Source organism: Streptomyces sp. NBC_00252 (genome assembly GCF_036187565.1).
Taxonomy (GTDB): domain Bacteria; phylum Actinomycetota; class Actinomycetes; order Streptomycetales; family Streptomycetaceae; genus Streptomyces.
This window is the reverse complement of sequence record NZ_CP108087.1, coordinates 8,462,157-8,519,827: the sequence shown is the minus strand read 5'-3', so window position 1 is coordinate 8,519,827 and position 57,671 is coordinate 8,462,157. Positions and strand designations below refer to the sequence as shown.

The window sequence follows — 57,671 nt, the reverse complement described above, 5'->3', positions numbered from 1 at the left end:
CGGTCCCGTTCGCGCAGGGAGTCGAGGACGTCCAGGACCTCGTCCAGGGTCTGCTCGTCGAGGCTGCCGAAGCCCTCGTCGATGAAGAGGGTGTCGAGCCGGACCCCGCCGGCCTCGTCGGTGACGACGTCCGCGAGCCCGAGCGCGAGAGCGAGCGACGCGAAGAACGTCTCCCCGCCGGACAGCGTCGCCGTGTCCCGCTCCCGCCCGGTCCACGCGTCGACGACATGCAGCCCGAGCCCGCTCCGGCCGCGCCCGGCCCGGTCGTCCGAGTGGACGAGGGTGTAGCGGCCGGACGACATGCGCTGCAGCCGTACGGTCGCGGCGGCGGCCACCTGTTCCAGGCGAGCGGCGAGGACGTACGACTCCAGGCGCATCCGGCGTTCGTTGTCGGCCGAGGTGCCCGCGGTGAGGGCGGCGAGGCGGGCCACCCGGTCGTACTCCTCGCGCAGCGGGGCGAGTTGGCGTGCCCCGGCGGCGGAGCGGGCGGAGAGCCGGTCGAGTTCGGCGCAGCGCCGGCCGGCCGCGTCGCACGCGGAGGCCGCGGCCCGGGTCCGCTGCACGGCGGCCGTCGCGGCACGCTCCGCCAGGTCCAGTTCGGCGGGGGGCAGTTGCGCTGCCGCCGCCGTGTCGGCCTCCGCGAGCACGGCCCGTACGGCGGCCTCCTCCGACTGCCAGGCGTCCAGGCGCCGTTGGAGTTCGCGGTGGGCGTCGTCGTCGAGCAGGGCGTCCGCCGCTGCCTGCGGAGTGTCGAACCCGGCGCGGAAGGCGGCGTCGGCGAGCCGGGCGTCGGCGTCCTTGAGGCGCTGCGCGGTGTCCTCGGCGATACGGACGGCGTCGGCCGCGTCGGTGAGCAGCGCGGCCTGTCGCTCCAGTTGGGCGGCGCGCGCTGCCACGCTGTCGGCGGTACCCCGGGACTGGGTCAACTCCCCTTCCAGGGCGGCCCGTTCGCGGTCCAGGGTGTCGCGCAGGGTTGTCCGGGAGGCGGCCCGGACGGCGGCCTGCTGCTGGACCCGGGTCCGCCGCTCGTGCTCCTGCTCGGCCCGGCGCAGCTCCTCGGTCGCGGGGTGCAGCCAGGAGGCGTCCCGGCGCGCCTGCTCGTAGAGCCGCTCCAACTCCTCGACCTCGTCGGCGAGTTGATCGGTCGGCGTGTCACCGGCCTCGGCGCTGGCGGCGGCGAGTGCTTCGCGTACGACGCCGAGGCGGCGCTCGGCCTCGGTGCGCTGTTCCTCGGCGCGCTGGAGGGCGGCGAGAGCCTGTTCCTCCGCGGCGCGGTCGACGTGTCCGTCCGACTTGCGGGCGGGGGCGGGGTGTTCGGTGGCTCCGCAGACGGCGCAGGGGGCGCCGTCGGTGAGGTGGGCGGCGAGTTCGGCGGCGATGCCGTTGAGCCGCTGTTCCTTGAGGTCGAGCCAGTGGGTGCGGGCCTGCAGGGCGCGCTCGGTCGAGGCGAGGACCTGCCGGTGCGCGTCCTCCGTGTCTCCGGCGAACTGGTCCCGCTGCCGGGCCGCCCCGAGCCGCCGCTCGGTGGGCTCGCGCCGTACGGCCAGCTGCTCGGCCCGGGTGGTGGCCTCCTGGGCCGACTCGATCCGTGCCTGAAGTCCCGCGCGGGTGGTGTCCCACTCGGCGAGCCAGGCCTCGGCCTCCTGCCGTACGTCCTCGTCGGCGCGTTCCTGGCGCTCCAACTCGTCTCGCTCCGCGCCGAGTTCGGTGAGGCGCTGTTCGGCGCGGCGGGCCGATTCCAGTCCGCCCAGTTCCTCGGCGGCCCGGCGTGCGGCGGCGGCGAGGCCGGTGGCTCCGGCGCCCGCGAAGGTGTCCGGCAGCAGGTCGAGCGCGCGCGCCTCGGCCCGGGCGGCCTTCCGGTGCTCGGCGTCGGCGGCCTCCCGCAGCTCCAGCGCGGGCGCCACCGCCTCGGCCTTCCGGGCCCGTTCCATCCGGGCCTGGGCCTGCCGGTAGCCGTCGGCCCGCTCCTCCATGAGCGTGGCCCGCTCCCGCGCCTGCGTGAACCGCTGTTGCAGACGGGCGAGTTCGCGGACGTCGGCCAGGGTCCGGTCGGCGGCGGCCTGGGCGGACTCAGCCGCGGCCAACCCGCCCTGCGCGACGTCCAGTTGCTCACGTGCGGTGCTGCGGGCGACGGCCGCAGCACCCAACACGGCGTCGGCGAGGCCGGGTTCGCCCGGGGCGAGGTCCGGCAGCTCCATGGCGTCACCGGCGGCCTGCTGCATACGGTGCGCGTCGGCCAGCAACGCGGCGTCGCCCTCGCGGACTTGCGCCTCGGTGGCCCGGCGCCGCTCCGCGAGCCGCTTCTCGACCTCGGCGAAGCGGTGGGTGTCGAAGAGCCGCCCGAGCAGCTTGCCGCGGGCCTCGGCGTCGGAGCGCAGGAAGCGCGCGAACTCGCCCTGGGGCAGCAGCACGACCTGGCAGAACTGTTCCCTGCTCATGCCGAGCAGCTGGGTGATCTCCTCGCCGATCTCCTGGTGGGAGCGGCTGAGGTCCTTCCAGGCGGCGGCTCCCGCGTCGTACTCGCGCAGCCAGCTCTGCGCCTTGTCCAGGGTGCTGCCGGTGCCGCGCTTCTTGGGGCGTGCCCAGGGCGGCTGCCGGGTGAGTTCCAACCGCCGCCCGGCGACGGTGAGTTCGAGCCGTACCTCGGTGCGGGTGCCGACCTCGGCGTGGTCGCTGCGCAGGCCGAGCCCCTGGCCGGACTGGCGGACGCCGGGCACCGAGCCGTAGAGCGCGTAGCAGACGGCGTCGAGGACGGAGGTCTTCCCGGCGCCGGTCGGGCCGTGCAGCAGGAACAGCCCGGCGGAGGACAGCTCGTCGAAGTCGACGGTCTGGAAGCCGCCGAAGGGCCCGAAGGCGGTGATGTCCAGCCGGTGCAACCTCATCGACGACCGCCCCCTTCTCCCGCTCGCCACGCGAAGCCGACAGCGCACCGCACGTCCGCAGCGCCTCGCCGCACGTCAGCCTCGCCTCGCCGCACGTCCGCAGCGCCTCGCCGTAGAGCGGCCGTCCCTCGCCCCGTCTCCGCCGCACCCCACCGAACGACGCTCACGGCGTCACCTCCCGTACGACGGAGTCCGCGCGGACCGCGTCGAACGCCTCCTGGAGCACGGTCTGTTCGTCCTCGTCGGGTCCGGCGCCGCGCACATGGGCCACGAAGTCGTCGGCGATCTCCCGGTCGTCGCGGCCCGCGAGACGGCGGGCGTAAGACACGTCGGGGTCGTCCGGGGACCGCTCGGGGTCGAAGACGAGGCTGAGCGTGTGCGGGAAGCGCTCGGCGAGGCGGGCCATGGGGTCGGCCGGCCGCACCGCGTCGGTGAGCGTCGCCTCGACCCACGCGTCCTCGTGCCGGGCGAGCTCCGGATCGTGGAGAAGGTCCTCCAACGTGCCCCGGATGCGGGCCAGTTCACGCGGTACCGGGCAGTCGAGGCGTTCGGCGGTGACGGTGCCCTCGGCGTCGAGGTCGACCAGCCACATGGTCTTGCGGTGGTCGGCCTCGGAGAAGGAGTATGGGAGGGGCGAGCCCGAGTAGCGGACGCGGCCGGTGATGGTCTGGGAGCCGTGCAGATGCCCGAGCGCCGCGTAGTCGACGCCGTCGAAGACCCCGGCCGGTACGGCGGCGACCCCGCCGACGGTGATGTCGCGCTCGCTGTCGCTGGCCTCGCCGCCGGTGACGAAGGCGTGCGCGAGGATGACGGATCGGGTGCCGGGGGCGCGGGTGGCGAGGTCGGCGCGGACGCGGTCCATGGCGGCGGCGAGCACGGCCTCGTGACCGGCCTTCTCGACCCCGAACTCGGCCTTGACCAGGGCGGGTTCGAGATACGGCAGACCATAGAAGGCCACGTCGCCGTACGCGTCCGGAATGATCACGGGCGTTCCGCAGGCAGAGGGCTCGGTGCGGAGGTGGATCCCCGCGCGGTCGATCAGACCGGCGCCGACGCCGAGACGGCGGGCCGAGTCGTGGTTCCCGGAGATCATCACCGTGGGCACGCCCAGGTCGGCGAGCTTGTGCAGGGTGTCGTCGAACAGCTCGACCGCGGCGAGCGGTGGCACCGCCCGGTCGTACACGTCTCCCGACACGACCACCGCGTCAACGCCACGCTCGCGCACGGTGGCGACGAGGTGGCTCACGAAGTCGGCCTGGGCCCCGAGCATGTTCACGCGGTGGAAGGCCCGGCCCAGGTGCCAGTCGGAGGTGTGCAGCAGTCTCATCGGGCCACCACGCTAGCGCCTGTCGGCCCCTGGCCCACCATTGACCTCGGAGTTCCCACTCATCTAAGCCTTTATGGGCGGAAATAAACGGATCAGTGCCCACCGCCGCAGGGCCGCGGACTGAATTTGAACCGGGCTCCCTGACACCCCGTCAAGCCCATCCTTGGGCACTCGGCCGTGCCGGCAGAACCCGCCCGGGAGCCGCTCACGCGTCCCCGTACGCCTCCCCGCCCAGCTCCAGCTCCGCCGTCCCCGCCGTGGCGTCGGCCAGCCAGTCCCGGAACGCGTCCACCTCGGCGTCCGGCAGGCCGATCTCGATGGTGACGGTCTCCCCGTAGCGGACGTCCCGCACCGCGCGGCCGGTGGCGTGCAGGTCGTTCTGGATCTTGCCGGCGCGCTGATGGTCGACGGTCAGCGTGGCGAGGCGGAAGCGGCGGCGGGTGAGCGTGCCGAGGGCGTCGAGGGCCTCGCCGACCGAGCCGCCGTAGGCACGGATGAGGCCGCCCGCGCCGAGCTTGACGCCGCCGTAGTAGCGGGTGACGACGGCGACGACGTACCGCATGTCGCGGCGCAGCAGCATCTGGAGCATGGGGACGCCCGCGGTGCCGCCGGGTTCGCCGTCGTCGCTCGCCTTCTGGATCGCGGCGTCGGCTCCGATGACGTAGGCGAAGCAGTTGTGGCTGGCGTCGGTGTGTTCCTTGCGGATGCGGGCAATGAAGTCCTGGGCCTCCTGTTCGGTGGCCGCGGGGGCGAGGGCGCACAGGAAGCGGGAGCGGTTGACCTCGGTCTCGTGCACGCCCGGGCGGGCCACTGTGCGGTACTCGTCCTGCATCCGCCCAGCCTATGCGCAGGGTCAGGGGTCGCCCCCGGTCCGGGTGCGGGTGACGATGTGGTGGATACTCGCTCCTCGTCGCCCGGGCACCGGGCACGGCCGTTCGATCACAGGGAGTACTCAGCATGACGGGCGCGCAGGTGGACCCCACGGAGAGCACGGGGTCCGGGGATCCCGAGTCCGCCGCGGAGCGCTGCCGGGCCTGGCTCCTGGACGGGCTGAGCGAGCAGAGCGCCCGGCACCCCGGCCCGCACGCCACGCCGAACCCGGAGCACCAGGGGCACCGCTGGTGGCGCGTCATGTGCCTGACCGGCGTCGACTACTTCTCCACCCTCGGCTACCAGCCGGGCATCGCCGCCCTCGCGGCCGGACTGCTGTCCCCGCTGGCGACGGTCGTGCTGATCGGGCTGACGCTGCTCGGCGCGCTGCCGGTGTACCGGCGGGTGGCGCACGAGAGTCCGCACGGCGAGGGGTCGATCGCCATGCTGGAGCGGCTGCTGCCGTGGTGGTCGGGGAAGATCCTCGTCCTGGTGCTGCTGGGCTTCGCGGCGACGGACTTCATGATCACGGTCACCCTGTCGGCGGCGGACGCGGCGGCGCACGTCGTGGAGAACCCGTTCGCGCCGGGCTGGATGCACGGCGAGAACACCTGGATCACGCTGGTGCTCGTCGGGGCGCTGGGCGCGGTCTTCCTCAAGGGCTTCCGGGAGGCCATCGGGATCGCCGTGGTCCTGGTGGGCGTCTACCTCACGCTCAACCTGGTCGTCCTCGCGGTGTCCGCGTGGGAGGTGCTGAGCCATCCGGTGAAGATCGGCGACTGGACGGACGCGATGACGGCCGCGCACTCCTCGCCGCTCGCGATGGTCGGGGTCGCGCTGCTCGTGTTCCCGAAACTCGCCCTCGGCATGTCCGGCTTCGAGACCGGAGTGGCGGTGATGCCGCAGGTCAAGGGCGATGACACGGACACCTGGGAGAAGCCGACCGGCCGCATCCGCGAGACCCGCAAGCTGCTCACCACGGCCGCCGTGATCATGTCCGGCTTCCTGCTGCTGTCCAGCCTGGCGACGACGATCCTCATCCCGCAGAGCGCGTTCAAGACGGGCGGCCCGGCGAACGGCCGCGCGCTCGCCTATCTCGCGCACGAGCATCTGGGCCAGGTCTTCGGCACCTTCTACGACGTCTCGACCATCGCGATCCTGTGGTTCGCCGGCGCCTCCGCGCTCGCCGGCCTGCTGAACCTCGTCCCGCGCTATCTGCCCCGCTACGGCATGGCGCCTGAGTGGACCCGCGCGGTCCGCCCGCTGGTGCTGGTCTTCATGGTCGCGGCCATCGTCATCACCCTGTGGTTCCACGCCAGCGTCGACGAGCAGAGCGGCGCGTACGCGACCGGTGTGCTGGTGCTGATGCTCTCCGCGGCCTTCGCGTCCACGGTCACCGTGCACAAGCGGGGCCACCACAGGGCCACGCTCGGGTTCGGCCTGATCACCGCCGTGTTCGCGTACACGCTGGTCACGAACGTCATCGAACGGCCCGACGGCATCAAGATCGCGGGCATCTTCATCGTGCTGATCCTGGTGACGTCGTTCGGCTCGCGCGTGCACCGCGCCTTCGAACTCCGCGCCGCCGAGGTCACGTTCGACGACACCGCGGCCTGCTTCATCGACGAGGCGGCCGAGCACGGGCCGCTGCGGCTGATCGCCAACGAGCCGCAGGAGCACAGCAGCCGGGAGTACCGCGCCAAGGAGTACAGCCAGCGCGAGGAGACCCACATCCCGGACGGCGGTCCGGTGCTGTTCCTGGAGGTCCTGCTGCGCGACTCCTCGGACTTCTCGGCGGACATCACCGTGCACGGCGAGGAGAAGCACGGCGTACGACGGCTGCGGGTCGCGGGCCCCACGGTCCCGAACGCGATCGCCGCCGTCCTCCTCTCCCTCCGCGACCGCACCGGCAAGGTCCCGCACGCCTACTTCACCTGGACCGAGGGCAATCCGGTCAGCCATCTGATCCGCTTCCTGATCTTCGGCGACGGCGAGGTCGCCCCGGTCACCCGCGAGGTCCTGCGCCGCGCGGAACCCGATCCGGAACGGCGACCGCGCGTCCACGTCGGCTGAACGTCCGCGCCGGGCAAGGACGTTGACCGTCGACAGCGGCGGGCTAGCGGCGGCGCAGGCGTTTGTCGGTGATCGGCGGGGTGGGGTCGATGTAGAAGTCGCCGGGGTTCACGTCGACGCCGGGCGGGACGATCTCGTCGATGCGGTCGAGGACGTCGTCGCCGAGTTCCACGTCGGCCGCGGCGAGGAGATCGGTCAGCTGCTCGGGGCGGCGCGGGCCGATGAGCACCGCGGTGACCGCCGGGTGGGCCCGGACGAACGCGGTGGCCAGATGCGGCAGCGGCAGACCGGCCTCGGCGGCCACATCGGTCAGCGCGCGCACGGCGTCGGCCTTCGCCTGCACACCGGGCAGGCCGAGATCGAACATCTTCGCCCCCGCGCCGGCACTGCGATGACCGCCGGTCGGATCCGAACGCCCCGACAGCCAGCCGGAGTTGAGCGGACCGAAGGTCAGCACGCCCATGCCGTACCGCTGTGCGGTGGGCAGCACCCGGCTCTCCACCCCACGCGTGAGGATCGAGTACGGCGGCTGCTCGGTGCGGAACCGGTGATGGCCCCGGCGCTCGGCCGTCCACTGGGCCTCCACGATCTCCTCGGGCGAGAAGAACGAACCGCCGATCGCCCGCACCTTCCCGGCCCGCACCAGGTCCGACAGGACGGCGAGGGTCTCGTCGATGTCGGTGTACGGGTCCGGGCGGTGCAGCTGGTAGAGGTCGACGTGGTCGGTGTCCAGGCGGCGCAGGCTGTCCTCCAGCGCGTGGCGGATCCAACGCGCCGATCCGCCACGGCGGTTGGGGTCCTCGCCCATCGCCAGCCCGAACTTGGTGGCCAGGACGACGTCGTCGCGGCGGCCCTTCAGCGCCTTGCCCACGATCACCTCGGACTCGCCGCCGGAGTACACGTCGGCGGTGTCGACGAGGTTGATCCCGGCGTCCAGCGCCGTGTGGATCATGCGGACCGACTCGTCGTGGTCGGTGTTGCCCATCGCGCCGAACATCATCGTGCCGAGGGCGTACTCGCTCACCGACATGCCGGTGCCGCCGAGAATCCTGCGTTTCATCACGGACCTCCAAGTGCGTGCGTACTGTGCCTCCACCCAGCCGAACACCGCTCACGGCCGGGGTGGGAGACCCGCTCCGACCGGGGGTCCGACAGACCCCCTCTGGCTCGGCCCCTTCCCAGGTCAGCCGGTCTACCGTGGAGGAATGGCCCAGGAACCCAACAGCGAGCTGCGGGACTTTCTCCGCTCGCGCCGCGCGAAGATCACCCCCGAGGAGGCGGGCCTGGCCCCCCTGCCCGGCACCCGCCGCGTTCCGGGGCTGCGGCGCGAGGAGGTCGCCCAGCTGGCCGGCGTCAGCGTCGACTACTACGTCCGCCTGGAGCGCGGACGCCACCTGAACGTCTCCGCGTCCGTCCTGGACGCGATCGCCCGCGCCCTGCGCCTGACCGACCTGGAGCGCGCCCACCTGTTCCGCATCGCCAGACCGTCCCGCACCCGGCCCCGCCCGCTGCCCCCGCAGCGCGTCCGCCCCGGTCTGCGCCTGCTGCTCGACAGCCTCACCGAGGTCCCCGCCCTCGTCTACGGCCGCCGCATGGACGTCCTGGCCGCCAATGACCTGGCCCGCGCCCTGTACACGGACTTCGAGGCGCTGCCCGCCCGCGACCGCAACATGGCCCGACTGGTCTTCCTCGACGACGACTTCCGCTCCCTGTACGCCGATTGGGAGGGCGCCGCGCGAGGGATCGTCGCCTCACTCCGCCTGTACGCGGGGCGGCACCCGCACGACCCCGCGCTGGCCGAGCTGGTCGGTGAACTCTCCGTCCAGGACGCGGACTTCCGCCACTGGTGGGCCGACCACGACGTGTTCCAGCGCACCCATGGCACGAAGCACTTTCACCACCCGGTCGTCGGCGACCTCGTCCTGGCCTATGAGGCGTTCGCCCCCACCGACGATCCCGAGCAGATCCTCGGCGTCTCCACCGCCGAACCGGGCTCCCCGTCCGCGGAACGCCTTCAGCTGCTGGCCAGTTGGTCCCGGACCCCGCGCCCCTGAACCAGCTCACCGGACACGGGTGGCGTCCCTACTTCTTCCTGCCCCTCGGCACGGTCAGCCCCGTCAACAGGGCGCTGCCCGGGGCGAGTTCGCGCCATGTACTGCCGTGCCAGGCCAGGACCGCGATCGCCGAGGTCGGGAACTTCACCCGGACCTCGTCGAGCGCGTCGTCGAGACTGTCACCGGCGAGTTCGAGGACCAGCTCCTCAAGCCCGGGGTTGTGCCCGATCAGCAGCAACGTCTCGACCTCGGGCGGCACTTGATGCACGGCGTCGAGCAACTCGGCCACGTCGGCCGCGTACAGCCCCGGCTCGAACCGCACCGGCGGCGGCGTCCCCCACTCGGCGGACGCCAACTCCCAGGTCTGGCGCGCCCGTACGGCCGTGGAGCACAGCGCGAGATCCGGCAGCGAGTCGGTCTCGGCGAGGGCGACACCGGCGGCCGGGGCGTCCCGCCGCCCGCGCGGGGCGAGCGGCCGCAGATGATCTGGAACCCCCTCGGGCCAGGCCGACTTGGCGTGCCGCAGCACGACCAGCCGCCGCAGCGGACGCGACCCGGCCCGGGCGTTCACGCCAACGACCCGATGTCGCGGGTGAGTTCGAGCCCGAGCAGCCGGTCGGCGTAGGCGTACGTCTCGAAGCGGGCGCCGTCCGGCAGGTCCGGCCAGGTCTCCACCCGGTGCAGCACCCGCAGTACCTCGGGCACGTTCAGGTCGTCCTCCCAGGCGGTCCGCAGCTCCACCCGCACCTCGTCGGGCACCGGCCGCGAGGGCCGCCGCGCCCAGTCGGCGACCGCACCACGCCACTGCGCGAGCGTCCGCCGCGCCTCGTCCAGCGCCTCCGCGTCGAGCCGTACCGGCAGGTCCCGGGGCTGCGAGAGCAGAGCGAGCCGGAGCGCACCCGGGTCGGAGAGGTCGGGGGCGGCCGCCGCGGGCGATTCGACCGGGGCTACGGCGACCACGGCTCTCCCGGTCGTCTCGGAGGCCGGGCTTTCCCCCGTCGCCTCGGAGGCCTGGGCTCCCTCCGTCGCCTCGGAGGCCTGGGCTCCCCCCGTCGCCTCGGAGGCCTGGGCTCCCCCCGTCATCTCGGAGACCAGGCCTCCCCCCGTCGCTTCGGAGACCGGGCCTCCCCCGCCCGTCTCCGCACCCCCGGCCATGACATGGAGGACCTGGGCCTCGCCGAGGCCGGAGCCGAGGTCGGTGCCGTCCTCGAAGGGGCGGATGCCCAACGCACCCGCGGCGGCGCGGAGTTCGGCCTGTTGGCGGTCGCCGGTGAGCAGGGACCAGACGGGGGTGCCGCCGAGTTCGAGGGCGCGGACGAGGAGATCGGAGACGAGGAGGACGCGTAGTGCCGTGGCGTCGAGGCCGGACGCGTGCGCCTGGACCCTGGTCAGGCCACGGCGGGCGGGGGCGGCTTCGACGGGCTCGCCGGTTCGGACGTCGATGATGCGCAGCACGGCCTGAGCGTAGGCGGGCGGAGGGCCGTGCGCACGCATGTTCGCCCGCTTTTCTAGGAGGTCGTCGTCGTGCAGGCCGGGTCCGAGGAGTCCGGGGCGCAGTTCGTGCCGGGGGCGGTGACGCGGTGCGTCAGGACGCCGTTGCCGTGCGGTCGGTCCGGCGGGCGGACGCGGTAGGTGACCGTGACGGCCTGACCGACCGGGACCGCGCCCGTCCAGGTCACCGTTCTCGCACGGGCGTCGTACGCACCCAAACCCGCTTCGGGCGGGCCGGAGTTGAGCGACCCGGCGACGAAGACCGCGTCGTCCAGCATGTCCCTCAGGTCGTCCGTGAACCGGAAGCTGCGGGCGTCGCCGGAGCCCATGTTGTCCAGGGTCGTGGTGAGGGCGACGGTCCCGCCCGGCTCGGTGGCGGCGGTCGTACGGATGTGGACGCGCGGGCCGCCGACGGTGACGCTCGCGCGGCAGACCGGCTTGCAGTGGGCGTCGGGGGCGGTCGCGGGGACGCGTACGTCGACGGAGGCGGTGAGTTCGCCGCTGACGGATGCGGGCACGGTGCCGGTGAGGGTGTAGGTCAGCGTGCCGTGCGGGGCGATCGCGGCGGTTCCGGGTGCGGTTCCGCAGATCGTGCCCCGGCCGGCCGGCGTGCAGGTGCGGGTGAACTCCGGTGCGGGCGTGTGCAGTTCGGGTGGCGGCGCGGCCGTGATCCGCAGTCCGGTGGCACGGGCGGGCCCGGCGTTGGCCACGACCACGGTGAACCTCAGTCGGCCACCGGGCTGGTAGGTGGGCTGCGACGCGGTCTCCGTGACGGTGATCGCGGTGCGCGGGGCGGTCGGCGGGGCGCCCGCGCCGAGGCACAGGGCGAGAAGGGGGACGAGGAGAGGGGCAAGGCGGCGGGTGGCGGTACGGCGGCTCGGGTTCACGAGGTCACGTTTCCCGAACGGGTCCGCAGGTGAGCGCGTCCCGCAGCCGGGAGAGGGATTTCCGCGCCGATTGCACTCGTCCGGCCGTCCCTGTCGCCCGACCGGCGTTCACCCGTTCGCCCATCTCGCCTTTCCCCGGGGGCGGTCGGGCGTGTGGGGTGGGAGCAGCCGGCCTGCCCCCGGACGACACGATCCCGGAGACTCCCCATGACCGACCGCACGTTTCCCCACGAGCCCTCGCCGCCCACGACCGACGACACGTCCTCTCCCCGCCCCGGAGCCCCGTCGCCGAGACCCTTCCGGCAGCGGCTGGGTCTCCTGGCCGCCGTACTCGTCGCCGGTACGGCACTGCTCCCGCCCGCCGTCGCCTCCGCCGGGCCGCTCCCCTCCGGCTTCGGCTCCGACTTCGGGGACGTCTCCGTACGGGTGCTGGGCGGCGCGGCGACCATCGTGCCGGGGCGGTCCGGGCTGGTGGAGATCAGCGGGTACAGGGGTGCCGCCCTGCCGGCCGGGTCCTCGCTGCGGCTGACGGCGCCCGCCGGGGCCCGAGTCACGGGTATGCCGCTCGCCGACGCCGCGGGGTTCCAGGGCTCGGTGGCCACGGACGGGGCGAGCGGGACGTACACCTACGTGCGCGACTCGGGGGTCGGTTCGTGGCGGGACAGCGGCTACCCGTTCGCGCTCGCCGTGGACGCGCGGGCGGTGCCGGGGACGCGACTGCCTGGTTGCACCGTCCTGCTGACCGACGCCGGGGGCAGGCGTCGCGCGTCCGGCGGCTGCACGGTGACCGTCGGCATGCCCGGCCCGACGCTGACCGAACCGGCGGGCGGCACCTTCGTGTCCGGCGCGGGGCGGCTCGCCGGGACCTCGTATCCGGGTGCCCGGGTGACGGTCCTGGACGCCGCCGAGCACAGGGTGTGCGCGGGTGTGGCGCACGTCGACGGCGCCTGGTCCTGCACGCCGAACACCCCGCTGCCGAGGGGCGCGAACAGACTGCACGCGAGCGCCGCCTTCAACGGGGTGTCGGCGGTCGGCGAGGACGTCGACTTCACGGTGACCGCGGGCACCGCCTGAGGCGCACGCGCTCAGTGGCCGGCGACGAGGTCCCGCAGTGTCTTCGCCACGACCGCCGGGGCCTCCTCCGCCATGAAGTGGCCGCAGCTGACGGTGTCGTGCCGCAGGTCGGGTGCCCAGGCGCGCCACAGGGCGGCCGCGTCGAAGCCGAGGGCGGCGCCCCAGTCCTGCTGGAGGACGGCGACCGGCATCCGCAGCCGGTCGCCGCTGTCGCGGGCGGCGCGGTCGTGGGTGACGTCGATGCCGGCAGAGGCGCGGTAGTCGGCCACGATCGAAGGGACCGCGGCGCGGCAGGCGTCGAGGTAGGCGGTGCGGATCCCGGCGGGGATCGCCTGCGGGTCGTTGGTCCAGATGTCGAGAAAGTGGCCGAAGAACGCGTCGGGCGCGGTGGCGATCAACTCCTCGGGCAGGCCCGGGGGTTGGGCCATCAGGTAGAGGTGGAAGCCGACGGCGGCGGTGACGCCGTGCAGCGCGTCCCACATGTCCAGGGTGGGCAGTACGTCGAGGCAGGCCAGGTGGGTGATCGTGTCGGGATGGTCGAGTCCGGCGCGGAAGGCGACCAGGGCACCGCGGTCGTGCCCGGCGAGCGCGAATCGGTCGTGGCCCAGGGCGCGGGCGAGGGCGACGATGTCGGCGGCCATGGTGCGCTTGGCGTAACCGGAGCCGTCGGTCTCGGCGGGCTTGTCGCTCGCGCCGTAGCCGCGCAGGTCGGGGCAGATCACGGTGTGGTCGGCCGCGAGGTCGGTGGCGACATGGCGCCACATGAGGTGGGTCTGCGGGAAGCCGTGCAGCAGCACGATCGGGCTGCCGGAACCGGACACGGCGGCGTTCAGGGACACGCCGTCCGCGACGGGCACGCGGTGGTAGGTGAAGCCGGGGATGACTGGTGACATGGGGCGCCCTTCCTTCGTGGAGATGTCGAAGCCGATGTCGAAACCGACGCCGGTCTCGATGCCCAGAGCCTGCCGGGCGCGAATGAGCAGTGGGTGAGCGCGCTACCGTGACCTGGGGCGATGCCCCGGAAAGGTGGTCGGCGATGGACGTCGCGTTCGGGGTGCTGGGGCCGGTCGCGGCCTGGGACGGTGCCGGGGACGCGATCGCCCTGAAGGGCCCCCGGCACCGTGCGGTGCTGGCCCGGCTGCTGGTCGCCCGGCGCCGGGTCGTCCCGGTCGGGCGCCTGGTCGCGGATCTGTGGGCGGACCAGGGCGAGCCGCCCGCCGACGCGGTGGGCGCGGTGCGCACCTTCGTGGCCGCGCTGCGCCGGGCCCTGGAACCGGAGCGTCCGCCACGCACTCCGGCCAGGCTGCTGGTCACCGAGGGCCCGGGGTACGCGCTGCGCGCCGAGCCGGAGGCCGTGGACGCCTGGCGCTTCGAGCGGGCGGTGAACGCGGCTCGCACCCTGCCGGACCTGGACGCGCTCAACCGGCTTGAGGAGGCGCTGAGTTGGTGGCGCGGACCGGCCTACGCCGACTTCGCCGCGGCGCCCTGGGCCCGCGCGGAACGCTCCCGCCTCGCCGAGCTCCGGCTCCACGCCGTCGAGCGCCGGGCCGAGGTCCAACTCGCCCTGGGCCGGGCCGCGATGGCGGTACCCGACCTCGACGCCCACGTGGCGGAACACCCCTGGCGTGAGGACGCCTGGCGGCTCCTGGCCTTGGCCCTCTACCGCACCGGCCGCCAGGGCGACGCGCTCGCGGTACTGCGCCGGGCGCGCACCCTCCTCGTGGAACAGCTCGGCGCGGACCCGGGCCCGGCACTGCGCCGCCTGGAGGCGGACATCCTCGACCAGGCGGCCCATCTGGACCCCGGGCCGGATGGCCGCAGGGATCAGGTCCCACCGTCCGACCCCGCCGAACGCGTGTGGACACAGGCAACCGCCGCCTACGACCGCACCGTCGCGTCCGGCGCCCGCGCCCGCCTGGAGTCGACGGTCGGTCTGCTCCGCGATCTCGCGGTCACCGGAGGCGGCGGCCTGGAAGCGGCCCGCGGGCACCGCCTCGCCGCCATCACGGCGGCGCAGGAACTCGGCGACCCGGAACTCACCGCCCGCGTCATCGGCGCCTACGACGTCCCCGCGATCTGGACCCGCGTCGACGACCCGCAGCAGGCTGCGGACACCGTGAAAGCGGCCGAACTCACCCTGGCAGCACTCCCCCAGGACGCCCATCTCGCCGCGCGGGCCCGCCTGTTGGCGACCATCGCCCTGGAGTCACGCGGCACCCGCTCCGCACGCGGACCCCAGGCCGCCCGCCAAGCAGAGGACATCGCCCGCCGGCTGAACGACCCCGCGCTGCTCGCCTTCGCCCTCAACGGCACCTTCATGCAGACCTTCCACCGCGCGGGCCTCGCTCCTCAACGCGACGAGATCGGCGCCGAGTTGGTCGCCCTGTCCGCCCGGCACGGCATGGTCACCTACGAAGTCCTCGGCCATCTCGTCCGGCTCCAGTCCCGCAGCGCCCTCGCCGACTTCACCCGGGCCGACGAACACGCGGCGGCAGCCGACCGTCTGGCGGGGCGTCACGAGCTGCCACTGGTCGGCGTGTTCACCGACTGGTACCGGGTCCTACGACTCTCCGCGACCGGCGACCCCCACCCGGCCGAGGAGGCAACCGCCTACCAGCAGGCGGCACTTCGCCTGGACGGAGCCGGCATGCCCGGACTCGAACACGGGCTGCTTCCGCTGGCCCTGCTGTGCCTGCGCCTGCGACACGGCCGACCCGCCCAGACCGACGAGCACCTCGACTGGGGACCGTACGAACCATGGGCCCGACCGCTGGTGCTGCTCGCCCAGGACCGCCCCGCCGACGCGAGGACCGCACTCGACGCACTCCCCGAGCCGCCCCGCGATCTCCTCTTCGAGGCGCTGTGGTGTCTGACCGCGCGCGCCGCACTGGCCCTGGACGACCGGGAGACGATGAAGCGCGCCCACGCCGAACTGGCTCCCGCCGCAGCCGAGTTGGCCGGGGCGGGCAGCGGTCTGCTCACCCTGGGCCCGGTCGCGCGCCACCTCGACGATCTCGCCGTGGCGCTACGACGCCCTCGCTAGGCCGGCGTCGCCTCAGCCGGTCACCTGCACCACCGCCGTCGCCCCGGCCCGCACCGTCGGCGTCGCGTACGTGTAGGTCACGCCGTGGACGGACTTGGTGCGCACGCGCTGGCGGACGCCGTCGACCTTGATGTTCTTGTGGACGCCCGGGAAGCGGGCCTCCCAACTGTACGAACCCTTGCGGGAGTTGTTGGTCAGCGTGGTCTTCGTCGCGCCGTCGTGGCGGACGGTGACCGTGCCGGTGCCGATGGGGACGTCCGCCGCCTGGAGCCACTTCATCCCGGAGGGCAGCTGCGACTGGGTGGTCACCTTGTGGTCCGGCGCGTCCGGTGTGATGCCCATCAGGCCCTGCACGGTCTGGCTGACCAAGGTGAACGACACCTCGGGGTAGTCGCCGTTCGGCCCCTGACTGGAGTTGACGTGCTGGGTGTCCCGCTCGCCGTAGATCTTCCGCATCCACTGCCAGGCGGTGTCGGGGCGGTTGTTCTTGAAGAACATGTCGGGGAGGTAGGTGGTGGACTCGATGTTGGGCGAGCCGTCCGGGCCCAGCTCCTGGGCCTGGATGTAGTCGAGGTAGGCGTCGTTGCGCGGGCCGGGGTCGATGATCTGCTTCATCGGCATGAAGACGCTGTTCTCCTTGCCCCAGCCGGTGACCGGGGTGCCGGAGGTGGTGTACGCGCGGACCATGTCGGCGCCGCTGCCGGTGCCGCTCCAGTCGTCGTTGAAGTACGTCTTGAGATCTGCGGCGCGCTTGTCGTACGTCCTGGCCAGCGCGGTGTCGCCCTTGCCGTGCGCGAGGACGGCCATCGCCAGGTACGCCTGGTACTCGGCGGCGATGCCGTCCCCGGCCTCGGCGAGTCCGTCGCCGTCCTGTTCGTTGTAGCTGGCGGCGCCCTGGAAGATGCCCTGGCCGGTGCCCTCGGCGACCTTCACCCTGCCGTTGTCCTTGGCGGAGTTGTGCAGGTCGATGAACTGCTCGGTGGCATGCCGGTAGAAGGCCCACAGCACCGGGTCGTCGACGTAGCGGCGGTCCCCGGTCCACAGGTAGGCCTGCGCCGCCTTCTCGACGAGTTCGAAGGTGGCCGGCACCTCGCGGACGAAGTTGTCCGGGCTCTTGTAGTCGATGCTCAGGTAGGTCTTGGCGTCGAAGTTGAGGGACCACACCGGGAAGTACCTGTGCTCGGCGGTGGCCGACGCGGCGTACGAGCGGAGCATCGTCTCGTTCTCGGCGTCGAGGCCGATCAGGTGGGCGCCCGCGAGCTGGTGGGTCATGTCACGGGAGTAGTAGGCGCTGCGGTTGGCGTAGCCGGCCCAGTAGGTGGGCTCGTACGACGCGGTGCCGGTGCCGCCGGTCTGGTACTCGTCGACGTTCACCGGGCCTACGGTGCCCGGGAGTTGGACCCAGCTGTTGGCCTTCTTCTGCGCCCAGCCGAACATCGCGACGACCTCGGGGTCGGACGAGTTGACCTTCGGGTCGGCGGGTGCGGCGGGCGAGATCATCAGGTCGTCGGCGTTGACCCAGGAGGTGCCGGAGCCGAATGCGATCTGGAGCCGGTCGCCGGTCCTCAACCGCACGCCGCTGATGGTGTAGCGGGCGTAGCCGGGGTGCTGGGGCAGGGTGATCGTCTGCACGGTCGCGCCGTTGCGCCGGATCGTGTACGTGCCGCCGGTGCCGGCGCTGCCGATCCACGCGGAGAAGTCGTAACTCCCGTTCCTGGGCGCGACGACGGTCAGTTCGGCGCTCTTGCCGGCGCCGCCGTCCAGGTAGAGGAAGCGCTCGCCGCCGTGTCTGTTGCCGGTGCCGACGCCTGCGCCCGAGGTGAAGGTCCAGCCTGTGCCGCCGTTCTCGAACCCCGGGTCCGGGATGGCGAGTTGGGGGCGAGGGGCGGCGGACGCGGTGGCCGACAGGGCGGGAGCCAGCGGGGCGAGCAGGGCAACGGCGGTGAGCAGCATGAGCCGTGAGGGCTTCATCGGTTCTCCCGGTCTTCGATCACTGCGGGGTGGGGCCGCGTGGTGGCCGGAAAGCTAGCAGGGGCCGAAGTGGCGATTCAATGGTCATGCGCAAGAAACATGGAAGACACGCAGTTCCGCTGCTATGTTGCGCGGGAGGTCGGACTGAAAGTTTTCGTCCAGTTGTTGCAAGTAGGGGTGGAGGGACGCGGATGAGGGTCGGCATCACCGAGGTCGCGGAGCGTGCGATGGTGAGCGAGGCCACGGTCAGCCGGGTCATCAACCGGCGCCAGGGCGTGTCCCGCAGGACCCGCGAGGCGGTCGAGCAGGCGATGACCGACCTCGGCTACGAGCGGCAGACCCGGGGTCAACTGGTCGCGGTCGTCACCGAGTTGGTCTCCAACCCGTTCTTCGCCGACGTCGCCGAGCGGATCGAGTCGGTGCTCGCCCCGCACGGTCTGAAGACGGTGCTGTGCCCGTGCTTCCCGGGCGGGGTGCAGGAGTTGGACTTCGTGACCTCGCTCGCCGACCGGGGCGTGGCGGCCGTCGTGTTCCTCTCGGCCAGCAACACCCTTGAGGGCGCGGACCCTTCGGCGTACGAACTGCTGCGGTCGCGCCGGATTCCGTTCGTCGGGATCAACGGCCGGTTCGAGGGGGTGAGCGAGGCGCCGGTCTTCTCCACGGACGACCTGCTCGCCGCCGAACTCGCCGTCGACCACCTGTACCGGCTCGGCCACCGCCGGATCGGCATGGCGTCGGGCCCGGTCGGCAACCGCCCGGCCGACCTCCGCGTCAGCGGGTTCGTCGCCTCGCTGGGCAAGCGCGGGGTGGCGGACCCGGAGCAGTGGGTGGTCCGGCAGTCGTACACCGTCGAGGGCGGCCAGTCCGCCGCGATCTCGCTGCTCGCCCGGGGCGCCACCGCGATCGTCGCCGCCAGCGACTACATGGCACTGGGCGCGATCCGGGGTGCGCGCCGGCAGGGGTACGACGTGCCGGGTGATGTGTCGGTGGTCGGTTACGACGGCTCGATGATCATGGACTTCGTCGACCCCCCGCTCACCACGGTCCGCCAGCCCGCCGACCGCCTGGCCTCGGAGGCGGGCCGCAGCGTCCTCGCCCTGGTCGGCAACCGGGACGTCCCCGTCGGGGAACTCCTCTTCGACCCCGAGCTGGTGATCCGCGCGAGCACGGCGACACCGAAGGCGTGAGGCGGGCGGAGGTCGCGACCCGAGCGACCCGAGCGACCCGGGCTTGTCCGGACCATTGACCTAGAGGTCGGATCTAAGGACACTCCAGTCGGAGTTCCGGCCGCAAAATCGCTGACAACTCCGCACATTCATCGGGTGTTTCGCGACTCCTGGTCATGCATCACGAATGCTCCGGAGGGGCTATGTCTCGGTTCGTCTTTGTCGGGGTGGCGCTCGCGCTGCTCGTGGCCGGCGGCGCTCCCGTCGCCTCGGCGCAGCGAGCGGCGCCGGTGGCGGTGGTCGACGTGGACGCGTACGGCGCCGACCCCACCGGCCGGACCGACTCGACGCCCGCCGTCGTCGCGGCGCTGCGGCACGCGAAGAGCGTCGATCACGGGCGGGCGGTGCGGATCGAGTTCTCGAAGGGCACCTACCAGCTCTACCCCGAGCGGGCCGAGACGCGTGAGCTGTATGTCTCCAACACCGTTGGCGCGGACCAGCGTTACCGGGACAAGAAGATCGGGCTGCTCGTCGAGGACATGCACGACGTCACGATCGACGGCGGCGGGGCGAAGCTCGTCTACCACGGTCTCCAGACGGCGTTCGCGTCGATCCGCTCGACGGACGTGACGTTCCAGAACTTCTCCTTCGACTACGCGGCCCCCGAGGTCATCGACGCGACCGTCGCCACCGCCGGCGTCCAGGACGGGCACGCCTATCGCGTCCTGAAGATCCCGGCCGGCAGCCCGTACGAGGTGAACGGCACGCACATCACCTGGCTCGGCGAGAAGAGCCCGGCCACCGGGCAGCCGTACTGGTCGGGCACGGACGGCCTCCAGTACACGCAGATCCACGACCCCGAGGCGCAGCGGACCTGGCGGGGCGACAACCCGCTGTTCAACGACGTCTCCTCGGTCACCGACCTCGGGAACCGCCGGATCCGCATCGACTACAGCACCGCGTCCCAGCCCACGGACGCCGGGCTCGTCTACCAGATGCGGCTGATCGAGCGGACCGAACCGGGCGCCTTCATCTGGCAGTCCAAGAACGTCACCATGCGCTCGATGAACGCGTACTACCTCCAATCCTTCGGTGTGGTGGGCCAGTTCAGCGAGAACATCTCCATCGACAAGGTGAACTTCGCCCCCGATCCGACGTCCGGCCGGTCGACCGCGTCGTTCGCCGACTTCGTGCAGATGTCCGGCGTCAAGGGCAGGGTCTCGATCACCCGGAGCCTCTTCGACGGCCCGCACGACGACCCGATCAACATCCACGGCACGTACCTGGAGGTCGTCGGGCAGCCCGGGCCGAACACCCTCACCCTCGCCTACGAGCACCCGCAGACGGCGGGGTTCCCGCAGTTCGCGCCCGGTGACGAGGTCGAGTTCACGACCAAGCGCACGATGGTCCCGCTGACGCCCGCGCACGCGAAGGTCACCGCGGTCGACGGGCCGAGCGGGATGGACCACGACAAGCCGCTGACCACGATGAACGTCACCTTCGACCGGCCGGTCCCCGCCGGGGTCGAGGTCGGCGGCACGGTGGTCGAGAACATCACGGCCACCCCGTCGGTCGTCGTCACGGGCAACACGTTCCGCAATGTGCCGACGCGCGGCATCCTGGTCACCACCCGCAAGCCGGTCCTGATCGCCGGGAACCGCTTCGACGCGATGTCCATGGCGAGCGTCTACGTCTCCGCCGACGCCTACCAGTGGTACGAGTCCGGCCCGGTCGCCGACCTCACGATCCGCGACAACTCCTTCACGCGCCCCACCGGCCCGGTGATCTTCGTGGAGCCCACCAACCAGGTCGTCGACCCGGCGCATCCGGTGCACCACGACATCAAGGTCGAGCACAACTCCTTCGACATCAGTGACGTGACGGTGGTCGACGCCAAGAGCGTGGGCGGCTTCACCTTCACCGGCAACACCGTCCGCCGCCTGGCCGCGGCGGACCAACCGCCGTACACCTCACCGCTGTTCGTCTTCCACGGCAGCACGGGCGTCCGTGTCGCGCACAACCACTACGACAAGGGTCTCAACACGTCCGTGGTGTCGGACTGAGGAATCAGGGTGCGCCGCCCGCTGTTGTCGCAGGCAGCAGCGGGCGCGCACGATTCCAAGGAGACCGAGCATGTACGGCGACTCAGCAACGATCCGCAAGATCCTCACCGAGTCCGGCGACACCTGGGCCGTCGTGGGGCTGTCCTCGAACCGGTCGCGGGCGGCCTACGGCGTCGCCGAGGTGCTGAAGCGCTTCGGCAAGCGCGTCGTACCCGTCCACCCCAAGGCGGAGACGGTGCACGGCGAGCAGGGGTACGCCTCCCTCGCGGACATCCCCTTCGCGGTGGACGTCGTCGACGTCTTCGTCAACAGCGACCTCGCGGGCCCGGTCGCCGACGAGGCGGTCGCCGTCGGCGCGAAGGCCGTCTGGTTCCAGCTCGGCGTCATCGACGAGTCCGCGTACGACCGGACCCGCGCCGCGGGTCTCGACATGGTCATGGACCGCTGCCCGGCGATCGAGATCCCGCGGCTGGGCTGACCTGCGCCGACCTGTGCGGGCGCTGTGTAAAAGAAGCTCTCCAGGACAAGTCAAATTTCAGGCAACGCACTTCTGAAAATATTCATGCATTCCTAGCCTGAGGCCTCCCGACCGTTAAGCATGCGTGTTGACTTCGAGAGGCGCCTTGACATGGCGAGTGTTGATCAGGTTCTCCCGGAGGCCGCGAACAAACCGGGCGGACTGCGCCGGGACGTCGGACTGATCGGACTGATGTGGGCCTCGGTGGGCTCCATCATCGGGTCCGGGTGGCTGTACGGCGCGAAGAACGCCGTCATGGTCGCGGGCCCCGCGGCGATCATCTCGTGGGTGATCGGCGCCATAGCGATCGTGCTGCTCGCGCTCGTGCACGCCGAACTCGGCGGCATGTTCCCGGTGGCGGGCGGCACGGCCCGCTATCCGCACTACGCCTTCGGCGGCCTGGCGGGCATGTCGTTCGGCTGGTTCTCCTGGCTGCAGGCGGCAACCGTGGCCCCCATCGAGGTCGAGGCCATGATCGGCTACGCCGGTCACTGGGACTTCGCGAAGGGCTATCTGCACGCGAAGGACAGCACCCTCACGACCAGCGGCCTGATCGTCGCGATCGTGCTGATGGCGGTGTTCGTCGCGGTCAACTTCCTGGGCGTGAAGGTCCTCGCCCATACGAACAGCGCGGCCACCTGGTGGAAGATCGCGGTACCGCTGGCCACGATCTTCATCGTCGCGGTGGGCAACTTCCACCCGGGCAACTTCACCTCGGAGACCTTCGCGCCCTTCGGCGCCAAGGGGGTCCTGAGCGCGATCAGCACCAGCGGCATCATCTTCGCCCTCCTCGGCTTCGAGCAGGCGATCCAGCTCGCGGGCGAGAGCCGCAACCCGAGGCGCGACCTGCCCCGCGCGACCCTCGGCTCGGTCGCGATCGGCGCGACCATCTACGTCCTGCTCCAGGTCGTGTTCATCGCCGCGCTGCCGCACAGCACGTTCGCGCACGGCTGGGGCAAGCTCAACTTCCCCGGGATCGACGGTCCTTGGGCGGGTCTGGCCACTCTCGTCGGCCTCGGCTGGCTGAGCGTCGTCCTCTACCTCGACGCCGTGGTCTCCCCCGCCGGCACCGGCCTGATCTACACGACCGCCACCTCCCGCGTCTCCTACGGCCTCTCCCGCAACGGCTACGCGCCGAAGCTGTTCGAGAAGACCGACGCCCGGGGCGTGCCGTGGTTCGGCCTGATCCTCTCCTTCGTGACCGGCGTCGTCTGCTTCCTGCCCTTCCCGAGCTGGCAGCAGCTGGTCGGCTTCATCACCTCGGCGAGCGTCCTGATGTACGCGGGCGCCCCGCTGGCCTACGGCGTCTTCACCGACAAGCTCCCGGACCACGACCGCCCGTACCGCCTCCCCGGCGGCAAGGTGATCTCCCCGCTGTCCTTCGTGGTCGCCAACCTCATCATCTACTGGGCGACTTGGGGCATCCTCTGGCGGCTCGGCGTGGCGATCGTCCTCGGCTACGCGCTGCTCGGCGGCTACGCCTTCTACGCCAAGCGCAAGAACCTGCCCGACGCGCCCCGGCTGGACTTCAGGGCCGCCCAGTGGCTGCCGGTCTACTTGATCGGCATGGGCGTCATCTCCTGGCAGGGCGGCTTCGGCGGCCAGGGCAACATCCCGCTCTGGTGGGACATCCTGATCATCGCGGCGTTCTCCCTGGCCATCTACCACTGGGCCCGCGCCGTCGCCTCCCGCCCGGAGGAGATCCAGCGCAGCATCGACGAGGTCGTGGTCGTGGACGTGCCCACGCACTGATCCCGTCCCCGCCCCGCCAGTACCCGAACCGGCCGCCGTCCAGGCGGCCGGTTTCGGCTGTCTGCACACCGTCATACTGGGCGGGTGACCTCGACTTCCCCCCACCCCGACTCCCCGTCCGCAGACCACTTTCCGGTCGTCGTCGTGGGCGCGGGACCCGCCGGACTCGCCGTCGGCAACATCCTCCGCGCCGCCGGGATCGACTGCCTCGTGCTGGAGACAGAGACCCGGGAGTTCATAGAGCAGCGGCCACGTGCCGGCGTCATCGAGGAGTGGGCCGTCCGCGGACTGCGGCAACGGGGGCTCGCCGAGCGGCTGTTGGAGCGGGCGCTGGTGCACACCGAGTGCGAGTTCCGGTTCGCCGGGCAGCGGCACCGGTTCGGCTACACGGAGCTGACGGGGCATCACCACTTCGTCTACCCGCAGCCGTTGCTCGTCACGGACCTCGTGCGCGAGTACGCGGACGTGCGGGGCGGCGAGATCCGCTTCGGCGTCCAGGACGTCCGGCTGCACGACCTCGACACCGACCGCCCGACGGTGTCGTACACCGACCCGGTGACCGGTCAACGGCGGCTCGTGCGCGGTGACTTCGTGGCGGGCTGCGACGGTGCGCGCGGGGTGAGCCGGGCCGCGCTGCCGCCGGAGCGGGCCCGGGTCGCGCGGCACGACTACGGCGTCGGCTGGCTCGCGCTGCTCGCGGAGGCACCGCCGTCCTCGGACTGCGTGGTGTTCGGCGTCCATCCGCGCGGTTTCGCCGGGCACATGGCGCGCAGCCCCGAGGTCACCCGCTACTACCTGGAGTGCCCGCCGGGCGACGACCCGGACAACTGGCCGCACGAGCGCGTCTGGTCCGAGCTGCAGCACCGCCTCGCCGCGACCGGCGCTCCGCCGCTGACCGAGGGCCGGCTGATCGAGAAGCGCGTGCTGGACATGCACAACTACGTGGTCGAACCGATGGTGTTCGGCCGCCTCTTCCTCGCGGGCGACGCGGCCCACCTCACCGCCCCCATCGCCGCGAAGGGCATGAACCTCGCCCTGCACGACGCGTTCCTGCTCGGCGACGCTCTCGTCGCCCACCTCACGAAGGGCGACTCCGCGGGCCTGGGCGGCTACTCGGAGGCCTGCCTCGGCCGCGTCTGGGAGTACCAGGAGTTCTCCCAGTGGCTGTCCGACGTGTACCACGGCGCCTCGTCCGGCGACCCGTACCTCGCGGGCACCACCCTCGCCCGGCTCCGCCGCGTCTTCGAATCCCCGGCCGCGGGACGCGCGTTCGCGGAGAGCTACCTCGGCATGAACCCCAACTCCTGAGCGGCGACCGGCAGTTGTACGGCGGTCAGTCGTGCGGCGGGCGGTCGGTGAGCCGGTGGTCCGCCACGTTCAACGCCTCGTCGACCAGCCGTCGCAGGTGGCCGTCGCTCAGCGCGTAGATCACCCGGCGGCCCTCCTTGCGCGTGGTCACCAGGCCCGCGAGGCGCAGCCGCGCCAGGTGCTGGCTGACGGCGGGGCGGGCCGCGTCGCAGGCCTCCGTGAGGGTGGTGACGTCGGCCTCGCCCGCCGTCAAGGCGTGGAGAAGGGTCAGGCGGGTGCGGTCGCCGAGCAGGGCCAGGAGTTCGGCGGCCAGGGCGAACTGTTCCTCGCCCGGGGTGCGCGGATGCGCATCGTGCGCAGGTGACAGGTGCATGCGTGCGCTCATACGCACATAATGGCTCCGTGGGCGCGCGACGTCCACCGCGCGCCGGAAGGGGACCCACGTGAACGACCAGCACCACCACGAACACGAGCACGCCCACCCGCACGACGACCACGGCCACGACCACCCGCATCCCCACGACCACTCCTCCACCGGCCTCCGTCACCGGCTCGGCCACCTCCTCACCCCGCACTCCCACGAGACCGCCGACAAGCTCGACTCCGCGCTGGAGTCCTCGGCCCGCGGAATGCGCGCCCTGTGGGTGTCGCTCGCGGTGCTCGGGATGACGGCGCTGGTCCAGGCGGCCGTGGTGTTCGTGTCCGGGTCGGTCGCGCTGCTCGGGGACACGGTGCACAACGCGGCCGACGCACTGACCGCCGTACCGCTCGGCATCGCGTTCGTCCTCGGCCGCCGGGCCGCCACCCGCCGCTTCACCTACGGCTACGGGCGCGCCGAGGACCTGGCCGGGATCGCGATCGTGCTGACGATCGCCGCGTCGGCGGCCTTCGCGGCCTGGGCGGCGGTGGACCGGCTGCTCGATCCCCGGCCCATGACACACGTCCCGGTGGTCGCCGTCGCGGCGCTCGTCGGGTTCGTCGGCAACGAGTGGGTGGCGCGGTACCGGATGCGGGTGGGCCGGGAGATCGGGTCGGCCGCACTCGTCGCCGACGGACTCCACGCCCGCACCGACGGGTTCACCTCGCTGGCCGTGCTGATCGGGGCCGGCGGTTCGGCGCTCGGGTGGCAACTCGCCGACCCGATCGTGGGGTTGGCGATCACGGCCGCCATCGCGCTGGTCCTGCGGGACGCGTCGCGCGAGGTGTTCCGGCGGGTGATGGACGCCGTCGATCCCGACCTGGTGGACCGGGCCGAGCACGCCCTGCGGGACGTCGAAGGGGTGCGCGGAGTGGGCGAGTTGAGGCTGCGGTGGATCGGGCACCGGCTGCGCGCGGAGGTGGCGGTCGTCGTGGACGGGGAGGCGACGGTGCGGCAGGCCCACGCCGTCGCCGTAGCGGCGGAGCACGCCCTGCTGCACGCGGTGCCGCGGCTCACGGCCGCTCTCGTGCACGCCGATCCGGCGCCGGTGCCCGGGGAGGCGGACCCGCATGGGGAGTTGGCCCACCACAGCATGGTCTGAGGTCGAGGGGGGTCAGGCGACGCCCAGGCCCTCCAGGACGACCGCGCCCGGGAGTTCGGCGAACGCCTTGCCGGGGACGAGGAGTTTGCCGCGGCGGCGTCCGCTGCCGACCAGGACGTAGGGCAGGTCGACGACGGCCGAGTCCACCAACACCGGCCAGTCGGCGGGGAGTCCGACGGGGGTGATGCCGCCGTACTCCATGCCGCTCTCGCCCGTCGCGGTGTCCATGGACGCGAACGAGGCCTTGCGGGCGCCGAGTTGGCGGCGGACGACGCCGTTCACGTCGACGCGGGTGGTGGAGAGGACCACGCACGCGGCGAGCATGGTCTCGCCGCCGCGCTTCCCGGCGACGACCACACAGTTGGCGGACCGCTCCAGCAGGTCCTGGCCGTAGTGCTCGACGAAGGTCGCGGTGTCGGCCCACTCGGGGTCGGTGTCGACGTAGACGAACTGCTCGGCGGGGACGCTGCCGCGCCAGGCGCGCACGGCGTCGGCGACCGGGCGGGTCAGCTCGTCGAGGCAGTCGGGGGCCGGGACGGCGTGGTCGAAGTGTCCGATGGGTGCGTGCATGACGGCACGCTAACAGGCGTGCGGCCGCTGCTCACGGGGTGTCTCCGCGCACCGGCGGGACCGAGACCATCATCATCATCTCCATCGGCTCCTCGCCCCGATTCCCGTACGTGTGCGGGGTGTTGGCCTCGAAGGTGGCGCTCGCACCGGCCGGGACCACATGGTCCTCGCCGTCGACGGTGAGGGTCAGTTCGCCCGTGGTGACGTGGACCAGTTCGACCGTGCCGGTGGGGTGGGGCTCGGAGGGGCTGGACTCCCCCGGCATCAGCCGCCAGTCCCACATCTCCAGCGGGCCGGGGGCCTCGGTGCCGGCGAGGAGGCGGTTGTAGCTGCCGGCGTCGGTGTGCCAGAGCCGTACGGCGCGCTCGGCGGGCACCACGCGGACCTTCGGGCCCTGTTCGTAGTCGAGCAGGGTGGTGATGCTGACGCCGAGGGCGTCGCCGATCTTGACGACCGTGCCGATGCTGGGATTGGTGCGGGCCTGCTCGATCTGGATGAGCATGCCCCGGCTGACGGCGGCCCGGGCGGCGAGCACGTCCAGGGTGAAGCCGCGCACGGAGCGCCAGTGCTTGACGTTGCGCGCCAGGGACTGGGTCAGCAGGTCGAGGTCCGACACGTTCGCCTGTACCTTCAGTTCACTATTGTGGATGACAGAGTTCAATTCAGCGAACTACGGTGTGATGCACCGGCTCGTTCACCGAACTGTACTGCGAGGCACCCCGTGACAGCATTCTTCGCCCTGGCCACCAGCCTCCTGTGGGGACTGGCCGACTTCGGCGGCGGCCTGCTGACCCGGCGCAGTCCGGCGCTGACGGTGGTCGTGGTCTCGCAGGGCATCGCGGCGGCCGTGCTCGGCGCGGTCGTGGTGGCCACCGGGGGCTGGAGCGAGGCCGGGCCCCGGCTGTGGTTCGCGTTCGCGGCGGGGCTGGTCGGGCCGGTCGCGCTGTTCAGCTTCTACAAGGCGCTCGCGCTGGGCCCGATGGGCGTCGTCTCCCCGCTCGCGACACTGAGCGTGGCCGTACCGGTCGGGGTGGGTCTGTTCCTCGGCGAGCGGCCCGGCCTGATGCAGGCGGCGGGGATCGCGGTCGCCGTCACCGGGGTCGTCCTCGCGGGCGGCCCCCAGCTGCGGGGCGCGCCCGTGCAGCGCCAGGCGATCCTGCTGACCCTGATCGCCGCGCTCGGCTTCGGCACGGTGTTCGCGCTCATCGCGGAGGCCTCGACGACGGTGACCGGGCTGTTCCTCGCGCTGTTCGTGCAGCGGCTCACCAACGTGGCGACGGGTGGGGCGGCGCTGTACGCCTCGGTACGGCGGGGCGGGGTCGCGCTTCCGGAGGGCGGCTTCCCCTGGACTTCCCTGCCGGCGCTGGCCTTCGTGGGGCTGGCCGATGTGGCGGCCAACGGAACGTACTCGATCGCGGCGCAGCACGGGCCGGTGACGGTGGCGGCGGTGCTGGCCTCGCTGTATCCGGTGGTCACGGCGCTGGCGGCGCGGGGGTTTCTGAGCGAGCGGTTGCGGGTGATCCAGGCGGCGGGGGCGGGGCTGGCGTTGGTGGGGACGTTGTTGCTGGCTACGGGGTGAGGGCGGGGTGTGGCTCCTGGTCGGTGGCCTGTGCGGGTTGCCGGCGCAGGGTGCCAATTGCCGTGCGGCCAACGCCCGTTGCCCGTTCGGCTCAGGCGTCCGCGTCCAGTTCCGCCAGCCTCGCGATCGCGTTGTCGTCCAGTTCGGCGAGCCGTGCCGCGCCCGCCTCGTCCAGGTCCGCGAGGGCGCGCAGCTGGTCCGGGGTGATGTCCGCCGGGATCGGCACCGGGGCGGGGGTGCGGAGCGGCGGCTGCCAGCCCTCCGTGGGTGTCCAGCGGCGTACGACCCGGGCGGGTGCCCCCGCGACCACGGCATGGTCGGGCACCGTGCCCCGGACCACCGCGCCGGCCGCCACGACCACGTTCCGGCCGATCCGCGCGCCGGGCAGGATCACCGCGCCGGTGCCGATCCAGCAGCCCGAGCCGATCTCGACGGGTTCCATCCGGGGCCACTGCTTGCCGATGGGCTCGTGCGGGTCGTCGTAGGAGTGGTTCGTGGACGTCACGTACACGTACGGCCCGAAGTAGCAGTCGCTGCCGATGGTGACCGTCGTGTCGGCGATGACGTGGCTGCCGCGGCCGAGGACCACGCCGTCGCCCACGCGCAGGATCGGGTCCGGGCCGAGGTCGAGGTCGGGCATCAGGCCCGCCGTGAGGGTGACCTGTTCGCCGACGATGCAGTGGGAGCCGAGGTGGATCCAGGGTTCGCCGAAGACCGTGCCCAGCGGGAAGGCCAGCCGGGTGGCCTCGCCGATGGCGCCGAACCGGAAGCGGCCGGGGCGCTCGGCGGTCACCGAGCCCGTGCGCTGCACCCAGGCCCAGCCCGCGTGGACGGCGTCCTGTACGAGGCGGCGCCGCCATGATGAGAACGTGTTCTTGCTTTTGGGCACTCGCTCACCGTACTCAGCGCGCGTCACACCCATGAGGCCCGGCCGCTGTGATCTTCGCCCCACCGGTGTCGTACCGTGCGGGTGTCTGCGACAGCTTGGAGGGCTTCATGACGCACAGGGCGTTGATCGTGGGTATGGGCGGCCGGGAGCCGAAGGTCGACGAGTCGGCGTTCGTGGCCCCTACGGCGTCCGTGATCGGGGACGTGACGCTGTCCGCCGGGGCGAGTGTCTGGTACGGCGCGGTGGTGCGGGGCGATGTCGAGCGGATCGTCGTCGGGGCGGACAGCAACATCCAGGACAACTGCACGCTGCACGCGGATCCGGGGTTTCCGGTGAGTGTGGGTGCGCGGGTTTCCGTGGGGCACAACGCGGTGGTGCACGGGGCGACCGTTGAGGACGACTGCCTTGTCGGGATGGGGGCCACGGTGCTCAACGGGGGGGTGATCGGGGCGGGTTCGCTGGTTGCGGCGCAGGCGCTGGTGCCGCAGGGGATGGTGGTGCCGCCGGGGTCACTCGTCGCGGGGGTGCCGGCGAAGGTTCGGCGGGAGCTCAGTTCCGAGGAGCGGGAGGGGCTGACCCTCAACGGGACGATGTACGCGGAGTTGGCGAAGGCGCATCGCGAAGTGCATGAGTAGACCGTCGGCGGGGGCGGGCGCGTCGTGACTGGGCGCGCGGTTCCCCGCGCCCCTTCGTCAGTCGGCGGCGCTCACCGGTTCGGGTTCGTTCTTCTCCGCGGTCATCTTCTGCGCCCTGCGGCGCACGATCAGCATGGAGGCCACGCCCACCAGTACCGCCGCCGCCAGGCCGAAGTACGAGAAACGCTTCAGCCAGTCCTCGGCGACCATTCCCACGTAGTAGACGACCGCCGTGGTGCCGCCGGCCCAGACGACCCCGCCCAGGAGGTTGGCGATCAGGAACTTCCAGTAGGGCATGCGGAGTACGCCCGCGAGGGGACCGGCGAAGATGCGGAGGAGGGCGATGAAGCGGCCGAAGAAGACGGCCCACATGCCCCACTTCTCGAAGGACCGCTCCGCGGTGGCCACATGGCCTTCGCTGAAGTGTCTCGGGAACTTCTCCGCCAGCCAGGCCAGCAGCGGGCGTCCGCCCTTGCGGCCGATCGCGTAGCCGATGGAGTCGCCGATCACCGCGCCGAGGCTCGCGCAGGCGCCCAGGACGATCGGGTTGATGCCCGAGTGCTGGGAGGAGAGCAGTGCCGCGGAGACCAGGACGATCTCGCCCGGCAGCGGGATGCCCAGGCTCTCCACCCCGATGACGAGTGCCACCACGGCGTAGACGGCCACCGCCGGAACCGAGTCGAGCCATTCCTGGACGTGCAACGCCGGTCCTCCTGAACGCGCGGACTGTCTGACTTGCCGGCGTGCGCCGCGAAGCGTGAAACGGGCGCACTCAGGAAGCCTACCGCCCGGCATCGAACGGCAGCGCCCCTCCGACGACGGCTCCGACGGCCGCATCGAAACCGCTCCGTTACGTCCCGGGCGGACCGAAAGCGCATCACCTACCGCAGATTCACTTAAGGTAGCCTTGCCTAAGTTGGCCGGTTTCCGGAGGGTGGCTGGTGGGAGCAGGGGAACTGTCGGGGCGGGCCGTCCTGACGCGCTCGGTCAAGGGACAGCTACGACGTGTCGCGCTCGGTTCGGCGCTCGGAAGCGTGCACCAACTGGGGGAAGCCCTGGTGCCGGTGCTCATCGGTGTCGTCATCGACCAGGCCGTCGACGGGCAGGACGCGGGCCGGCTGGCGCTCTGGCTCGGTGTCCTCGCCGTCATGTACGTGACGCTGTCGTGGAGTTTCCGGCTCGGCGCCAAGGCCGGTGAGCGCGGGGCCGAAGAGGCCGCGCACACACTCCGGTTGGCGATCGTGGACCGCGTGCTCGACGCCCGTGGCGGCGCCGAGGAGGGACGGCTGCCCGGGGAACTCGCCAACGTCGCCACCGAGGACGCCAAGCGGGTCGGCGCGGTCAACATGGCGCTGATGGCCGGTATGTGGGCGATATCCGGCGTCACCGTGGCCGCCGTCGCGCTGCTGCTGACGTCCGTGACCCTCGGGTTGATCGTGCTGCTGGGCACGCCCGTGCTGCTGTGGCTGGGGCATCTGCTGAGCAAGCCGCTGGAGCGGCGGAGCGAGGCCGAGCAGGACAAGGCCGCTCACGCGTCGGGCGTGGCCGCCGACCTGGTGGCCGGGCTGCGGGTGCTGAAGGGGCTCGGTGCGCAGGACGCCGCCGTCGAGCGGTATCGCCGGACAAGTCGTATCTCCCTTGCCGCGACGCTGCGTTCGGCGCGTGCCGAGTCCTGGCAGACGGGGCTCGTGCTCGCGCTCACCGGTGGGTTCATCGCGCTGATCGCCCTCGTGGGCGGACGGCTCGCCCTCGACGGCTCCCTCACGTTGGGGCAGTTGGTGTCCGCGGTGGGGCTCGCGCTGTTCCTGCTGGGGCCGTTGGAGACGTTCGCCTGGGTCAACGCCGAGCTGGCGCAGGGCCGCGCCTCGGCCGCGCGCGTCGCGGAGGTGCTGGCCACCGGGCACGCGGTGGTGGACGGCGACGACCCGGTCGCCGAGCCCGTGCGCGGCGAACTGCGGCTGCGTGGCGTACGGCTCGGCGGGCTCGACGGCCTCGATCTCGACCTGCCCGCCGGGCGGTTGACCGGCATCGCGGTGACGGACCCGGCCGGTGCCGAGGCCCTGCTGCGGTGCCTCGGCCGGGAGACGGACCCCGAGTCGGGGTCGGTCGAGCTGGACGGCGTGCCGCTGACTCGCCTTGATCCGGCGGGACTTCGGGCGGCCGTGCTGGTCGCCGCCCATGACGCGGCGCTTTTCGAGGGCTCGTTGGCCGCGAACGTGACGCCGGACGAGGAGTCCGGGAGCGGTACGGCGGACGCGGAGCCCGATCTCCGGACCGAGCACGCCATGGCCGCCGCCCGCGCCGACGAGGTCGCCGACTCCCTGCCGCACGGCACCGCGACCGGTGTCGGCGAGGGCGGCCGGTCGCTGTCGGGCGGGCAGCGTCAACGCGTGCTGCTGGCACGGGCGTTGCGCGCCGGGCCGCCGGTCCTGGTCGTGCACGATCCGACGACCGCCGTCGACACGGTGACCGAGGCGCGTATCGCGAGCGGCCTGCGCGAGTTCCGGCAGGGGTGCACCACGATCGTGGTGACCAACAGCCCGGCCCTGCTCGCCGTCACCGACCACGTGATTCTCCTCGACGCCGGCCGCGTCGGCGCCGAGGGCACCCACGCGGACCTCGTACGGACCGACGCGACCTACCGGACGGCGGTGCTGGCATGACGACGGGAGCCGAGACAACAGGGGGCGAAGAGGTGGAGGCCGCCCACGTGGACACGGACCGCGCTCTCCTCCCCACGGCCACCCCCGCCCGCACCCGCGCCGCGGTCCGTGAACTCCTGCGCCCGCAGCGGGGATTGGCCGTCGCCGGGTTCGGACTGATGGTGCTCGCCACGGCCGTCGGACTGCTCACCCAGCCGCTGCTGGGCCACATCGTCGACGTCGTCACCGAGCACCGCTCCCCCGACGCCCTCACCTTCCCGGTCGTCGCGCTCGCCGGGGTGGCGGTGGTGCAGGGCGTGACCACCGCGCTCGGGATGTCGCTGATCTCCCGGCTCGGCGAGACCGCGCTCGCCCGGCTGCGCGAACTCTTCGTCGAGCGGGCCCTGTCGCTCCCCCTGGACCGGGTGGAGAAGGCCGGTTCGGGTGACCTCAACTCCCGTGTCACGCGGGACGTTTCACGGGTCGCCGACGCCGTGCGCGGGGCGCTGCCCGAGCTGGCACGGTCCGCGCTGTCGATCGTGCTGACGCTGGGCGCGCTCGCCCTGCTGGACTGGCGGTTCCTGCTGGCCGCGCTGATCGCGGTGCCGGTGCAGTCGCACACCGCGCGCTGGTATGTGCGCAACGCCGTTCCCCTGTACGCAAAGGAGCGCATCGCGACCGGCACTCAGCAGCAGCAGTTGCTGGACACGATCGGCGGGGCGCGCACCGTACGGGCGTACCGCCTGCAGAAGGATCACAGCCGACGCGTCACCGAGCGGTCGCGCTCGGCGGTCGAACTGACCATGAGCGGCGTGCAGTTGATGCTGCGCTTCTACAGCCGGCTGCACATCGCCGAGTACCTGGGGCTGTCCGCCGTGCTCGTCACCGGGTTCCTGCTGGTGCGCGACGGTTCCGCCTCGGTCGGTACGGCCACCGCGGCCGCCCTGTACTTCGCCAGTCTCTTCGGCCCGGTCAATACCGCGCTGGTGCTGCTCGACGACGCCCAGTCGGCAACGGCCGGGCTGGCACGGCTCGTCGGGGTCGTGGACGAACCCGCGCCGGTGATCGCCGACCGCGCGGACGACCGTACGACGGCGGGCGGTCCCCCGTCCGTGACGCTGACCGGTGTCTCCCACGCGTATGTGCCGGGCCGCCCGGTGCTGCACGACGTCGACCTGGAGATCCGGCCCAAGGAACGGGTGGCGCTGGTCGGTACGACCGGTGCGGGCAAGACCACCCTGGCCAAGCTGGTCGCGGGGCTGCACCGCCCGCAGTCGGGCCGGATCGACGTCGGCGGCGCCGAACCGGACGAGGCCGGTCACCTGGTCGGGCTCGTCACCCAGGAGGTGCATGTCTTCGCCGGGCCGCTCGCGGACGATCTGCGGCTGGCCCGCCCGGGCGCGGACGTCGAGGAACTCCGGGAGGCACTCGACACGGTGGGCGCGCTCGGCTGGGTCGAGGCGTTGCCGGAGGGGCTCGACACCGTGGTCGGTGACGGTGGCCATCGGCTCACCGCCGACCGCGCTCAGCAACTCGCCCTCGCCCGGCTGCTGTTGGCCGATCCGCCCGTGGTCGTGCTCGACGAAGCGACCGCGGAGGCGGGCAGTTCGGGGGCGCGGCAGCTCGACGAGGCCGCCGAGCAGGCGCTGCGCGGGCGGACCGCGCTGGTCGTGGCGCACCGGCTCAGCCAGGCCGCCTCCGCGGACCGGGTGGTCGTGCTGAGCGACGGCCGGGTCGTGGAGAACGGCACGCACGACGAACTCCTCACCGCCCAGGGCCAGTACGCGGCCCTGTGGCACGCCTGGTCCGGCAGCCGCTCCGCCGAGGCCGCCCCCGACGCCCATTAGCCCGCCGCCGCCGAAGACCTGTCACCCCCCGCCGAACCCATCGCGACGAACAGAAGGATCATCCGATGCCCCGCGCCACCAGAGCCTCCCGGCTGTCCGGCCTGCTCGCCTCCGTACTCCTGCTGGCCGTCACGGCGGTCGGCTGTGGTTCCTCCAACTCCGACTCCACGTCGTCCGGTTCGGACACGTCAGGGTCGGACTCGAAGGCCTCCGCGGACGCCTTCCCGGTGACGATCGCCCACAAGTTCGGCAGTACGACGATCAAGTCCGAGCCCAAGCGCATCGTCACCGTCGGTCTCACCGACCAGGACGCGGTCCTCGCGCTGGGCAAGGTGCCGGTCGGCACGACCGAGTGGCTCGGCGGCTACAAGGGCGCGATCGGCCCCTGGGCCAAGGACAAGCTGGGGAGTTCACCGGCGCCGACCGTCCTCAAGGACACCGGCACCGGCCCGCAGGTGGAGAAGATCGCCGCGCTGAAGCCCGACCTGATCCTCGCGGTCTACTCGGGCCTGACGAAGGCGCAGTACCAGAGCCTGTCGCAGTTCGCGCCGGTCGTCGCCCAGCCGAAGGCCTACAACGACTACGGCGTGCCGTGGCAGCAGCAGACCGAGGAGATCGGCAAGGCGATGGGCAAGGCCGACGAGGCCAAGACCCTGGTGTCGGGCGTCGAGGCCAAGTTCGCCGCGGCCAAGAAGGCCAACCCCGCGTTCGCCGGGACGTCGGCCGTGATGGCGACCCCGTACGAGGGCGTCTTCGTCTACGGCAGCCAGGACCCGCGCTCCCGCCTCCTCTCCGACCTGGGCTTCTCGCTGCCGAAGGACCTCGACAAGGTCATCGGTGACACGTTCGGCGCGAACATCAGCAAGGAGCGCTACGACCTTCTCGACCAGAAGGTCGCCGTGTGGATCGTGCCGGACACCACCACGGCCGTCACCAAGCTGCACAGCGACAAGATCTACGGCGACCTGAACGTGGTGAAGCAGGGCCGCGAGGTCTTCGTCAAGGAGTCCAGCGACTACGGCAACGCGGTGTCCCTGTCCACGGTGTTGAGCATCCCCTACGTCCTGGACCGCATGGTGCCGCAGCTCGCGGCGGCGGTGGACGGCAAGACGTCGACGAAGGTCGAGCAGCCGGCCTCCTGACGCCAGGGAACGCGAAAGGGGGGCGGGTCCGAGAACATCTCGGACCCGCCCCCCTTTCGTGTGCTCAGACCCCGTCGACCAGGCTCTTCGGCCTCATGTCCGTCCAGTTGGCCTCAATGTGGTCGAGGCACTCCTGCCGCGCGGCCGGTCCGTAGGCGACCGTCCAGCCCGCCGGCACGTCCACGAAGTCGGGCCACAGGCTGTGCTGGCCCTCGTCGTTGACGAGAACGGAGTAGACGCCGTCGGGGTTCTCGAAGGGGTTGCTCATGTCGGGGGTTCCTTGCCTCTCTGATGCGGACGGGGGTAAGTCGGTCTGGGTCAGGGCCTGTCGAGTACGGCCGCTCGTCGTACGACCGCCTCCAGCGCCCGGAACCAGGTGCGGGCGAGGTCCTGCACCTGTTCCTCGGTGAGGAGTTCGGCGGCGTACGCCCAGTGGGCGCTCAACTCCGGCCCCTCCGGGCGGTCTTCGGTGATGGCGTTGAGGGTCAGGGCGTGGGACATGGGCTGGCCGGGGTCTGCGTCGAGGTCGGCGGCGTCGTCCTCGGGGGCGTAGGACCAGTCGGCTGACGCCGGGCGGTCGAAGCGGCCCATGTAGTTGAACTCGATCTGCGGTGCGCCGAGTTGGGCGAGGCGCGGACCGGTCCCGGGGTTGAGGTGGCGCAGCAGCCCGTGTCCGATACCGGCGGTGGGCAGGGCGGTGAGGTGCTCGCGGACCCGGGCCAGGGCCGCGTCCAGGGCGGCTCCGTCCATGACGGTGTCCGCCAACTCGGCTGCGCCCGGGTCGAGTCGTACGGGCACGACGCTGGTGAACCAGCCGACCGTACGGGACAGGTCGGCGTCGCCCGCGAGCTGCTCCTCGCGGCCATGGCCTTCCACGTCCACCAGCACCGGACCGCCGGACTGTTCGGCGCCCAGCGTGCGGGTCCGCCAGTCGCCGACCGCCAGAGCGAACGCGGTGAGCAGTACGTCGTTGACGGTGGCGCCGAACGCGGCCGGGGCCCGGCTCAGCAGGGGGCCGGTGACGTCGGCGGGCAGGGACACGGAGACGTAGCGGGTGGTGGCGACCGTGTCCCGGGCCGGGTCGAGCGGGCGGGGGAGCGGGAGTTCGGCGCCCTTCGCGAGGGCGGAGGTCCACCACGGGAGTTCGTCCTCGGTGGCGGGGTCGGTGGCTCGGGTCCCGAGGAGCCGGGACCAGCGGGCGAACGACAGCTCCACCGGGGCGAGTTCGGGGGTACGGCCGCCCCTGACCGCCGCCCAGGCGGTGGCCAGGTCGGGGAGCAGGACGCGCCAGGAGACGCCGTCGATGACCAAGTGGTGGACCAGGATGAGGAGTCGGCCGGGCTGTCCGGGTCCGGCGTCGAACCAGACCGCCCGCACCATCGCCCCGGCGTCGGGGTCGAGCCCGGCCCGGGCCGTCTCGGCGTGGCGGGAGATGGCGGCGCGCAGTTCGGCGTCGTCCGTCCCGCGTACGTCGACGCGGGTGAGCCAGGTGCTGACGTCGATGTCCCGTGCGGCCGGTACCCGCAGCAACCACTCGGGTGCGCGGACGAGTTGGGCCCGCAGCATGTCGTGCCGGGCGGCGAGTGCCGTGAGCACGGTCAGCAGCCCGGGTTCGGTGAGGTCGGCCGGGGTCTGGACCAGGGCCGCCTGGTGGTAGGCGGCGATGGGGCCGCCGCGCTCCAGCAGGCCGCGCATGATCGGGGTGAGCGGGACGGTGCCGGTGCCGTCGTCATGGACGGCGTGCCGTTCGTCGGAGCCGAGCGAGACGGCAACGGACGCCAGGGCGGCGACGGTTCGGTGCTGGAAGACCTGCCGGGGCGTGACCCGCATGCCGGCGGCGCGGGCGCGGGCGACCAGTTGCATGGCGACGATGCTGTCGCCGCCGAAGGTGAAGAAGTCGTCGTCCGTGCCGACGGCCTCGGCGGGCAGCCCGAGGGCGTCCGCGAACAGGTCGCGCAGGGTGCGCTCGGTGTCGTTCTCCGGGGCCCGGCCGCCGCCCTGGGCGGTGAAGTCCGGGGCGGGCAGGGCGGATCGGTCCAGCTTGCCGTTGGACAGCACCGGCAGCCGGTCGAGGACGACCACGGCGGCCGGGACCATGTAGTCGGGCAGGACGGAGGCGGCATGGGCGCGGAGCGTGGCACCGTCCGTCCCGCCGGCGACCGCGTAGGCGATCAACTGCCGTACGCCGGGCCGGTGTTCGCGGGCCACGACGACGGTCTGCGCGACGGCCGGGTGGGTGTCCAACGCGGCCTCGATCTCGGCGAGTTCGATACGGTAGCCGCGGATCTTGACCTGGTCGTCGGTGCGGCCGGCGAACTCCAGCCGGCCGTCCTCGGTCCAGCGGGCCATGTCGCCCGTGCGGTACATGCGGGTGCCGGGCTGTGTGGCGTACGGGTCGGCGACGAAGCGTTCGGCGGTGAGTTCGGGCCGGCCGAGGTAACCGCGGGCAAGCCCGGGGCCGGACAGGTACAACTCCCCTGTCACGCCGGGCGGTACGGGCCGCAGGGCGGTGTCGAGGACGTAGGCGCGGGACTCGTGGACGGGGCGGCCGACGATCGGGGTGGCGCTGTCGCGGACCCGGCCGACGAGGGCGTCGACGGTGGCCTCGGTGGGGCCGTAGAGGTTGAACGCCTCGGTGTCCGACAGAGCGGCCAGCCGGGTCCACAGGGACTCGGGGACGGCCTCGCCGCCGAAGCCGACCACGGAGAGCGGGCAGTCGCCCTCGTCGCCGATCAGTCCGCTGTCCGCCATCTGCGCGAGCAGGGACGGGGTGACCTCGATGAAGTCGATGCCCCGGTCCCGGATGAACGCGGCGAGGAGTTCGGGGTCGCGGCGGGTCTCGTCGTCGGCGATGTGCAGGGCGTGTCCGTCCAGGAGCCACAACTGCGGTTGCCAGGAGGCGTCGAAGGAGAACGACCAGGCGTGCCCGACCCGCAGCCGCCGAAGTCCGGTGCGCTGCCTGGCGACTTCGTGCAGGTCGTGCCGGTGGCTGTGGAAGAGGTTGGCGATGCCTCGCTGGGTGACGACGACGCCCTTGGGGCGGCCGGTGGAGCCTGAGGTGTAGATGACGTAGGCGGGGTGGTCGGGGCCGGGGGCGACGGGTTCGGCCTCCGGGAGTCCGTCGGCCGGGGCGTCAAGTCGCAGCACTGGGACGGTCGTTGACGGCAGCATGGCGGCCGTCTCGTCCGTGGCCAGGATCAGCACCGGGCGGGCGTCGTCGAGCATGCCGGTGAGGCGGGACTCCGGGAGGTCGGGGTCCAGGGGCAGATACGCGGCGCCCGCCTTCATCACGGCGAGGATCGCGGCGATGTGATCGGCGGTACGGGGCAGCGCGAGGGCCACGATCCGCTCGGGCCCGGCACCATGTCCGGCGAGGACGCGGGCCAACCGGTCGGTGCGGGCTTCGAGTTCGGCGAACGTCCAGGTCGTACGGCCGTCGGTGACGGCGACCGCGCCGGGGTCGGCGGCGGCCTGCGCGACGAACAACTCCGGCACGGTGCCGAGCCGTTCGGTCGTGGACGCGGGCAGCGCGGTGTCGTTCCAGGTCTCCAGGACGGTGTGCCGCTCGGCGGGGGCGAGCAGGTCGAGCCGGCCGACAGGCCGGTCGGGGTCGGCCGCCATGCCGGTGAGCAGGGCGGTCAGGGCGTCCGTGATCCGTCGCACGACGGCCGGTCGGAACAGGTCGGGCCTGAACTCGGCGGTGAGGCGCAGGCGTTCGGCGGGCTCGACGGCCCAGGCGAACGGGTAGTGGGTGGAGTCCTCGTGGTCGCGGACGGTGACGCGCGGTCCGTCGCCTTCCTCGTCGTCGGCGACCGGGTAGGACTCGAACACCATGAGGGTGTCGAAGAGTTCGCCGAGTCCGGCGGTCCGCTGGATGTCGGCGAGGCCGAGGTGCTGGTGGGCGATGAGCCGGGACTGCTCGTCCTGGAGCCGGGCGAGAAGCGCGGCGGTGTTCTCCTGCGGGCGGACCCGCACCCGTACGGGGACGGTGTTGATGAACGGGCCGATCATCGCCTCGGCGCCGGGCAGTTCGGGCGAGCGTCCGGCGACGGTGGCGCCGAACACCACGTCGTCGCGGCCGGTGAGCCGGCCCAGCAGCACGCCCCACGCGGCCTGGACAAGGGTGTTGACGGTGACGCCCTGGCGACGCGCGAACGCCTCCAGCTCGGCCGTGCGGTCCGGGTCCAACTCGACGGTGTGCGTGGACGGTACGACGGCAGCGCGGTCCGGGTCGACGGGCGCGAGACGGGTCGGCTCGGCCAGTCCGCCGAGGGCCTCGGCCCACGCGGCGGTGGAGACGGCCGGGTCCTGCGCGGCCAGCAGCCGCAGATGCGCGCGGTACGGGGCGGGCGCGGCCGGGGTGCGGCCCTCGTAGCGTGCCCACAGTTCGGCGGTGAGCAGCGGCAACGACCAGCCGTCCAGCAGGAGATGCTGGTGCGAGAGGACGAGCCGGTGCCGGTCGGGACCGAGCCGGGCCAGCAACAGCCTGAGCAGCGGCGGCCGTTCGGGGTCGAAGCGGCGCCGCTCCTGGACGAGCAGGCGCTCCCACTCCTCGGGGTCGTCCGTGAGGTCGAGCTGCCGCCAGGGCAGGACGGCCGTGCGCGGTACGACGGCGACGGGCCGTCCGGAGGACAGGTGCCGGAAGCCGCTGCGCAGGTTCTCGTGCGCGTCGAGCACGGACTGCGCGGCAGTGTGCAACCGGGCGGCGTCCAGGGGGCCTTCGAGGTCGTAGGAGACCTGGACGGTGTAGACGTCCGGGCCGTCGTCACCGGAGTCGAGCGCGGCGTGGAAGAGCAGGCCGGCCTGGAGCGGGGAGACGGGCAGGACCTCGGTTCCGGCGGGCAGGGCGGCCAGGTCGGCGCGCTCGTCATTGGTGAGGTCGAGGAGGACGACGTCGTCGTCGCGGTCGCCGGTGACCGTGGTCGCGGTCACCTTGGCCAGTCCCGCCGCCGACTTGTGGCGGAAGACGTCACGCGGGCTGAAGGTGAGTCCGGCCGCGCGGGCCCGGGCGACCAGCTGCATGGCGACGATGCTGTCGCCGCCGAGGGAGAAGAAGTCGTCCTCGACACCGACGCGTTCGAGACCGAGCACGTCCGCGACGAGGACGCAGAGGGTCTCCTCCAGCGGGGTGCGCGGACGGGTGTCGGTGACCTCGGCGGCGAAATCGGGGGCGGGCAGAGCGCCGCGGTCGAGCTTGCCGTTGGGGGTGAGCGGGAGGGCGTCGAGGGTGACGACGGCGGCCGGGACCATGTGGTCGGGCAGCGACTGGGCCGCGTGGGAACGGAGTTGGGCCGGGTCCACGGTGCTCTCCGCCACGACGTACGCGACGAGCCGTTCGTCCCGGAGGACGACCGTGGCGTGCGCGACGTTCTCGTGGGTGGCCAACACACTCTCGATCTCGCCGAGTTCGATCCGGAAGCCGCGCAGCTTGATCTGGTCGTCGGCGCGGCCGAGGTACTCCAGTTCACCGGCCCGGGTCCAGCGGGCCAGGTCGCCGGTGCGGTACATGCGGGCGCCGGGCTCGGTGGCGTACGGGTCGGCGACGAAGCGTTCGGCGGTCAGGGCGGGGCGGCCCAGGTAGCCGCGCGCCAATTGGACGCCCGCCAGATACAGTTCGCCGGCCACACCGGGCGGTACGGGGCGGAGTCCGGCGTCGAGGACATAGGTGCGGGTGTTCCACACCGGGCGGCCGATCGGCACGGTGGCCGGGTCGGCGGGGATCTCGTGGGCGGTGACGTCGACGGAGGCCTCGGTCGGGCCGTAGAGGTTGTGCAGGCGGCTGCCCGGGAGGACCTGGTGGAAGCGGGCGGCCAGCGGGGCGGGCAACGCCTCGCCGCTGCACATGACGTGGAGCAGGTCGGTGCAGTGGGCGGCGTCGGGCTCGTCGAGGAAGGCGCGCAGCATCGACGGCACGAAGTGGGCCGTGGTGATCCGCTGACGCCGGATCAGTTCGGCGAGGTAGACCGGGTCCTGGTGGCCTTCCGGGCGGGCGACGACGAGCGTGGCGCCGGTGATCAGCGGCCAGAAGAATTCCCATACCGACACGTCGAACCCGGCCGGGGTCTTCTGCAGCACCCGGTCGTCGGCGTCGAGGCGGTAGGTGTCCTGCATCCACAACAGGCGGTTGGTGATGCCCTGGTGGGGGACGGAGACGCCCTTGGGGCGTCCGGTCGAACCGGAGGTGTAGATGACGTAGGCGGGGTGGCGGGGGTCGTGGGTGCTGGGGAGCGGTGCGTGCGCCGGGTGGTCGGGGGTGCCCTCCGCGTCGACAGTCAGGGTGGGTACGTCCGTCTCCGGAAGGGTGACGCCCTCGGCGGTGATCAGGCAGACCGGGCGGGCGTCGGCGAGTGTGTACGCGAGCCGGTCGGCCGGGTAGCCGGTGTCGAGGGGCAGATAGGCGGCGCCCGCGCGGTGGACCGCAAGGAGCGCCACCACGAGGGCGAGCGAACGCGGCAGCGCGACCGCGACGACCGCCTCCGCCTGTGCTCCTCGCGCGGCGAGCGTGTGGGCCAACCGCTCCACGCGCAGGTCGAGTTCGGCGTAGGTGAGGGCGGTGTCCTCGAAGACGACGGCCGGGGCGTCGGGCGTGCGGGCGACCTGGGCACGGAACAGCTCGGGCAGTGTGAGGCCGGGGATGGTCCGGGCGGTGTTGTTCCAGTCGGTGAGGACGAGGGCGCGCTCGTCGTCGCGCAGGACGTCGAGTGCGCCGATGCGGCGGTCGGGGTCCGCAGCGATCTGGGCGAGCAGCAAGTCCAGCCGCTGGGCGAGGAGTTCGGCGGTCGACTCGTCGAAGAGGTCGGCGCTGTACTCGATCCAGCACCGCATGCCGTCCTCGCCCTGCTCCACGAAGTCGAAGCTCAGGTCGAACTTGGCACCCTGCTGGCCGAGTTCCTCGCGGCGGGCGGTCAGACCGGGCAGGGCGGGCGTGGCGCCCTCGTCGTCGAGGTGGACGACCATCACCTGGAACAGCGGGTGGCGGGCCAGTGAGCGGGCCGGGTTGATCGCCTCGACCAGGCGCTCGAAGGGCAGGTCTTGGTGCTCGTAGGCGGCGAGGTCGGTGTCCCGGACGCGGGCGAGCAGGTCGGCGAACGTGGGGTCGCCGGACAGATCGGTTCGCAGGACGAGGGTGTTGACGAAGAAGCCGACCAGGTCTTCGAGGTGTTCGTCGCCGCGCCCGGAGATGGGGGCGCCGAGCGGAATGTCGTCCCCGGCGCCGAGCCGGTGCAGCAGCGCGGCGACGGCGGCCTGGGTGACCATGAACATACTGATGCCGTGGCGGCGGGCCAACGCCCGCAGTTCCCGCGTCCGTTGGGCATCGAGCGTCAGGCCGACCGCACCGCCCCGGTGACTGCTCTCCAGCGGGCGGGGCCGGTCGGTGGGCAGGGCGAGCTCGTCCGGCAGGCCCGCCAAGGCGTCCTGCCAGTAGGCGAGTTGCCGGGACTGGCGGCTGTCCGGGGCGTCGGGGTCGCCGAGCGCCTCGCGGTGCCAGAGGGCGTAGTCGGCGTACTGCACCGGCAGCGGAGCCCATGCCGGGGCCTGCCCCTCGCGGCGGGCCTCGTAGGCGGTGGCCAGGTCGCGCCACAGCGGGCCGTCGGACCACTGGTCGCCGGCGATGTGGTGCAGCACCAGCAGCAGGACGTGCTCGTCCCCGCTCACCTCGAACACATGGGCGCGCAGCGGGAGTTCACGGTCGACGTCGAAGCCGCGCGCGGCGGCCTCGGCGAGCCGGTCGGGCAGTTCGGTCTCCGTGACTCGGCTGTGGTGGAGGGGCACGGAGGCCTCGTCCAGCACGACCTGACGCGGGCGGCCGTCCTGCTCGGGGAAGACCGTGCGCAGGCTTTCGTGCCGTACGGCGAGGTCGTCGAGCGCGGCGGAGAGGGCGTCCCGGTCGAGGGTGCCGGTCAGGCGCCAGGCGGCCGGGATGTTGTACGTGGATCCCGGGCCCTCGATGCGGTGCAGCAGCCACAGGCGCTGCTGGGCGTAGGAGAGCGGGAGTTCGGCGGGGCGGTCGGTGGGGGCGAGCGCGGGCAGTCCGCCGGCCCGGTCGTCGAGGCGGGCCGCGAGCCGTGCGGGGGTGGGGGCCTCGAAGACGGTACGGACGGTGAGGTCGGCGCCGAGCACCGTGCGGACGCGGCTCACCAGTCGCATGGCGAGCAGGGAGTGGCCGCCGAGGGTGAAGAAGTCGTCGTCGGCGCCGACCAGTTCGAGGCCGAGGATGTCGCCGAAGAGTCCGGCGAGGATCTCCTCGCGGGGGCTGCGGGGCGCGCTGCCGGTGAGGGTCGTGAAGTCGGGGGCGGGCAGGGCGGCGCGGTCCAGCTTGCCGTTGGGGGTCAGGGGCAGCGCGTCGAGCGTGACGAAGACGGCGGGGACCATGTGGGCGGGCAGCGCGGCGGCGGTGTGGGCGCGGATCGACCCCGTGTCCGCCGTTCCGGTGTCCCCGGCCGGGACCACGTACGCGACGAGGCGCTGTTCCCGGACCACGACGACCGCCTGTGCGACGGCCGGGTGCGTGGTCAACGCGCCCTGGATTTCGCCGGGTTCGACGCGGAAGCCGCGTACCTTCACCTGGTCGTCGGTGCGGCCCAGGTACTCGATGGTCCCGTCGGCGTTCCAGCGGGCCAGGTCGCCCGTGCGGTACATACGGGTGCCGGGAGCGCCGTACGGATCGGCGACGAACCGCTCGGCGGTCAGGCCGGGCCGGTCGAGGTAGCCGCGCGCGAGCTGGACGCCCGCGAGGTACAACTCGCCCGGGACGCCGGCCGGTACGGGGCGCAGGCCCGCGTCGAGGACGTAGGTGCGGGTGTTCCAGACCGGGCGGCCGATCGGGACGCCGGTCGCGTCCGGTGCGATCTCGACGGCCGTGACGTCGACCGAGGCCTCGGTCGGGCCGTAGAGGTTGTGGAGTTCGGCGGTGGTCAGGACGTCGTGGAAGCGGTGGGTGAGGACGACGGGCAGGGCCTCGCCGCTGCACATCACGCGGCGCAGGCCGGTGCAGTCGGCTGCGGTCGGTTCCTCCAGGAAGAGTTGGAGCATGGAGGGCACGAAGTGGACGGTGGTGACGTCCTGTTCGCGGATCAGCCCGGCCAAGTAGGCCGGGTCGCGGTGGCCTTCGGGCCTGGCGACGACCAGGGTCGCGCCGGTGATCAGCGGCCAGAAGAACTCCCACACCGACACGTCGAAGCTGGACGGCGTCTTCTGGAGCACCCGGTCGTCGGCCGTCAGTCGGTACGCGTCCTGCATCCAGAGCAGCCGGTTGACGATGCCCCCGTGCGGGACGACGACACCCTTGGGGCGGCCGGTCGACCCGGAGGTGTAGATGACGTACGCCGGGCTCGACGGGTCGTAGGACGTGGGGAGTTGGCCCTCGGGGCCGGTCGGCAGGGTGTCGCGGATGATGTGGACCGGGCGGGCGTCCTCGACCATGAGGGCGAGGCGGTCCTCCGGGTAGTCGGGGTCGAGCGGGAGGTAGGCGGCTCCGGCGCGGTGGACGGCGAGCAGGGCGACGACGAGTTCCAGTGAGCGCGGGAGCGCTACGGCGACGGTCCGCTCGGGGCCCGCGCCGAGCGCGGCCAACACCCGTGCCGTGTGCTCGACTTGGGTGTCCAGCTCCGCGTATGTCAGCGACTGTCCCTCGAAGACGAGGGCCGTCGCGTCGGGCGTACGGGCAACCTGCGCGCGGAAGAGCTCCGGCAGGGTGGTGGCCGGGACGGGGTGCTCGGTGGCGTTCCACTCCCCCAGGACCAGGGCGCGTTCGGTGTCGGCCAGGAGGTCGAAGTCCCGCACCGCGCGGTCGGGTTCGGCTGCCGCGTGGTCCAGCAGTCGGGCCAGGTGGGCGGCGATCCGTTCGGCGGTGGACGCGTCGAAGAGGTCGGTCGCGTACTCCAGGAGCAGGACGACCCGGTCGCTTCCCGTCTCGTCGACGAAGGTGAAGTGCAGGTCGAACTTGGCCATACCGGTGTCCATGTCGAACCACTCGGTCGTGCGGCCGAGCACGTCCGGGTCGCCGTCGGGGCGGTGGTGGTAGCCGAGCATGACCTGGAAGAGGGGGTTGCGGCCGGCCACGCGCGGCGGGTTGAGTGCCTCGACGACCCGGTCGAAGGGCAGGTCCTGGTACTCGAAGGCGGCGAGGGACGACTCCCTTACCCGGCCCAGGAGTTCGCGGAAGGTCAGCTCGTCGCCGGACACATCGGTGCGCAGTACGAGCGTGTTGACGAAGAAGCCCACCAGGTCGGCGAGCGCCTCGTCGGTGCGGCCCGCGATGGGGGCGCCGAGCGGGATGTCGTCGCCCGCGCCGAGCCGGTTCAGCAGGGCGGCGGTGGCGGCCTGGAACAGCATGAACACGCTGGTGCCGGTCGCGCCGGAGAGGTCACGCAGGGCGTGGCCGGTGGCGGTGGGGAGTTCCAGGCGGACCTTGCCGCCGAGGCCGGTCGGTGCGGCGGGGCGGGGTCGGTCGGCGGGCAGGGCGAGTTCGTCGGGCAGCCCGCGCAACGCCTCTGTCCAGTGGGCGAGTTGGGCGTCGTCGGTGCGGGCGAGGAGGTCGTCCTGCCAGAGGGTGTAGTCGGCGTACTGCACCGGCAGCGGCGTCCACTCCGGCGCTCGTCCCTCGCGGCGGGCCGCGTAGGCGGTGTCGAGGTCGGCGAGGAAGGGGCGGTCGGACCACTCGTCGGTGGTGATGTGGTGCAGGACGACGGCGACGACGTGCTCGTCCGGGCCGAGCCTGAACACGTCGCACCGCAGCGGGAGTTCGGTGGTGAGGTCGAAGGGGCGGCGCTGTGCGGACTCGATCAGCGCGGGCAGTTCGTGCTCGGCACAGTCGAGGACCGTGCAGGCCACGGCCACGTCCTCGGCGGGGACGATCCGCTGGTACGGCTCGCCCTCGTGCGTCGGGAAGACCGTCCGCAGGGCCTCGTGGCGGCCGGCCACGTCGCGCAGGGCGGCGGTCAGGGCCTCGGTGTCGAGGGTGCCGTGCAGGCGGAAGACCAGCGGGAAGTTGTAGGCGACGCCGCTGCCGGTGATCTCCTCGACGAGCAACAGCCGTCGCTGGGCGGCCGACAGCGGGATGCGGTCGGGCCGTTCGGCGACCGGGGTGACCGCCGGGCGGGCCGGGCTCGCCTGCTCGACGCGGCCCGCGAGCAGCGCCGGGGTGGGGGCCTCGAAGAGGTCGCGGATGGCGAGTTCGGCGCCCAGCTCCGTGCGGGCGCGGCTGACCAGGCGGGTGGCGAGGAGTGAATGGCCGCCCAGGTAGAAGAAGTTGTCCTCGGCGCCGACTTCGGGGAGTCCCAGCACCTCGGCGAAGAGGCGGCAGAGCACCTCTTCCTGTGGTGTGCGCGGGCCGCGTCCGCCGCCGAGGGCGACGGCGGGTTCGGCGTCGGGGAGGGCGCGGACGTCGAGCTTGCCGTTGGCGTTCATGGGCAGGCCGTCGACGGTGACGAAGGCCGACGGGACCATGTAGTCGGGCAGTTCGCGGCCCAGGTCGTCCCGCAGCCGCCGCACCAGCGCGCTCGCCTCGCGGGCGGCGGTGGGGTCGTTGGCGTAGGGATGCGTGCCGCCGCCGGGCTTGAACAGGCCGCCGGTCAGGCGGAGTTCGGCGGACTTCAGGAAGACGGCGTCGTACGTGCCCTCCTGCGCGGACCAGGTGGTGAGCACCTGGTATCCGGCCTCCGTGCCGAGTTCGTGGAGGTGCTCGGGGTCGACGCCCGTCTCGGTGGTGCGGCCGTCGGGGATGCCGGTGAAGCGGAGCGCCTCCGGCTTGTCACCGCGTGGGCGTTCACCGGTCACCCCGGTCGCCGACCAACTGCCGGACAGGAGGTGGCCGATGGCCTCGGCCGACGTCCAGTCGCCGCGCAGGAGTTCGCCGATGGTGTTGCCGGTGGCCCAGTCGACGGAGGGGGCGTTGTCGAGGCGGACGTCCGGTTCGCCGGCGTAGAGGACGACGTCGTAGCGGTGGCGGGACAGTTCGTTGTGGTGGTGGGCGCGCTTGGTGCGCAGGTCGACGCCGTAGCCGAGGGTGGTGAAGTAGTCGGGGTCCACGAGGAGTTCCTTCTCCAGGCGCAGGCCGCGTTCCACCGCGCGTTCCAGGTCCGCTTCGGCGGTGCCCCGGGTGCGCTGGATCTCGGTGTGGAAGGTGCCGGCGAGCCGCAGGTTGCGGACGTCGCCGACGAACAGGGCGCCGCCTGGGGCGAGGAGTTCCATCGCGCCGTGCAGGACGGTCGTGAGGTGGTCGATGCTCGGGAAGTACTGGATGACGGAGTTGATGACGATGGTGTCGAAGTAGGCCGAGGGCAGGCCGCTGAGGTCTTCGGCCGGGCGGCAGCGCAGTTCGACCTTGGCGGCGAGCACGGGGTCGCGCCGGACCTCCTCGCCGATCTTGCGGATGACGGGGGCGGCGAAGTCGGTGGCCCAGTACGCCTCCGCCTCGGGGGCGAGGCGGGACAGCAACAGGCCGGAGCCGACGCCGATTTCGAGGATGCGGCGGGGCTTGAGGGCGCCGATGCGGGCGAGGGTCGCCTCGCGCCACTCGTGCATCTCCTCGAAGGGGATGGGCTGTCCGTCGTAGGAGCTGTCCCAGCCGTCGTACCGCTCGGTGAAGACGGCGGTGCCGATCTCCTCGTACTCGTCGGAGTAGATCTCCTGCCACTCCCCCACCTGCGCGGCCTCGGCGGCGGTGCGTTCGGCGGAGTCGGCGCCGGAGGGGACGACGTAGCCGACGAGGCGTTCGTCGCGGACGACGACGGCGGCCTGGGCGACCAACGGGTGGCGGCTGAGGGCGGTTTCGATCTCACCCGGTTCGATGCGGTAGCCGCGGATCTTCACCTGGTCGTCGGTGCGGCCGAGGAAGTCGAGGTTGCCGTCCGGGTTGCGGCGCACCAGGTCACCGGTGCGGTACATGCGTTCGCCGGGTTCGCCGAACGGGTCGGCGACGAAGCGTTCGGCTGTCAGCGCGGGTCGGTCCAAGTAGCCGCGGGCCAGGCCGATTCCGGCGATGTACAGCTCGCCGGGGACACCCTCGGGCACCGGGCGAAGCCAGGCGTCGAGGATGTGGGCACGGGTGCCGCGGATGGGCTTGCCGACGGTCGGGGTGTCGCTGTCGAGGGTGCCGCCGCCGAGGGTGTTGATGGTGTACTCGGTCGGCCCGTACAGGTTGTAGCCGTACGTCCCCTCGGTGTCGCGCAGCGCCGTCCACACGGTCTCGGGGACGGCCTCGCCGCCGAGCAGGACGAGCGGCGGGACATGGCCCTCCAACAGGCCCTGCTCGATGAGGAGTCGGGCGTAGGTGGGGGTGACGTTGACGACGTCGACGCGGTGGCGTTCGCAGTAGGCGACCAGCGCCTCGGCGTCACGCCGCAACTCCTCGTCGCAGACGTGCACTTCGTGGCCCTCGACGAGCCACAGCAGCTCTTCCCACGACATGTCGAAGGCGAAGGACACGGTGTGCGCGATCCGCAGGCGCCGCCCGCCCGCGGAGGCGATGGCGGGCTCGAAGATCTCCTTCTGGTGGTTCAACTGCATGTTCGTCAGGCCCCGGTAGGGGGTGACGACACCCTTGGGGCGGCCGGTGGAACCGGAGGTGTAGATGACGTAGGCAGGGTGCTCCAGGCTGAAGCGGAGCCGAACCGGAGCGTCCGACAGGGCCGCCAACTCCCCCTTGACCTCCGGGGTGTCGAGCAGGACGCGGTCCATCTCGCCGTCCAGCGTGGCCGATACGGCCGAGGTGCTGAGCAGGAGCAGTGGGCGGGCGTCGGCCAGCATCAGGGAGAGGCGGTCGGCCGGGTGGTCCAACTCCAGCGGGAGGTAGGCCGATCCGGTGCGCAGGACCGCGAAGAGGGCGACCACCATGTCGAGCGAGCGCGGCAGGCCGAGGGCGACGACCTGCTCGGGACCCGCACCACGCTCGATCAGCAGACGGGCCAACCGGTTGACGGCGGCGCCGAGTTCGACGTATGTCATGCTGCGCTCGCCGAAGACGAGGGCGCGTTCGTCCGGGGTGCGTTCCGCCTGCGCGGCCAGCAGGTCGGCGATGGTGTCCTCGGGGTCGGGGACACGGCTGGCCGCCGACTCCCGTCGTAGTGCCGCGTGTTCGGCGGGCAGGAGCGGGTCGAGGGAGCCGACCGGGGCCGTGAGGTCGGCGGTGAGGCGGTCGACAAGGAGCGCGAAGCGGTCGAGGAGGGCCTGCGCCTGGTCGGTCGGGACGAGGTCGGGGCGGTGGGTGAGGGTGACGGCGATCTCGCGGCCCGGGGTGATGACGAGGTTGGCCGGGTAGTGGGTGGCGTCCACGTTGGCGACGGCCGTGGCGCCGTGCCGGGTCCTCAGGTCCGCCAACCGCTCCTCGGTGTCGTTGTTCCGCAGCACGAACAGCGTGTCGAAGAGCTTGCGGTGGCCGGTCTCGGCCTGGAGCACGCCGAGGCTCAGGTGCTCGTAGGGCATGAGGTCGAGGCGTTCGCCCTGGATGCGGCGGAGCAGGTCGAGGACCGGTTCGGCGGGGTCGAGGGCGATGCGGGTCGGGACGGTGTTGAGGAACAGGCCGATGATGTTGCCGACGTCCGGGACCTCACTGGGCCGCCCGGCGACGGTCGTGCCGAACACGACGTCGGCGCGACCGGTCGCGGAGGCGAGGGTGAGTCCCCAGGCCGCGTTCAGAAGGGTGTTGAGGGTCAGGCCGTGGGCCCGGGCCAACTCGCGCAGCCGGTCGCTCAGTTCGGCGGCGAGGAGTACGTCGAGCTGGTCGGGGATGACCGGTTCGAGGCCGTCGGTGGCGGTGGGCGCGAGCAGCGTCGGCTCGTCGAGACCGGCCAGCGCGGTGCGCCAGGCGGCCGTGGCGGCCGAGTCGTCCTGCTCCTCGAGCCAGGTCAGGTAGTCGCGGTAACTGCCGGGCGCGGGCAGGGCGTTGGCGTCGCCGCCCGACTCGTAGAGCGCGAACAGCTCGTCGAGGAACAGCCACGCCGACCAGCCGTCCCAGAGGATCAGGTGGCGGCCGATGACGAGACGGTCGCCGCGTTCGGCGCCCAGACGCAGGAGCAGCAGACGGAAGAGCGGGGGTGCGGACAGGTCGAAGCGGCGGTTGCGCTCTGCGTCCGTCAACTCCCTCAGGAGTACGTCCTGTTCGACGGCAGGAAGGAGGGAGAGGTCGACCTCTTCGAGGGGGATCTCCGGGTCCTCGACGATGAACTGCACCGGCTGGTCGAGGCCGTCGCTGGTGAAGCCCGCGCGCAGGCCGGGGTTCCGGTCGAGCAGGGTACGGACGGCTGCGCGCAGCCGGGTGGTGTCGAGGCGGGTCGCGAAGTCGAAGGTCTCGTGGACGGTGTAGACGTCCAACGCGCCCTCGTCATAGGCCGAGTGGAAGAACAGGCCCTCCTGGAGCGGGGCCAGCGGCCAGACGTCGGCGACCTCCGCCGGGGCGGCGACGGAACGGACGCGGGTGTGCTCGGCCTCCGTGAGGGTGAACGCCTCAACGTGGTTGCTCGGAGCGGCCGTTGCGGTACCGGCGGCCGTCGCGAGGGCGGCCGGGGTGCGGTGGGTGAACACGTCGCGCGGGCTCAGCTCCAGACCCGCCGCGCGGGCACGGCTCGCGACACCGATCGAGCTGATGCTGTCGCCGCCGAGCCGGAAGAAGTCGTCGTCGGGGCCGGCGTCCTCGATGCCGAGGACGGCCGCGAAGATCTCGGTGAGCTGCTGCTCCAACGGCCCCGCGGGCGCCCGGCGTTCGGCGCGTTCGGCCCGTTCGGCCTCGGGTGCGGGCAGCGCGGACTGGTCGAGCTTGCCGCTCGGGGTGAGCGGGAGGTCGGCGAGGACGACGTACGCCTCGGGGACCAGGGGCGCGGGCAGCACGTCCGCGAGGGCGGCGCGCAGGTGGGCCGGGTCGAGCGTGGCGCCGGATGCCGGCACCGCGTAGGCGACGAGTCGCTGGTCGCGGATGACCACGGCGCCCCGGGCCACGGCGGGGAGGCGGGTCAACTCGGCTTCGATCTCGCCGAGTTCGACCCGGTTGCCGCGGAGTTTGACCTGCCGGTCGGTGCGGCCGAGGTAGTCGATCGTGCCGTCGGTGCGGCGGCGCACCAGGTCGCCGGTGCGGTACATGCGGGCGCCGGGCTCGGCGGCGTAGGGGTCGGCGACGAAGCGGTCGGCGGTGAGCGCGGGGCGTCGGTGGTAGCCGCGGGCCAGCTGGACGCCGGTCAGGTACAGCTCGCCGGGGACACCGTCCGGCACCGGGCGCAGGCACGAATCGAGCACGCGCAGGCCGGTGTTCCACACGGGTCGGCCGATGGGCACGGTGGTGCCGGGCTCGCCGTCGTAGGCGTGGTACGTCACGTCGACGGCGGCCTCGGTGGGGCCGTAGAGGTTGTGCAGCGGGACGCCGGTCAGCTCGTGCCAGCGGTGCGCGGCCGACCCGGACAGGGCCTCGCCGCTGCTGAAGACGCGGCACAGGCTGCCCGCCCAGGCGGGGTCGGCGGTGACCTCGTCGGAGGCGAGGAACGCCTCCAGCATCGAGGGCACGAAGTGCATCGTCGTGATGCCTTCGGACCGGATCAGGCGGGACAGGTAGGCGGGGTCGCGGTGTCCGTCGGGGGCGGCGAGGACGACGGCGGCTCCCTCGCGCAGGGCCCAGAAGAACTCCCAGACGCTCACGTCGAAGCTGGACGGGGTCTTCTGCAACACCCGGTCTTCGGGGGTGAGTTCGTAGGCGCCCTGCATCCAGGCCAGTCGGTTGCCGATGGCTCGGTGGGTGACGACGACGCCCTTGGGGCGGCCGGTGGAGCCGGAGGTGTAGATGAGGTAGGCGGGGTCGTCGGGGCGGGCGGGGTCCGGGAGTTGGGCGGACGGGACGGCCGGGGCGGCCTCGCCCCCCGGGTCCGTCACCGGGGAAGCGGCGTCCACCTGCACCACGGCCAGGCCCTCGACCGACGGCAGCCGGTGCGCGTCCCGTTCCGTCGTGACGACCGTCGTCGCCCCCGAGTCGGCCAGCATGTACGCGAGCCGGTCGGCCGGATAGTCCAGGTCGAGGGGCAGGTACGCGGCCCCCGACTTCAGAACACCCAGCAGCGCCACCACCAGCTCCGCCGAGCGGGGGACGGCGACGGCGACGAACCGCTCCCGTCCGGCTCCCTCGGCCCGCAGTCTCGCGGCCAACTCCACAGCTCGTGCGTCCAGTTCAGCGTAGGTGAGCGTCGTCGTACCGTCGAAGACGACAGCCGTCGCGTGCGGAGTACGCGCGACCTGCGCGGCGAACGCGGCGGCGAGCGTGGTCGCCGGAACCGGCCGGGCCTCCCCCGCCGGATGCGCGTCCGCCAATTCCTCCGGAGTCAGCAGGTCGAGGTCCGCGACGCGGGCGCCGGGGTCGTCGGCCAGCGCGTGCAGGATCAAGGTCAGACGGTCGGCGAGGGACTGCACGGCGTCGGCGTCCAGGCGGCGGGCGTGGTGCTTGAGGCGCAGGTCGAGGCGGCGGCCGGGCTTGACGATGAGGGCCAGCGGATAGTGCACGGCGTCGTGGAACGCGTGCCGGGCGACCGCGACCGTGCCGCTGGGGTCGGTGATGCCCGGGGCGCCTTCGCCACCGGGGTAGTTCTCGAACACCACGAGTGTGTCGAAGAGTTCGCCGTCGCCCGCGTGCCCGGTGGCGCGCTGGATGTCGGCGAGGCCGAGGTGCTGGTGGTCGAGCAGCGTGCTCTGCTCCTCCTGGAGCCGGTCGAGCAGCGCACCCAGGGTGTCGCCCGGAGCCCAACGCAGCCGGGTGGGCAGGGTGTTGATGAACAGGCCGATCATCGACTCGATGCCGTCGACGGCGGCGTCTCGTCCGGCGACCGTGGTGCCGAACAGCACGTCCTCGCGGCCCGTCATCCGGCCGACGAGCAGACCCCACGCGCCCTGCACGAGCGTGCCGAGGGTGACTCCGCGTTCACGGGCGCGGGCGGCCAGCCGTGAGGTTTGCCGCTCGCTCAACTCGACGCGGATCTGGGCGGGTTCCACCGGTCCTGCGGGTGCCGGGGCGTCGACGAGTCGGGTGGGCTCGTCGACTCCGGCGAGCGCGGTGCGCCAAGCCTCCCGGGCGGCCTCGCGGTCGGCGCCGGCGATGCGGCGGAGGTAGTTGCGGTACGGGGCGACTTCAGGGAGGGGCGTCGGGTTCTCGCCGTAGAGGGCGAGGAGTTCGCGGTGCAGGACCGGCAGGGACCAGCCGTCCGCGACGATGTGATGGAAGGTCAGGACGAGTCGGCTGCGGTCCTCGCGGAAGCGGATGAGCGCGCAGCGGATCAGGGGCGGGCGGGCGAGGTCGAAGCGATGGGCGCGTTCCTCGGCGGCGACGGCCTCGGCGAGGGCGCGGCGGGCCGCGGTGTCGTCCTCTGCCGCCAAGTCGACCTCGCGCCACGGCAGTTCGAGACCGGTGGCGATGAGCTGGACGGGGCGGCCGTCGGGTGTCTGGCGGAAGCAGGCGCGCAGCGGGGCATGCCGGTCGATGAGGCGCTGGGCGGCTTCGCGGAGGAGTGTGCCGTCGACGGGTCCGGACAGTTCGATGACCTGCTGGACGACGTACGCGTCGAGTTCGGCGCCGTCGACGAGGGCGTGGAAGAAGAAGCCTTCCTGGAGCGGGCCGAGGGGCAGCACCTCCTCGACCGTGACCGGGAACTCGCCCTGTACGAAGGCGAGTTCGTCGTCACTCAGGGTCTGCCACGGGGTGGTGTCGGCATCGTCGGTGGTCCCGATGCGGGCGACCGTGGCGAGTTCGGCGACCGTGCGGTGGCGGAAGACGTCGCGCGGGGTGAGTTCCAGGCCTGCGCGGCGGGCCAGGATGAGGAGTTGGACGGCGACGATGCTGTCGCCGCCGAGGGCGAAGAAGTCGTCGTCGACGCCGACCGAGGGCACCTTGAGTGCGCGTGCGTACAGGTCGCACAGCAGCTGCTCGCGGGCCGTCTCGGGTGCGCGGCCCGCACTGAGCCGGCTGGTGAGGTCGGGGACGGGCAGCGCGGCGGCGTCGAGCTTGCCGCTGGGGGTGACGGGCAGCCGGTCCAGCGGGACGAAGGCGGCCGGGACCATGTAGTCGGGCAGGTACTCGGTGGCGTGGGTCCGCAGGGTCGACATCAGGGCGTTGACGTTGCGGAAGGGCGCGGGGCTGTTGGTGAGCGGGTGGCTGCCGCCCGGGCGGTAGCGGACGAGCAACCGCCCGTCGCCCTCGAGCGCGAGCGCGCCGTCCCCTTCGCCTTCGTCAGGCGCGAACACGGCGTCCAGGCTGCCGTCCTCCGCTCCCCCGTTCCAGGTCAGCGCCGCCTCGTAGCCGTGCCGCGCGGCGATCTCGTGCAGGGTCTCGGGATCCACGCCGTACGGTCCGGCGGCCGGCCTGCTGCTGTCGTCGAGGGTGTCGAGGGCTGCGAGGTCGTCGGCGAGACGGGAGTTGGGGATGCCGGTGATCCGCAGCAAGTCCCGGTTCCCGGCGAGCAGTTCGTCCAGTGCCTGGACCGAACCGACCGTGGGCCAGGGCGACTCGGCGACCTCTTCGGCGGTGTCCGTCTGCGTCTCCGCGCGGAGGACGACGTCGTAGCGGTAGCGGGTGAGTTCGTTGTGGTGGGTGCCGCGCTTGACGCGGATGTCGGCGCTGAGGCCGTCGAGGGTGGTGAAGTAGTCGGGGTCGACGAGGAGTTCGCCCTCCCAGGCGACGGCCCGGTCCACGGCGGCGCGCAGGGCTTCCTTGTCGTCGTCCGCCGCGTCCCGTGCCCGTCCGCTCTCGACGGCCGCGCTGAGCGTGCGGAGCAGACGCAGGTTGCGTACGTCGCCGACGAACAGCGCGCCACCGGGGGCGAGGAGAGCCGCCGCGTTCTGGAGGACGCCGGTGAGGTAGTCGCCTCCGGGGAAGTACTGGATGACGGAGTTCACGACGATGGTGTCGAAGTGGCCCTCGGGCAGTCCGGTGAGGTCGTGCGCGGGGCGGGCCAACAGGGTGACCCGGTCGGCGAGTTCGGGGACGGCGGACACCTGGGCGTCGAGGGCGCGTACGGCTTCCTCGGAGAGGTCGGTGCCCCAGTACTCGGCGCAGTCCGGGGCCAGCCGGGACAGCAACAGGCCGGAGCCGACGCCGATTTCCAGGATGCGCCGGGGCCGTAGCGTGCGGATGCGGTCGACGGTGGCCTCGCGCCACTCGCGCATGTCGGCGAGCGGGATGGGCAGTCCGTCGTACATGCTGTTCCAGCCCGCGAAGTTCTCCTCGAAGCCGTCCGATCCGGCGGCGGAGTACAGGAGTTCGTGGAGGTCCTTCCACTCCGCCACCCCCTCGTCCGGGGTCGCCTCGGCGTCCAGGGAGGGCACGACGTAGGCGGCGAGGCGGCGTTCGCCGGGGCGGTCCTCGCGGACGACGACGGCGGCCTGGTCGACGGACGGGTGGGAGCGCAGGACGGACTCGATCTCGCCGGGTTCGATGCGGAAGCCGCGGATCTTGACCTGCGTGTCGACGCGGCCGTGGAATTCCAGCCGACCGTCCGCCTTCCAGCGCACCAAGTCGCCGGTGCGGTAGAGGCGTTCGCCGGGCGCGCCGAAGGGGTCGGCGACGAAGCGTTCTGCGGTGAGGGCGGGGCGGCCGAGGTAGCCGCGGGCAAGTCCTGCGCCGCCGAGGTAGAGCTCTCCCGTGACTCCGGCGGGGACGGGGCGCAGGCGGTCGTCGAGGACGTAGGCGCGGGTGCCGGGGTCGGGGACGCCGATGGGCACGATGGTGCCGGGCGGGGTGTCCGGGTCACAGAGGCCGAGGGTGGAGTTGGTGGTGGCCTCGGTCGGGCCGTAGGCGTTGAACATCATGCGGCTGCGGGCGTAGCGGCCGACCAGCTCGGGTGAGACGCGTTCCGTGCCCGCCAGGAGGGTTGCCTCGGGCGGGAGTTGGACGTTCTCGGGCATGGCGGCGAGGAGCGCGGGCGGCAGGATCATGAAGGTGATGCCGTGCTCGTTCGCGTAGTCCGCGAGCGGGGCGCCGGGGACACGGCGGTCGGCGGGGACGACGACCAGGCGGCCGCCGGACAGGAGGCCGAGGCACAGGTCCCAGAACGCGACGTCGAAGCTGGGCGAGGCGAACTGCAGGACCCGGCTGTGCGGGCCGATGCCGAAGCGTTCCTGCTGGGTGGCGACGAGTTTCGCGACGCCCGCGTGGGACAGGACGGTGCCCTTGGGGCGGCCGGTGGAACCGGAGGTGTAGATGACGTAGGCCGCGTGGGCGGTCGTCAACTCGTCGGCGGTGGAAGGGCCTTGGGCCGGGTACGCGGCCAGCTCGGCGACCGTCTGCGGGGCGTCGAGCACCAGCGGATCGAGGTCGGGCGGGAGGTCGGGGGCGATCTCGGCGGTGGTGACGAGGCAGACCGGGCGGGCGTCGGCGAGCATGTAGGCGATGCGGTCGGCCGGGTAGTCGGTGTCGACCGGGAGATAGGCGGCGCCCGACTTCAGGACGGCGACCTCGGCGACGATCATGTCGGCCGAGCGCGGCACGGCGAGGGCGACGACCTGCTCGGGCCCGGCGCCCCGGGCGACCAGGGCGTGCGCCAACTTCGAGGCGCGGGCGTCGAGTTCGGCGTAGGTGAGGCGGACGTCCTCGTGGATGAGGGCGGTCTCGTCCGGGCGGGCGGCGACCTGGTCGGCGAACATGCGCGGCCAGGTGAGCGCGGGCACGTCGTGCCCGGTGTCGTTCCAGCCGTGCAGGATGCGGTGCCGTTCGTCCACACCAAGGAGTTCGAGGTCGGCGACCGGGGTGTCCGGGCGGGCGACGGCGTCGGCGAGGAGGGTGGCGTAGTGGCCGAGGATCAGGTCGACGGTGGCCGGCGAGAAGAGGTCGGCGCGGTAGTCGGCGGCCACCTCTCCTTCGGTCACGGTGAGTGCCAGGTCCAGGGGGCCGGTCGCGTCCCAGGGGTCGGTGCCGAAGCCGGTGGCGCACAACAGGCCGCCGCCCCGGAGGGGTTCGGGGGCGAGCAGCCCTAGCAGCTCTGCGGTCGGCAGGTGGTGGGCTACCGCTTCCTCGCGAACGGCCGTGATCCGGTCGCGGAGTTGGGCGAACGGGGTGTCGCCGTCGATCGTGACGCGGAGCGGGAGGCCTTCGTGGGCGACCGCGGTCTCGGTGGCCGTGGTGCCGCCGTAGCGGTGCAACAGGGCGATGAAGGCGGTGAGTCGGGTGCCCTCGTCGGCCGTGACGGCGAGGGGGGCCGCGCGGTGTGCGCGGGACACCTCGGCGTCGCCGCGTGGCGGACGCGGGAAGTCCAGCGGCAGGGACGTCTCCGGTACCGGTGACGCGAACCGCCGTCGCCAGAAGTCGTTCGTCGCCATTGCCCGTGCGGAAGAAAGCGTGTTGCCCGCCACAGCTGCCCGTGCCTCCCCATGCGTGCGGAACGGCTCAGCGGAGCCGCGACCGCTCGCATAG

General features: G+C 72.4%; 31 protein-coding genes (1 of these 31 only partly in view). 15 read left to right on the top strand and 16 right to left on the bottom strand.

The window, feature by feature from the left end:
• From OHT77_RS37765 to OHT77_RS37755, 3 genes are all read right to left on the bottom strand, one after another.
• Positions 1 to 2,882, bottom strand: the 5' portion of a protein-coding gene (locus tag OHT77_RS37765) for an SMC family ATPase (RefSeq protein WP_328832846.1). The gene continues 109 nt to the left of window position 1, outside the view; only the first 2,882 of its 2,991 coding nucleotides appear in the window; its start codon is at positions 2,880 to 2,882; the stop codon falls past the left edge of the window.
• 163 nt (positions 2,883 to 3,045) lie between these two features.
• The gene (locus OHT77_RS37760; RefSeq protein WP_328832845.1) at positions 3,046 to 4,209 is read right to left on the bottom strand and encodes an exonuclease SbcCD subunit D; all 1,164 of its coding nucleotides are present in this window, start codon (positions 4,207 to 4,209) and stop codon (positions 3,046 to 3,048) included.
• Between the two features lie 205 nt (positions 4,210 to 4,414).
• Complete coding sequence (locus tag OHT77_RS37755; RefSeq protein WP_328832844.1) at positions 4,415 to 5,041, bottom strand: YigZ family protein; 627 nt, start codon at positions 5,039 to 5,041, stop codon at positions 4,415 to 4,417.
• Between the two features lie 125 nt (positions 5,042 to 5,166).
• On the opposite strand from OHT77_RS37755, the gene OHT77_RS37750 reads away from it, so the two are divergent.
• Positions 5,167 to 7,152 carry an amino acid transporter gene (locus OHT77_RS37750; protein ID WP_328832843.1) on the top strand — a complete coding sequence of 662 codons (1,986 nt, stop codon included), beginning with the start codon at positions 5,167 to 5,169 and terminating at the stop codon, positions 7,150 to 7,152.
• A 43-nt stretch (positions 7,153 to 7,195) separates the two neighbouring features.
• Here OHT77_RS37750 and OHT77_RS37745 read toward each other — a convergent pair whose 3' ends face one another.
• Positions 7,196 to 8,212: an aldo/keto reductase gene (locus OHT77_RS37745; protein ID WP_328832842.1), complete on the bottom strand. Its 1,017-nt coding sequence runs from the start codon at positions 8,210 to 8,212 to the stop codon at positions 7,196 to 7,198.
• A 145-nt stretch (positions 8,213 to 8,357) separates the two neighbouring features.
• Between OHT77_RS37745 and OHT77_RS37740 the strand changes: the two genes are divergently transcribed.
• Positions 8,358 to 9,206 carry a helix-turn-helix domain-containing protein gene (locus OHT77_RS37740; RefSeq protein ID WP_328832841.1) on the top strand — a complete coding sequence of 283 codons (849 nt, stop codon included), beginning with the start codon at positions 8,358 to 8,360 and terminating at the stop codon, positions 9,204 to 9,206.
• Positions 9,207 to 9,234: 28 nt separating this feature from the next.
• Here OHT77_RS37740 and OHT77_RS37735 read toward each other — a convergent pair whose 3' ends face one another.
• Genes OHT77_RS37735 through OHT77_RS37725 form a run of 3 tightly spaced genes read right to left on the bottom strand, consistent with a single transcriptional unit; the run spans position 9,235 to position 11,584 of the window.
• On the bottom strand, positions 9,235 to 9,777 hold the full coding sequence (locus OHT77_RS37735) for a SixA phosphatase family protein (RefSeq protein WP_328832840.1): 543 nt from the start codon (positions 9,775 to 9,777) through the stop codon (positions 9,235 to 9,237).
• A complete protein-coding gene (locus tag OHT77_RS37730; RefSeq protein WP_328832839.1) occupies positions 9,774 to 10,661 on the bottom strand; it encodes a hypothetical protein in 888 nt (295 codons plus the stop codon). Before OHT77_RS37730 ends, OHT77_RS37735 begins: the two co-directional genes overlap by 4 nt.
• Positions 10,662 to 10,714: 53 nt before the next feature.
• Positions 10,715 to 11,584 (bottom strand): DUF7927 domain-containing protein, encoded by an 870-nt coding sequence (locus OHT77_RS37725; RefSeq protein ID WP_328832838.1) that lies wholly within the window; start codon positions 11,582 to 11,584, stop codon positions 10,715 to 10,717.
• A gap of 207 nt (positions 11,585 to 11,791) precedes the next feature.
• Here OHT77_RS37725 and OHT77_RS37720 point away from each other — a divergent pair, with 207 nt between their 5' ends.
• Complete coding sequence (locus OHT77_RS37720) at positions 11,792 to 12,658, top strand: carboxypeptidase regulatory-like domain-containing protein (RefSeq protein WP_328832837.1); 867 nt, start codon at positions 11,792 to 11,794, stop codon at positions 12,656 to 12,658.
• Positions 12,659 to 12,669: 11 nt separating this feature from the next.
• Here OHT77_RS37720 and OHT77_RS37715 read toward each other — a convergent pair whose 3' ends face one another.
• The gene (locus tag OHT77_RS37715) at positions 12,670 to 13,551 is read right to left on the bottom strand and encodes an alpha/beta fold hydrolase (RefSeq protein ID WP_328832836.1); all 882 of its coding nucleotides are present in this window, start codon (positions 13,549 to 13,551) and stop codon (positions 12,670 to 12,672) included.
• 143 nt (positions 13,552 to 13,694) lie between these two features.
• On the opposite strand from OHT77_RS37715, the gene OHT77_RS37710 reads away from it, so the two are divergent.
• Entirely contained in the window at positions 13,695 to 15,701 is a 2,007-nt protein-coding gene (locus tag OHT77_RS37710) for an AfsR/SARP family transcriptional regulator (RefSeq protein ID WP_328832835.1), read from the top strand.
• Between the two features lie 12 nt (positions 15,702 to 15,713).
• Here OHT77_RS37710 and OHT77_RS37705 read toward each other — a convergent pair whose 3' ends face one another.
• Positions 15,714 to 17,672: a hypothetical protein gene (locus tag OHT77_RS37705; RefSeq protein ID WP_328832834.1), complete on the bottom strand. Its 1,959-nt coding sequence runs from the start codon at positions 17,670 to 17,672 to the stop codon at positions 15,714 to 15,716.
• A 191-nt stretch (positions 17,673 to 17,863) separates the two neighbouring features.
• Between OHT77_RS37705 and OHT77_RS37700 the strand changes: the two genes are divergently transcribed.
• The 5 genes from OHT77_RS37700 to OHT77_RS37680 all read left to right on the top strand — a co-directional run bounded on the left by OHT77_RS37700 (position 17,864) and on the right by OHT77_RS37680 (position 24,478).
• Positions 17,864 to 18,859: a LacI family DNA-binding transcriptional regulator gene (locus OHT77_RS37700; protein ID WP_328832833.1), complete on the top strand. Its 996-nt coding sequence runs from the start codon at positions 17,864 to 17,866 to the stop codon at positions 18,857 to 18,859.
• Positions 18,860 to 19,041: 182 nt separating this feature from the next.
• Entirely contained in the window at positions 19,042 to 20,901 is a 1,860-nt protein-coding gene (locus tag OHT77_RS37695) for an alpha-1,3-galactosidase-related protein (protein ID WP_328832832.1), read from the top strand.
• A 70-nt stretch (positions 20,902 to 20,971) separates the two neighbouring features.
• Entirely contained in the window at positions 20,972 to 21,379 is a 408-nt protein-coding gene (locus OHT77_RS37690) for a CoA-binding protein (protein WP_328832831.1), read from the top strand.
• A gap of 150 nt (positions 21,380 to 21,529) precedes the next feature.
• Complete coding sequence (locus OHT77_RS37685) at positions 21,530 to 23,170, top strand: APC family permease (RefSeq protein WP_328832830.1); 1,641 nt, start codon at positions 21,530 to 21,532, stop codon at positions 23,168 to 23,170.
• An 84-nt stretch (positions 23,171 to 23,254) separates the two neighbouring features.
• Positions 23,255 to 24,478, top strand: coding sequence for a 4-hydroxybenzoate 3-monooxygenase (locus tag OHT77_RS37680; RefSeq protein WP_328832829.1), 1,224 nt, complete (start codon positions 23,255 to 23,257; stop codon positions 24,476 to 24,478).
• A 25-nt stretch (positions 24,479 to 24,503) separates the two neighbouring features.
• On the opposite strand, the gene OHT77_RS37675 is transcribed toward OHT77_RS37680, so the two are convergent.
• The gene (locus OHT77_RS37675; RefSeq protein WP_033283450.1) at positions 24,504 to 24,863 is read right to left on the bottom strand and encodes an ArsR/SmtB family transcription factor; all 360 of its coding nucleotides are present in this window, start codon (positions 24,861 to 24,863) and stop codon (positions 24,504 to 24,506) included.
• Between the two features lie 58 nt (positions 24,864 to 24,921).
• Here OHT77_RS37675 and OHT77_RS37670 point away from each other — a divergent pair, with 58 nt between their 5' ends.
• Entirely contained in the window at positions 24,922 to 25,998 is a 1,077-nt protein-coding gene (locus OHT77_RS37670) for a cation diffusion facilitator family transporter (RefSeq protein WP_328832828.1), read from the top strand.
• Between the two features lie 12 nt (positions 25,999 to 26,010).
• Here the strand turns inward: OHT77_RS37670 and OHT77_RS37665 are convergent, their stop codons facing one another.
• A complete protein-coding gene (locus tag OHT77_RS37665) occupies positions 26,011 to 26,568 on the bottom strand; it encodes a YbaK/EbsC family protein (RefSeq protein ID WP_328832827.1) in 558 nt (185 codons plus the stop codon).
• A gap of 31 nt (positions 26,569 to 26,599) precedes the next feature.
• A complete protein-coding gene (locus OHT77_RS37660; protein WP_328832826.1) occupies positions 26,600 to 27,184 on the bottom strand; it encodes a helix-turn-helix domain-containing protein in 585 nt (194 codons plus the stop codon).
• A gap of 105 nt (positions 27,185 to 27,289) precedes the next feature.
• Here OHT77_RS37660 and OHT77_RS37655 point away from each other — a divergent pair, with 105 nt between their 5' ends.
• A complete protein-coding gene (locus OHT77_RS37655) occupies positions 27,290 to 28,147 on the top strand; it encodes a DMT family transporter (RefSeq protein WP_328832825.1) in 858 nt (285 codons plus the stop codon).
• Between the two features lie 91 nt (positions 28,148 to 28,238).
• Here OHT77_RS37655 and OHT77_RS37650 read toward each other — a convergent pair whose 3' ends face one another.
• Entirely contained in the window at positions 28,239 to 29,036 is a 798-nt protein-coding gene (locus OHT77_RS37650; RefSeq protein ID WP_328832824.1) for an acyltransferase, read from the bottom strand.
• Positions 29,037 to 29,143: 107 nt separating this feature from the next.
• On the opposite strand from OHT77_RS37650, the gene OHT77_RS37645 reads away from it, so the two are divergent.
• Entirely contained in the window at positions 29,144 to 29,671 is a 528-nt protein-coding gene (locus OHT77_RS37645; protein WP_328832823.1) for a gamma carbonic anhydrase family protein, read from the top strand.
• Positions 29,672 to 29,728: 57 nt separating this feature from the next.
• Here the strand turns inward: OHT77_RS37645 and OHT77_RS37640 are convergent, their stop codons facing one another.
• Positions 29,729 to 30,373: a DedA family protein gene (locus OHT77_RS37640; protein WP_328832822.1), complete on the bottom strand. Its 645-nt coding sequence runs from the start codon at positions 30,371 to 30,373 to the stop codon at positions 29,729 to 29,731.
• A gap of 239 nt (positions 30,374 to 30,612) precedes the next feature.
• Here OHT77_RS37640 and OHT77_RS37635 point away from each other — a divergent pair, with 239 nt between their 5' ends.
• From OHT77_RS37635 to OHT77_RS37625, 3 genes are all read left to right on the top strand, one after another.
• On the top strand, positions 30,613 to 32,334 hold the full coding sequence (locus OHT77_RS37635) for an ABC transporter ATP-binding protein (RefSeq protein ID WP_328832821.1): 1,722 nt from the start codon (positions 30,613 to 30,615) through the stop codon (positions 32,332 to 32,334).
• On the top strand, positions 32,331 to 34,160 hold the full coding sequence (locus OHT77_RS37630; protein ID WP_328832820.1) for an ABC transporter ATP-binding protein: 1,830 nt from the start codon (positions 32,331 to 32,333) through the stop codon (positions 34,158 to 34,160). The genes OHT77_RS37635 and OHT77_RS37630 overlap by 4 nt, the downstream gene beginning before the upstream one ends.
• A gap of 65 nt (positions 34,161 to 34,225) precedes the next feature.
• The gene (locus OHT77_RS37625; RefSeq protein ID WP_328832818.1) at positions 34,226 to 35,302 is read left to right on the top strand and encodes an iron-siderophore ABC transporter substrate-binding protein; all 1,077 of its coding nucleotides are present in this window, start codon (positions 34,226 to 34,228) and stop codon (positions 35,300 to 35,302) included.
• Positions 35,303 to 35,366: 64 nt separating this feature from the next.
• Here the strand turns inward: OHT77_RS37625 and OHT77_RS37620 are convergent, their stop codons facing one another.
• Positions 35,367 to 35,570, bottom strand: a complete 204-nt coding sequence (locus OHT77_RS37620; RefSeq protein ID WP_266766754.1) for an MbtH family protein — start codon at positions 35,568 to 35,570, stop codon at positions 35,367 to 35,369.
• A 50-nt stretch (positions 35,571 to 35,620) separates the two neighbouring features.
• On the bottom strand, positions 35,621 to 57,577 hold the full coding sequence (locus tag OHT77_RS37615; protein WP_328832817.1) for a non-ribosomal peptide synthase/polyketide synthase: 21,957 nt from the start codon (positions 57,575 to 57,577) through the stop codon (positions 35,621 to 35,623).
• Positions 57,578 to 57,671 lie beyond the last annotated feature (94 nt).

Excerpts from the sequence above, each read along its gene's own strand:
- OHT77_RS37760 (WP_328832845.1), bottom strand. The coding sequence starts at position 4,209 with ATGAGACTGCTGCACACCTCCGACTGGCACCTGGGCCGGGCCTTCCAC.
- OHT77_RS37755 (WP_328832844.1), bottom strand. The coding sequence starts at position 5,041 with ATGCAGGACGAGTACCGCACAGTGGCCCGCCCGGGCGTGCACGAGACC.
- OHT77_RS37750 (WP_328832843.1), top strand. The coding sequence starts at position 5,167 with ATGACGGGCGCGCAGGTGGACCCCACGGAGAGCACGGGGTCCGGGGAT.
- OHT77_RS37745 (WP_328832842.1), bottom strand. The coding sequence starts at position 8,212 with ATGAAACGCAGGATTCTCGGCGGCACCGGCATGTCGGTGAGCGAGTAC.
- OHT77_RS37740 (WP_328832841.1), top strand. The coding sequence starts at position 8,358 with ATGGCCCAGGAACCCAACAGCGAGCTGCGGGACTTTCTCCGCTCGCGC.
- OHT77_RS37720 (WP_328832837.1), top strand. The coding sequence starts at position 11,792 with ATGACCGACCGCACGTTTCCCCACGAGCCCTCGCCGCCCACGACCGAC.
- OHT77_RS37715 (WP_328832836.1), bottom strand. The coding sequence starts at position 13,551 with ATGTCACCAGTCATCCCCGGCTTCACCTACCACCGCGTGCCCGTCGCG.
- OHT77_RS37710 (WP_328832835.1), top strand. The coding sequence starts at position 13,695 with ATGGACGTCGCGTTCGGGGTGCTGGGGCCGGTCGCGGCCTGGGACGGT.
- OHT77_RS37705 (WP_328832834.1), bottom strand. The coding sequence starts at position 17,672 with ATGAAGCCCTCACGGCTCATGCTGCTCACCGCCGTTGCCCTGCTCGCC.
- OHT77_RS37700 (WP_328832833.1), top strand. The coding sequence starts at position 17,864 with ATGAGGGTCGGCATCACCGAGGTCGCGGAGCGTGCGATGGTGAGCGAG.
- OHT77_RS37695 (WP_328832832.1), top strand. The coding sequence starts at position 19,042 with ATGTCTCGGTTCGTCTTTGTCGGGGTGGCGCTCGCGCTGCTCGTGGCC.
- OHT77_RS37690 (WP_328832831.1), top strand. The coding sequence starts at position 20,972 with ATGTACGGCGACTCAGCAACGATCCGCAAGATCCTCACCGAGTCCGGC.
- OHT77_RS37685 (WP_328832830.1), top strand. The coding sequence starts at position 21,530 with ATGGCGAGTGTTGATCAGGTTCTCCCGGAGGCCGCGAACAAACCGGGC.
- OHT77_RS37675 (WP_033283450.1), bottom strand. The coding sequence starts at position 24,863 with ATGAGCGCACGCATGCACCTGTCACCTGCGCACGATGCGCATCCGCGC.
- OHT77_RS37665 (WP_328832827.1), bottom strand. The coding sequence starts at position 26,568 with ATGCACGCACCCATCGGACACTTCGACCACGCCGTCCCGGCCCCCGAC.
- OHT77_RS37645 (WP_328832823.1), top strand. The coding sequence starts at position 29,144 with ATGACGCACAGGGCGTTGATCGTGGGTATGGGCGGCCGGGAGCCGAAG.
- OHT77_RS37630 (WP_328832820.1), top strand. The coding sequence starts at position 32,331 with ATGACGACGGGAGCCGAGACAACAGGGGGCGAAGAGGTGGAGGCCGCC.
- OHT77_RS37625 (WP_328832818.1), top strand. The coding sequence starts at position 34,226 with ATGCCCCGCGCCACCAGAGCCTCCCGGCTGTCCGGCCTGCTCGCCTCC.
- OHT77_RS37620 (WP_266766754.1), bottom strand. The coding sequence starts at position 35,570 with ATGAGCAACCCCTTCGAGAACCCCGACGGCGTCTACTCCGTTCTCGTC.
- OHT77_RS37615 (WP_328832817.1), bottom strand. The coding sequence starts at position 57,577 with ATGGCGACGAACGACTTCTGGCGACGGCGGTTCGCGTCACCGGTACCG.